Source organism: Streptomyces vastus (assembly GCF_039532825.1).
Lineage (GTDB): Bacteria > Actinomycetota > Actinomycetes > Streptomycetales > Streptomycetaceae > Streptomyces > Streptomyces vastus.
Window position 1 is genome coordinate 56468 of the sequence record NZ_BAAASJ010000002.1, and the last position, 55250, is coordinate 111717.

A 55250-nucleotide genomic window follows, 5' to 3' on the forward strand; every position below is an offset into this window, starting at 1 on the left:
GAGGCGGCGAGCAGGTTGGTGTGCACCTGGCGCGCGTCCGGGGCGGTGAGTCCGGACAGCGCCTTGGTCAGTGCGGCGATGTCGTCGGTCTCGACCGTACGGCCCGCCTTCAGGACTCCGGACAGGCTGTCCTCGCCCTGCTTCAGAAGCCGGTCGTAGGTGGCCTGCACGGCGGGATCGGTGAACTCACCGGCCGGCTTGCCGGCGGTCGGGTCGGTGACGTCGTAGCGGTCCAGCAGGGTGCGCACTGTGGTCAGGTGCTGGGTCTCGGCCGCCGCGATCCGCTCGAAGACCCGCACGTCGTAGCGTTCGGCGAACGCCGTGTAGAGGTCGTGCGCGAGCTTCTCCTCCTCGGCCATGCCCGCCAGCGTGGCCTTCTGAACGGCCGTCAGGGTGCCCTGTTCGGCCAGGGCGGCCCCTCGCACGTTCCGTCGTGCTGCCGGAGGCGGTAGCGGCATCGGCTTGGCCGTGGTCAAGGAGCTGGTCACCGCCCACGGCGGCACGGTCACGGCGGACTCCGGACCGGGCGGCGGGACGCGCTTGACCCTCCGGCTGCCCAGGGCCGCACCCCACGGATCACGGCTCGTTCCCGGCCCCGGCGCCGAGCCGCGACTTGCCTCCCGGGCAAATACCCCCATGGGTATTTGACGCTCCCCTCCGGGCCGCCGTACTCTCGCCGGTGAGATACCCCCAGGGGTAATTGAGGAGGCAACGAAGTGGCTCGTGAAGTGACACAGGAAGCGTTCGCGGCGGCCTGGGCCGACGGCGCATTCGTGGTCGACGTCCGGGAAGCGGACGAGTACGCCGCCGGACACATGCCCGGCGCCCGACTGATGGCGCTGCGCACCGTGCCAGCTCGATGCGGCGAACTGCCCACCGACCGGCCGGTGTTCGTGATCTGCGCCAGCGGCAACCGCAGCAGGACCGCCGCCGACTGGATGAACTCCCGCGGCATCGACGCCTACTCCGTGGCCGGCGGCACTTTCGCCTGGGCCCGCGCCGGACGTCCGGTCACGGCCGGTTCGCACGAGCACGCCGCCTGACCCCGGTCCGCCCCCCGCACACCGGCCAGTTGGGAAGGAGCACCGCCTTGGCCACCACCCCCTCACCCACCGACGCCCCGATCTCCGGCCGCCACCGCGTCGCCGTCATCGGCGGCGGCAGCGCCGGCATCAGCGTCGCCGCCCGCCTGCGCCGCGCCGGCATCAGCGACATCACGTTGGCCGAACCGTCCGACACCCACTGGTACCAGCCTCTGTGGACCCTGGTCGGCGGCGGCCAGGCACCCCTGCGCACCACCCGCCGCCCCGAAGCGTCCGTCATCCCCGACGGCGTGCGCTGGATCCGCCGGCGCGCCCAGGCCGTCGACCCCGAAGCCCGCACGGTGGCTCTGTCCGGCGGCGCCGAACTCACCTACGAGTACCTGGTGATGGCGCCCGGCCTGCAGCTCGACTGGGACGGCGTGCCGGGTCTGGCCGAGGCCGTCGGCCACGACCGGGTGAGCAGCAACTACGCGCCCGAGTACGCCCCGCGCACCTGGGACCTGATCAGGCAGATGCGCTCAGGCACCGCGGTCTTCACCCACCCGGCGAGCCCGCTGAAGTGCGGCGGAGCCCCGCAGAAGATCGCCTACCTGGCCGCCGACCACTGGCGCAAGCGGAAGGTTCTTGACGACATCCGCGTCATCCTCGTCATCCCGGACCCGGCGATGTTCAAGGTGCCCGCCTGGTCACAGGTCCTGGAGAAGGTGGCCGCCCGCTACGGCATCGAGGTGCGGCTGCGCTCCGAGATGACCGCCGTCGACGGCGACGCCCGCACTGTGACAGTCACCGACCACGCGAACGGCACCAAGGAGACCATCGGCTACGACCTCCTGCACGCCGTCCCGCCGCAGAGCGCCCCCGCCTGGATCAAGACAGGCCCGCTCGCCGACCCCGCGAGCCCCCAGGGCTTCGTCGCCGCGGACAAGCACACACTCCAACACCCGCACCACGACAACGTCTTCGCGCTCGGCGACGTGGCGAACCTGCCCACTTCCAAGACCGGCGCGGCCGTGCGCAAGCAGGCGCCGGTCGTGGCGGCCAACCTGCTCGACGTCATGAACGGCCACTCCCCCTCACACCGGTACGACGGCTACACCTCCTGCCCGCTGGTGACCGCCCGCGACCGGATGCTGCTCGCCGAGTTCGACTACGACCTGAACCCCACCCCGTCGTTCCCGCTGCTCGATCCCTTCAAGGAGCGGCGCACGATGTGGCTGTTCAAGCGGTACGGCCTGCCGCCGGTGTACTGGCACGGCATGCTCACCGGCCGCCTCTGACCGGTCGGCCCGGGACATCCCTCGACCCGGGCCGACCACCATCCCGCCCTTCGACAAGGGCGGACCAGACCCTTTCATATACCCCCAGGGGTAATGCAACCCTTCCGACACGGAGGTCACCCGAAGATGTTCTTCGCCCAGTACTACCTCGACTGCCTCTCCCAGGCGTCCTACATGATCGCCGACGAGACCACCGGCAAGGCGGTCGTCGTCGACCCCCGCCGCGACGTCTCCGAGTACCTCGCTGACGCCGCCGAGCACGGTTTCACCATCGAGGCGGTCATCAACACCCACTTCCACGCCGACTTCCTCGCCGGCCACCTGGAACTCGCCGACCGCACCGGCGCCTGGATCGGCTACGGACAGCGTGCCGAGGCCGAGTACCCCATCCGCAAGCTGACCGACGGCGAACGCATCAGCCTCGGCGACGTCCAACTGCAGATCCTCGAAACCCCCGGCCACACACCGGAGTCGATCAGTGTGCTGGTCCGCGAGCACGCGGAGGACGCCGTAGCCTACGGCGTCCTGACGGGGGACGCGCTGTTCATCGGCGACGTGGGCCGGCCCGACCTGCTCGCCTCGATCGGCGTCACCGCCGACGAACTCGGCCGGATGCTCTACGACACCGTCCAGAACAAACTGATGTCCCTCCCGGATGCCGCAAGGGTCTTCCCCGCCCACGGCGCCGGATCCGCCTGCGGCAAGAACCTCTCCACCCAGCGCCAGTCCACCATCGGCGAGCAGCGTGCCACCAACTACGCCTGCCGGCCCATGAGCGAGGCGAAATTCGTCGAGCTGGTCACCGAGGGACAGCCTTCCGCGCCCGCCTACTTCGTCTACGACGCCATCCTCAACCGCAAGGAACACGGTCTGTTCGACACGGCCGCCGCGCCGCGACCACTGTCCGTCGAGGAGTTCATGGAGCGGCGGGCGGCCGGAGCGATCGTGGTGGACGCGCGATCACCTCAGGACTTCGCGCCGGGGCACCTGAGCGGCTCGGTCAACGTGCCCGCCGACGGACGCTTCGCCGAGCAGGCCGGCATGGTCGTCGCCCCCGAGCAGGACGTCGTCGTCATCGCCCCGCAGGACCGCGAGGAGGAGATCGTCACCCGGCTCGCCCGCATCGGCTTCGACAGGGTCGGCGGCTATCTCCGCGAGCCCGAGGGTGCCTTCCCCGCACTGGCCGACGAGATGGAGCAGGCCAGCCGTCTGACCGCCGCCGAACTGCGCCGCCTGCTCGACGGGGACGAACCCCCGCTGGTGCTGGACGTACGCAACACCGGCGAGCGCGAAGAGGGCTTCATCGAGGGTTCGTTGCACATCCCGCTGGCCGAACTCGCCCGGCGCGCCGACGAGATCCCGGCCGACCGCCCCTTGGTCGTGCACTGCGCGGGCGGTCACCGCTCCTCCATCGCCGCCAGCCTGCTGCGCCACCAGGGCCGCACCGATGTCTCCGACCTGCTCGGCGGCTACGGCGCCTGGCTCGCCCTGCCCGCACCGGCCGACGTCTGATCCACACCGCTCCCGGGCGGCGACCGAAACCGTCGGCCACCGCCCGGTCCCCCTCACAAAAGAACGCTTCACGGAGCAAGGAACCCCCGATGACCATCCACGCCGACAAACCCCGACTCGATCCCGCGACCCTGCGCGACCTGACACGGAACGGCGAAGGCCCGCGCCTGCTGGACGTGCGCACGCCCGGCGAGTTCCGCACCGCCCACATCCCCGGCTCCTACAACGTCCCCCTCGACACCCTGCGCGAACACCGCACCGAACTGCTGCACCACCTCAACGAGGACGTCATACTCATCTGCCGCTCCGGCGCCCGCGCCGCCCAGGCCGAACAGGCCCTGGCCGAGGCCGGACTGCCCAACCTGCGCGTCCTCGACGGCGGCGTCACGGCGTGGGAGACCACCGGAGGCCCGCTCACCCGCGGCCCGGAACGCTGGGACCTGGAACGCCAGGTGCGCCTGATCGCCGGATCCATCGTGGTGGTCACCGGCGTCGCGGGCCTGTTCCTGCCCGGACTGCACCTGATCAGCACCGCCGTCGGCGCCGGACTGACCGTCGCCGCACTCACCAACACCTGCGCCATGGGCATGCTGCTGGCGAAGCTGCCCTACAACCGCGGCCCGCGCACCGACCTCGACACCGTCGTCACCGCCCTGCGAGACTCGTCATGATCGCCCTGATCATCGCGGCGTCGCTGCTCATCGGCGTCAGCCTCGGCATCCTGGGCGGCGGCGGGTCCATCCTGACCGTGCCCATCCTGGTCTATCTGGCCGGCATGGAGACCAAGGAAGCCATCGCCACCTCCCTGTTCGTCGTCGGCGTCACCAGCGCCGCCGGAGTGGTCTCGCATGCCCGTGCCGGACGTGTCCGCTGGCGGACCGGGCTGCTGTTCGGTCTGGCCGGCATGACCGGCGCCTACGCGGGCGGACGACTGGCCGAGTTCATCCCCGGCACCGTCCTGCTGCTCGCGTTCGCCCTCATGATGATCGCCACCGCCGTCGCCATGATCCGCGGCCGTCGCGGGGCACCCAATAAGGTCCATCACGAACTCCCCGTGTTCCACGTCTTGTTGGAGGGCGTCGTCGTGGGCCTGGTGACCGGTCTGGTCGGCGCGGGCGGAGGCTTCCTGGTCGTCCCTGCCCTCGCGCTGCTCGGCGGGCTGCCGATGACCGTGGCCGTCGGCACCTCGCTGCTGGTCATCTCCATGAAGTCCTTCGCCGGGCTGGCCGGTTACCTCGCCAGCGTGCACATCGACTGGGGGTTCGCCGCCCTCGTGACGGCAACCGCCGTCGTCGGCAGCGTGATCGGCGGCTTTCTCGCCGGGCGCATCGCACAGGACGCGCTGCGCAAGTCCTTCGGCTGGTTCGTCGCTGTCATGGGCGTCTTCGTACTGAGCCAGCAGATCAGCTCCGACCTGCGCCACACCCTGCTGACCAGTCCGTGGACCTGGGCCTCCGTGGCCGCGGCGGCGGGGGTCCTGTTCAGCTGGTACATGCTGCGCAACGCCGAGCGCACACGGAGCCTGACCAACGACGTATCAGCGCCGTCCATCGAGGAAGACGCACAGACGGTCCCCCACCCCACAGGTGCGGCCACCATCCGCAGCGGCAGCGGTACCGCGCCATCGCCGCACGACGCGTAGCGGCGCCTCCCGAACCTCCGACGAACCCGACCCCTGGAGGTGTCCGGTGACGGACGAGACAGAAGCCGTGAGAGAAGTCGTGAACCTCGTGACCGAGGAAACGGACTCGTGGGCCGAGGTGCTCAACCGGCCCCGGCGGGCCCAGGGACAACTGGCCGCGGTCATCACCATGATCGAGGCGGAGCGGGACCGCAAGGAAGTCGTCACCCAGCTGGCCGCGGTCTCCCACGCCCTGGACCGTGTCGGCTTCAAAGTAGTGGCGGGCGGCATTCGCCAGTGCCTCACCGAACGTCAGTGGGGACGCACTCCTCCACTGAGCGAGGCCGAACTGGAGAAGCTGTTCCTGACCCTCGCCTGACCCTCGCCTGACCACCCGGACCCCATATATCAGGGGGTATGAAGGTGACCTCTCTCCCCGTCCTCACCGACTGGGCCGCCCCGCCGGGCAGCCGCTGCCCCGACACCCGGCCGGCCCACCGACACCAGCGGCAGAGCAACGCGCCCGCCAGGACGTCCAGACGCGGCTCGAGCGCCGATTCCCGGATGTCCCGTCCGAGACGCTGGCAACCACGGCGGCGGAGTCGTTCGTGCACTTCGCCGACGCGCGCGTGCGCCACTACGTTCCCGTTCTGGCCTTCAAACGCGCCTCGCGGCAACCGTCCGGCCGCTTCGACACCCGAGACGGTGCAGGCGGTGCGGCATGAGACCGACACCTAAGTGCGTCATCGACCGGTCCCGCCCCTGCAACGCCTGCATCGCCCCGGACCCCAGCAGCTGTCCCTACCCGTATCTGCTCGCCGGGGACGACACGGAGGACCCGGACGACGGCGACAGTTCGGACGCGGACTCCACTCACCCGGAGGAATGAGGTGCACACGATGGACGCAGCAGGCTGGGACGAGCGGTATCGCGGCAGCGAGCTGGTGTGGAAGGCGGAGCCCAACCGGTTCGTCGCCCAGGAGTTGGCCGGTCTGGAACCGTCCGGGCGGGCGGTGGACCTCGCCGCCGGGGAGGGGCGTAACGCGGTCTGGCTCGCGGAGCGGGGCTGGGAGGTGGAGGCCGTGGACTTCTCCGCCGTAGGACTGGAGAAGGCCGAGCGGCTGGCCGCCGACCGGGGCGTCCGGCTGCGCGCCGTCCAAACCGATCTCACGCTCTGGGCGCCCCCGGAGGCGACGTACGACCTCGCCCTGATCGCGTATCTGCACCTACCGTGGCCGGAGATGGCCCAGATACTGACCCGGGCCGCCACCGCCGTGCGCCGAGGCGGAACCCTGCTGCTCGTCGGCCACGACGCGGCCAATCCCGAGCGCGGCCACGGTGGCCCGCAGGATCCGCGCGTGCTCTACAGCCCCGGGCAGGTGGCCGATCTGTGGCGGCCGTACGCCGACATCCTGCGGGCCGAGGCGGTCACCCGGCCGGTGACCACCGCCGAGGGCGGAAACCGTACGGCCCTCGACGCGCTCGTCCACGCCGTTCGGAGATGACACCCGCGGGCCGTGCGCGGGTCAGCCCGGTGTTCCGGGCTTCGTCGCCAGGTACCAGTCGGTGAGCTTGACGCTGTCGTCCGCCAGCCTGGCATCCAGTTCCGCCTGGGTGCGCGGGGCGCCCAGGACGACGTCCTCGCCGGGGTGCCAGTTGGCGGGGCAGGACACGCCGTCGCGGTCGTAGGTCTGCAGGGCGTCGACGAGCCGCAGGATCTCCGGAATCATGCGCCCGGCGTTCAACGGGTAGTAGAGCACCGCCCGTACGGTCTGCTCCGGGTCGATGACGAAGACGGCGCGTACGGCGGCGGTGCCGGACGTGTTCGGGTGGAGCATGCCGTAGGCGTGCGAGACGCGCATGTCCAGGTCGGCAATGATCGGGAACGGGATCCGCACCCCCAGCTTCTCCTCGATCGCGCGGGCCCAGGCGAGGTGGCTGTGGACGGAGTCCACGGAGTTGCCCAGCAGGGCGGTGTTGCGGGCGGCGAACTCGTCGGCGAGTTCGGTGAAGGCGACGAACTCGGTGGTGCACACCGGGGTGAAGTCGGCCGGGTGACTGAAGAGCACCAGCCACCGGCCGGAGTAGTCGGTGAGCCGGACGAGGCCGTAGGTGGATTCGGCCTCGAAGTCCGGTGCCCTGTCGCCGATGAGAGGCAGACGGGCGTACTCGGCGGGCTCGGTCGGCTGGTCGGAGACGGTCATCGGAGGATCCCTTTCGGACGATCACGGATTCGGATACCCCCTAGGGTATTTTCACGACCCTGACCCCTGAAGGTCCGCACGGCCTGACATTCACCCCCCAGCGGCCCTTGCACCTGTTGTCCGACGAGACTCTCCCCGCATCGCACGGGAACACCCAGGCGGGTGCGGGCGGGGGCGGAACAATTCGGCCTCGCATCGCGCTGCTCCTTATACCCCCCGAGGTATATGAATCACAGACGGCGCCCGGGGGCCGCGACCGGACCCGGCGAAGGAGCGTGAGCCCGATGGCGACAGCAGGACATGACCGACCTGCCAGGACAACCGAGGACACATGTCTTGTGACGACCTGCGGGCGCAGGATCGCTGTGCGGTGTCTGCGGCTCGCTCCCGCGGACCGTCCCATCACCCGGGTCACCCTGGACGTGGGCCAGGACCAGGGCGGCGAGCCGGGAGTGTGGGCGGCGCTGACCGCCGACGAGGCCCGCGACCTGGCTCGTCTGCTCCTCGCGCACGCCGGCCTGACCGAGCGCGGCACCGCGACCCTCGGGTCGCCACGGAAGAGCGGCCCTTCCTTCTGACTTCGGTGACGGGCACGTCACTCCAGGATCCGCAGGTATTCGCGGTCGCCGAGGAGTTCCAGACGGCGCCAGAGCACCGGGTTGTCGGACGACTGGCCGGCATGACAGGCAATGGCACGATACTGGCGCTCCCGCGGCACCGGCTCGACGACTCGGCACGCGGCCGGGTCACGCCCGGTGAAGGACGTGCCGAACTCGGCGTTCAACCGGTCCGCCACCTCCTGGGGCAGGGTCCAGCCCAGCTCCGCGATCCCGGCCCGGCGGGCGGCGAACCGCGCCGCGCTGGTGGCCAGTTGGTGGTCCGGTGTCCGGTGACGCCCTCCGGGTCGAACACGAGGAGGTGGCTGGGGCGCTGCTCACCGATCAGACGGGCCGTCTCCGATGCGAGCCGACGCCGGGGGACATCGCTGAGACCGCCGTCCCAGTGACCGGCCAGTTCCACCCGCTCGACACCCAGTTCCCGTGCGGCGCAGGCGAGTTCGCCCGCGCGGACGGTGTGCAGATCGCCGGGCCTGCCGTGCAGGGTGGACGCCTCATCATGGGTGAAGCAGAGCACCGCCGTGGGCACGCCGACGTCGGACAGCAGGGCCAGCAGTGCACCCAGCCCGAACGACTCGTCGTCGGGATGGACGACCACCGCCGGCACGCGCCGCACTCCGCCCGGCAGACCGCGCCCCGAGTCAGTACCGGTCATCTCAGGTGTAGATGATCTGGCCACCGGCCGCGTGCTCGTAGAACTCGCCGACCGTGATGATGTCCTGGGCCTGGTCGACCAGGTCGTCCTTGTCGAGTTCGAAGAGGTCCACGGACGCCTTGCAAGCGTAGATGCCCGCTCCGGTGTCGGCGATCATCTCGATGAACTCGGGGATCGGCGGGATGTCGAGCTTGTCCATCTTGCGTTCCATGTACCGGGTTACCAGGTCGGGCACGCCCGGCATGCCGCCCAGCAGGGTGGGCAGGTGCAGGCCGGGGTTGCCGACGGTGGCGAGCTTGATGTGCTCCCAGCGCTTCTTCGTGATGGCGTCGAGGCCGAAGAAGGTGAAGAACAGGTCGGCCTCGATGCCTTCGGCGCGGGCGCCGTTGGCCATGATCAGGGCCGGGTAGATCCCTTCCAGGGATCCCTTGGAGACGATGATCGAGACCTTTTTGATCGTTGCGGTGTCGGCCATGACGGCACGCTCCTCGATGGCAGGGACGATGGCGGAGACATCAGATGCAGCCGCGCGGCTTGGGAATGCCGGCGATCTTCGCCGCGGTCTTGGCGGGGCCCTTGGGGAAGAGCTGGTACAGCTCCTTGACGCTCACCCCGGAGGTCTTGCCGAGCACCCGCACGGTGGGGCCGGTGCCCTTGGCGGCGTACTGGTCGCGCATGAAGCGGATGACCGTCCAGTGCCGGCCGGTCAGCTCCTCGATGCCGCTCTCGTGGGCGATCTGCTCGGCCATCGGCTCGCTCCACTGCGCGGGGTCGGTGAAGAAGCCCTCGTCGTCGACGGGGACGGCGCTCTCGCCGTAGGTGACTGTGGGCATGGCTGCTCTCCTTCGTTCAGTCGTGGACGTGTTGCTTGCCGCGCTCGGGCATCGCCGAGCCGATACCGGGCATCTCCCGGCCCGGCAGCAGGCTGTGCCAGTACAGCCACTCGAAGGCGAGCTTGCCGAGGTGGTTGGCGTGCGACTCCTTCAGCAGCGGCAGGCCGACGGGGCCCGGGAAGTGGCCGGGCAGTGGCTCGGTCTCGTAGTTGAAGTCGATGAGCAGCGCCTTGTGGAAGCCCGTCTCGACGAAGCAGTTGGTATGCCCGTCGAAAGAGGCGTCGAGCGGCTGCCCGGCGAGGAAACGGGCAATGTTGTGCACCAGCACCTCGCCCTCGAAGTGGGCCACCGAACCGGCCTTGGAGGCGGGCAGGCCCGCCGCGTCGCCGATCGCGAACACCTCGGAGAAATCCGGGTGTTGAAGGGTGTGGGGGTCGACGGGGACGAAGCCCAGCTCGTCACCGAGGCCCGAGGAGCGCCCGACGTATTCGGCGCCGCCGTGCAGCGGCACGACCACGGCAAGGTCGAAGGGCACCTCGCGTTCGTCGTACGACACCAGTCGGCCGCCCGTGCCGTCGACCTCTCCGAGCGTGAACTCGGTGACCAGGTCGATGCCCTTGTCCGCCAGCAGTCCGGCCAGCGCCTTCGCCGCGACCGGCTTGGTGAAGGCGCCGTCCAGCGGGGTGGCATAGGTCAGTTGGACCTTGTCGCGGATGCCGCACCGCTGGAAGTACCAGTCGGCGAGGAAGGCGAACTCAAGCGGCGCTACGGGGCACTTGACCGGCAGGTCCGCCACGTCGATCACGACGCGGCCGCCCTCGAAGCGCTCCAGGGCGTGGTGCAGGCCCACGGCGCCGGGCAGGTCGTAGAAGGTGAAGACGTTCTCGCCCCAGCCGGGACCGGTCAGCCCCTCGGTCTCCTCCGGCAGCAGCGTCGCTCCGGTGGCGACGACGAGGACGTCGTAGGTCAGCCGGACGCCGCCGGCGAGATGCACCGTCCGTGCCTCCAGGTCGACTCGCTCGATCCGCGCCTGCTTGTAGTCGATGCCGGCAGGCAGTTGCCGCGGACGGGACCGGACGAGGTGGTGCGGCTGGGCGAGCCCGAACGGCACGAACAGCAACCCCGGCTGGTAGAGGTGGTCGTCGTCCTGATCGACGACCGTGATCCGGTACTCACCCTCGTCGTACATGCGGCGCAGGCGGTTGGCCGTCATGGTGCCGGCGGTTCCACCGCCGAGAATCACGATGTGTTTGCCCATGCCCCCACTGTTGTGCGGGAGATGAGGGCGGGGCATGGGCCACAGGTCCCCATTCAAGTACCCACCCGGGTATGTCTTCCACCCACTCCGTCGACCCCTGCGACCCCCTCACCCCGCCGCGAACCTCCTGGTAAAATACCGGGCAGGGTATATCACTACGCCAGCTCCCACGAGGGCCGAACGGCCCCCGGCGCACCCCGTCGGCCTCTCGATTCGTCGCACGGTGCGCGGTCGACTGGGATCCGTCAGCAGTCGACACCAGCGGGAAGGGCCCGGCCATGACCGGCAGCACACCACACACCCTGAGCACGAACCGGCCACCGTCCATGGACGTGCACAGTTTCGAGGTCGCCCACGTCGAAGGCGATGCCTACACCGTGGACATCCGCGGGCACCGTCTCCAGGTCGACCAGCCCATCGAGGCCGGCGGCACGGACACCGCGCCCACCCCCACCGAACTGTTCGCCGCGTCCCTGGCCACCTGCGTCGCCTTCTACGCGGGCCGCTTCCTCCACCGGCATGGCCTCAGCCAGACAGGACTGCGCGTCCGTACGGAGTTCACCATGGCCACCGACCGCCCCGCCCGGGTCGCCTCCCTGCGCGTCGTGGTCATCCCGCCGCCGGAGCTCCCCGAGCAGCGCCGTACGGCCCTGCTGGCCGTGGCCTCGCACTGCACGGTGCACAACACCCTCCATCAGCCGCCCGAGATCGAGATCGAGCTGGAGCCATGAGCACGTCCCTGGCGCCGGCCGCGTCGGCACTGCTGGAGCGCATCCGGGGCGGGCTCATCGGGGACGACGAGGTGCTGGACGGCCCGTACGGCCCGAAGCGGATCGTCTACGCCGACTACACCGCCTCCGGCCGCTCACTGGCCTTCGTCGAGGACTTCGTCCGCGAACAGGTGCTGCCCCGCTACGGCAACACGCACACGGAGAGCTCCAGCACCGGTCTGCAGACGACCCGACTGCGCGAGGACGCCCGCCGGATCATCCGTGACGCGGTCGGCGGCACCGAGGAGGACCTCGTGATCTTCTGTGGTTCGGGCTCCACCGCGGCGATCAACAAGCTCGTCGGCATCCTGGAACTGCGCCGCCCCGAGAAGCCGCCCGAGGCCGAGCGTCCGGTGGTCTTCGTCGGGCCGTACGAACACCACTCCAACGAACTTCCCTGGCGGGAGTCGATCGCCGACGTCGTGGTCATCGACGAGGACGCGGACGGTCACATCGATCTCGGTGAACTGAAGGCGCAGTTGGTCCGGTACGCCGACCGGCCACTGCGCATCGGCAGTTTCTCCGCCGCCTCCAACGTCACCGGCATCCTCACCGACACCGACCGCATCACTGGAGTGCTGCACGCGTACGGCGCCCTGTCGTTCTGGGACTACGCGGCGGCGGCACCGTACATCCCGCTCCGCGTCGCGGAGAGCGAACCCGGCACGGGCGACCACAAGGATGCGGTCTTCCTGTCCCCGCACAAGTTCGTCGGCGGCCCGCAGACCCCGGGCGTGCTCGTCGTCCGCCGTGAACTGGTCCGCAACAAGGTACCCACCGTGCCCGGCGGCGGCACCGTCGCTTTCGTCGACCCGCTCGGCCACCGCTATCTCGACGACCCGGTCGCCCGCGAGGAGGGCGGCACCCCGGCCATCGTGGAGTCCATCCGCGCCGGCCTGGTCTTCGCCCTCAAACAGGCCGTCGGCACCGACTCCATCCAGGCGGCCGAGGAGCGCCACTGGCGGCACGCGCTCGCGCGCTGGGACCGCAACCCGGGCATAGAGATCCTCGGCAACCACCATGCCCGCCGCCTGTCCATCGTCTCCTTCCGCATCCGCCACGGCGACCACGCCTACCTGCACCACAACTACGTCGTCGCCCTGCTCAACGACCTCTTCGGCATCCAGGCCCGCGGCGGCTGCTCCTGCGCCGGCCCCTACGGCCACCGCCTGCTCGCCATCGACACGGCCACCTCGCACGACCTGCTCGAGGAGGTCGTCCACGGCTGCGACGGCATCAAGCCCGGCTGGACCCGCGTCAACTTCAACTACTTCATCAGCGACACCGTCCGCGACTACCTCATCGACGCCGTCGACCTGATAGCCACGCACGGCCACCGGCTCCTGCCCGACTACCGCTTCGACCCGCACACCGGGCAGTGGCGCCACCACGCCGGCGTCACCGATCCGCCGCTGCGCCTGACCGACGTGCGCTACACGGCGGACGACCGGCTCAGCGCCCCGGCACACCGTCACCGTCGGCTGGGCGAGGAGGCACTGGCAGGTCAACTCGACCGCGCCCGCGAGGTGTTCACCGCTCGTTCCGGCCGTCTCGACGACGGCCCCACCGGGCTGCCGGCCGACTTCGAGCGCATGCGCTGGTTCCCGCTGCCGCCCGTCTGCCTGGAACAAATCCGGACCGGCAACGGTTGAACCGTATACCCGAATACCCCACTGGGTATATGAGATGAGGCCGGAAGCCATGCCCACCGTGGAACTGACCAAGGACAACTTCGAGGAGACCGTCACCGGTACGGAGATCGTGCTGATCGACTTCTGGGCGGCCTGGTGCGGACCGTGCCGGATGTTCGGTCCCGTCTATGAGAAGGCGGCCGCGCGCCACCCGGACATCGTGTTCGGCAAGGTCGACACCGAGGCACAGCCCGAACTCGCCGGGGCATTCCAGATCTCCTCCATCCCCACTCTCATGGCCGTCCGCGACCGGACCGTTCTGTACTCGCAACCGGGCGCGCTGCCGCCGCAGGCCCTGGAAGAGCTCATCGGCAAGATCCGGGCCGTCGACTTGGACGACGTGCGCCGGAAGGCCGCCGCGGGCTCGACGGGAGCGAACTGACGTCCAGGGGGCGCCCATGAAGTCTCCGCGGGCGCCCTGGAACGCGGGTTCAGCGGCTGCGCAGAGCGGCCAGCGCGGCGTCGAGATCGGCCGCGCGCGGGCGGTTGTGCGGCAGCCTGCCGAGCACGACCGCCATGCCGCAGGTGTTCGTGAGGGCGGAGAAGACCAGGCCGCCCGCGACGCCGGCCGAGAGCAGCAGGAGAGCCGGATGCACGAGCAGGCCGAGCAGGAGACCGAGCAGGACCAGGCTGCCGGCGGTGAAGCGGACCTGGCGTTCCATGCTCCAGCCCGCCCGCGTGTCGCAGGCGGCCGGGGTGTGCAGGTCGTGCCCCTCGGCGGCCCAGGCGCCGGTGCCGCCGGCGAGCGTGGCCGTGGTGATGCCCTGTTCGGCCAGCAGCTAGCAGGCGTTCTCGGAGCGGGTTCCTGAGGCGCATACCACCAGGACGTCACCGCGTCCGGCGGCGTGCCGCATCTCCGGCAGGGCGCGGCGGACGTGGTCGAGCGGAATGTTCAGGGCGCCGGGCAGGTGGCCGGAGGCGTACTCGGCGGGCGTGCGCACGTCGATGACGGTGAGCTCGTGCAGCCGGGTGTGGGCCTGGTCGGTGGCGAGGGCGACAGGGACGGGGGTGTTGGTCATGGCAGGTGTGATCCTTAATGGTCCTTGATGGTCGACGCCGTCCCGAACCGGGACGTACAGTACCCCTAGGGGTATTCTCTTCGAGGAGTGGTCGTGGAACTGGAGCTTGAGGGTGCGGACCTGAAGTCCGTGCTGAACCGGCTGCGCCGTGCGCAGGGCCAGATCTCCGGTGTGATCCGGATGATCGAGGAGGGGCGTGACTGCGAGGACGTCGTCACGCAGCTCGCCGCAGCCTCCCGCGCTCTCGACCGGGCCGGTTTCGCGATCATCGCGACCGGCATGCAGCAGTGCATGACAGACATCGAATCCGGCCGCAAGAACGGCGAGGACGCCCAGCAGATGCGCACCCGCCTGGAGAAGCTGTTCCTGTCGCTGGCGTGAGGACTCTCGCCACGGCGGCCGTCACAGCGCTGCGTCGATCAGCATGAAGGCCGCCACCGCCAGCAGCACCAGCGCGAAGATCCGCTGAAGCGTGTGTCCCGAGATCTTCGCGGCCAGCCGCTTGCCGTCCCAGGTGCCGAGGATCGCGGCCCCGACGAACGGTCCGACGACCGCCCAGTCCAGCCCCTCGACCGTGCCGGCCCGGGTCGCCAGCGCGGCCAGCGAGTTGACGGTGATGACCAGCAGGCTGGTGCCCACCGCGTTCCGTATCCGCATGCCCAGCACGCCCACCAGCGCCGGTACGGCGAGGAAGCCGCCGCCGACACCGAGGACACCGGTGACCGCGCCGAGCCCGCCACCGGCGACCGCCACCCGCCCCGGCCGCACCGTCACGGCGCCCTCCGCGGCCGGCCGGGACCGCAGCATACGCAGGGCGGCTACGCCGGCGACCACGGCGAAGGCCCCCGTCAGTACGGCCGCCGGGATACGGGTGGAGAGCGCGCCGCCCAGCATCGCCGGGCCGATCCCGGCCGCCGAGAACAGCAGTCCCGTACGCCAGCGGACGTGGCCGTCACGGGCGTGCGCAATCAGCGCGGTGACCGAGGTGAGCGTGACGATGACCAGACTCGCGGTCGTCGCCCCCACCGGGGTGAAGTCGAGCAGGTAGATCAGGGCGGGAACGGCCAGCACACTGCCGCCGCCCCCGAGCGCGCCGAGCGCCAGGCCGATGACCGCGCCGGCGGCCAGGGCGAGTATGACCGCGCTCACGCCACGGTGCCGTTCCCACCGCGTGCGTCCACCACCGGCAAACCCGCCCCCGCCCAGTCCCCCATCCCCCCGATCACGTCCACGGCCTTCACGCCGCGGGTGACCAGCAGTTCCGCGGCCCGCCGGGACCGGTTGCCGGAACGGCAGATCACGACCAGGGGCCGCGCCTGCGCCTCGGCGGGCAGCCCCGCCCCTGCGGCCAGCGCGGACAACGGCAGATGCACGGCGCGCGGCGCATGCCCCGCCTGCCACTCGTACGACTCGCGCACATCCAGCAGCACGGCGTCACCGCCGCTGTCGACGGCGTTGCCGTGGCCGGTGCGCGCGGCCGCCTCCTGCACAGTCACGCGACTCGGACCGCCCCGGTCTCGTCGGAAGATGCTCATGTCGGTGTCTCGCTCCTGTTTCCATGTCGGCGGTGAAGATCCGTGGGACGTCTGCAGCGCGTCCGATGCCGTCAGGGGGTCCGGAAGGTGAGTCCCGCCTTCTCGGCCGCGTCGAAGGAGTCGTCCACCGCGACAACGGCACGACCGGCGGCATCCAGCAGCGAGGCGGCGATGGCAGCCCGCATGCCGCCCGCGCAGTGCACCCACACCTCACCGTCAGGAACCTCCCCGAGGCGGCGGTGCAGCGCGTGGACCGGGATGTGGACCGAGCCCTCGATGTACCCGGCCGCCCGCTCCGAGCCGCGCCGGACGTCGAGGACGACGACACCCTCCGCCGGGTGCCGGCGGGCGAGATCACCGAACGTGGCGCGCGGGAAGGAAGCCTGGGCCTCCTCCTCCCGGACCCAGTCGCCGGGTTCGCCGGTGGCCGCGGCAGCAGGGCGGTCGATTCCCACGCGGACCAGCTCGCGCTGGGCGGTGGCGAGTTGCTCTGGCGACTCGGCGAGCAGCGTGACCGGCTTGCCCCACGGGATCAGCCAGGCGAGATAGGGGGCGAGCTGACCTTCGGCCTCGAAGTTGAACGAGCCGGACACATGCTCCGCGGCGAACGCTATGCGGTTGCGCAGGTCCACCACCCACTCCCCCGCCGCCAGCCGGGCTGCAATCTCCTCGGCGTCGGCGACGGCGGGCGGCGTCAGATCGACAGGCGCGGGTCCGGCCGCATTGGCAGGGCCCATGTGTGTGTAGTAGGCGGGGATGTCGTCGAGGCCGGCCAGCAGGTCGGCGACGAAAGTGTCGACGTCCCTGGTGAGGGCTTCGTTGGACGCCTTCTCCTTGCCGATGGTCGTGTCGCTGCCCTCCGCCTGGGAGGACGAGCAGAAGCTGCCGAATCCGTGCGTGGGCAGCACTGCCGTGTCGTCGGGCAGCTCGGCCGCCAGGCGGTGCGCGGAGGCGTGCTGGGCGCGGGCCAGCTGCCCCGTCAGCCGCGGCTCGACCAGGTCCGGGCGGCCCAACCGTGCCGATCAGCAGCGAGCCGCCGGTGAACACCGCGACCGCCGTGCCGTTGTCCTCCAGCACATAGGAGGTGTGGTGCGGGGTGTACCCGGGGGTCGCCACGGCGCGCAGGGTCAGGCCCGCATCCGAGTCGATCTCCGTACGGTCGCCGTCGTGTACCGGTATCGACGCGAAGGAGACCCTGGCCCCGGCAGGGACGAGATAAGACGCACCCGTGATCCGGGCCAGCTCCAGGCCGCCGGTGACGTAGTCGTTGTGGACGTGCGTCTCGACGACGTGCGAGATCAGCACCCCACGCCGGGCCGCCGCCGCGATCACCTGATCCACGTCACGGGGCGGGGCGACCGCCGCCGCCGTCCGCTCGCCGCCCGCCAGGTAACTACGGTTGCCGAGCCCGGCCACCTCGATCGTGTCGACGAAGAACACGAGGTACTCCCTTCCAATGAAGGATTACCCCTGGGGGTATACTTACGACCGTAACACGAGTACCCCAGGGGGTATTTCCAAGCGCAGGGAAAGCCCCGGCAAACACCTCATGAGTACCTCGCACACGGCCGGACACCCGGTCCGCACCACGCGAGCCGACACGAAAGCAGGACCACTGCCATGCGCTACGACCGCACCGTGCACCTCGACACCGACTTCGCCACCGCAGTCAGCCGCGTCCGCGAGGCCCTCGCCGAGCAGGGCTTCGGCATTCTCACCGAGATCGACGTCACCGCCACCCTCAAGGCGAAGCTCGACCACGACATGGAGGACTACGTGATCCTCGGCGCCTGCAACCCGCCCCTGGCCCACCGCGCCCTGGAGACCGACCGCGCCATCGGCCTGCTGCTGCCCTGCAACGTCGTCGTCCGTCGCGACGGCGACCGCACCGCCGTACAGGCCCTCGACCCGAACACGATGGTCGCACTCACCGAACTCGACGCCCTGCGCCCGGTCGCCGAGGAGGCCACCCGGCGCCTCGACGCCGCCCTCGCCTCCCTCACCGCAGCCGACGCGCACAACTGACGGAACGCCGAGCGAGCGCATGCATCCGCTACCGACCGCGTGCCGACTGCGGGGTGTACGGGCGGTCGAGCCGTCCTCGCCCGGATGACCCGCGAGCCGGTGGACGAACGGCTGGAAACACGTCCCCGCGCCCGACTGGTATCCGAGTGGCGAGGTGATACCAGCCACTCGACACCTCGGACCACGGCGCCGACCCCTGTGGCCCGGTCGGGCCGCGCTCCCGGTTCCAACGTGCGTGCGACGAGGCAGCAGCACGCACTGTCGCCGGCGAGGTGCGGTGGCCCCCCGGAACCGGAGTCCTCGCCCCGTGCCGACGGCCCCGGTCCGCGCGACCTGGGCCCGAGAGGTCCGCGAGGTTGAGACTTCCGGCATTCGAGCGTCATCCGAGCGTCAGAATTCTGGATTCCACATCGCCTCATCACCCGTGAGACCCGCGCCAGCCCTTGAGTTGCAGCTCAGACCGTTCTGCACAAGCGAACCCCAGCCGACGCATTCCGCGAGCGAAAACAAGACAAATCACCCGGTCGGGTTACAAAACAGCAGGTCAGAGACCCTTCTCGGCAGGCTCAAGGATAGCCACGCACTCCACGTGCGAGGTCATCGGGAAGGCGTCCGAATAAGCCCAGTCAATGAAAGCTGCAGCTCAGAGGCCGCTTGGTGAGCCTCTGAAGGTGCGTGCCAAGGCCCGGAGCGTCAAACAAGCGTCAACGCCTACCTGCTCCTTGATACTCCCTGCAGGCTCGGCCCTGACCGGTCAGCGGCACGGGGCAGGTCGAATCACTTCCAGGCTTGGGGTACCAGGTCCGGCGCGGCATCGTCCCCGAGGTGCCACGCCGCAGGAGTGGACTTCTGAGCCGGTCACGGCGCTGGAACTGGTCAATGCCTGTATCCCCGACCGCTACCAGCACGCCTCGCCGGCCATTGCCGGATGACGGCCCTGCGCATCGCGAGCTGTGCGCTGCCGTCGGCCCTGACGTCCGGGCTGACGTGCGATGCGCTTCAGCGCTCCAGGACGATCACTTCGTACCCGGCGCCGACGACGAGCTCACCGCCGGGGGCAACCACCGACCCCAAGTCGTGACCGCGCCGACCGTCGGCCGTCCGGTCGTCACGCGTCCGCGCGATGTGCCGCGCCGTTCCACGGCCGGGTCCTCACCAGGAGATCCGCGAGCCGACCAGGCGGTCGGCCGACGCCCGCCCCAACAGACCACATCTCTCAGGCACACCGGCAAAAGGGAGAAGCACCCCCATGAGTACCTATCTGGCGGACAAGGCCGAGGACTTGTCCGTGCAAGGCGTTTCCGCGGCGTTCACCTACCGGCGGATGGGGCCACAGGGCGGCGTCCCCCTGGTCCTGGTGAGCGGCTTCCGCGGGACCATCGACTCGTGGGACCCGGAGTTCCTGGATCTCCTGGCCGCCGGCCACGACGTGATCCTTTTCGACAACGTCGGGATCGGCTACACGACTGGCGAACCGCGCGACTCCGTCGAAGGATTCGCCGACGGCGCCATCGAGTTCATCGAGGCCCTCGGCCTGGCGCAGGTCGCGGTCTCGCCCGTTACGCGCCTGGCGAGGTTGTCGTCGAGTCGATGTGGATCAGGGCTTGGGGCCGGCGGGGCGGGGCTCGTACGCACGGGCCAGACGTCGGCGGAGTCTGTCGGCCCACTTCAGGTTGCCCTTCTCGGATCTCCTGCACGCTGCGCACTGGTGACCCCTGCCGTGCGTGCACGGTCGCGGCGCCGGGCCCGCGAAGGGTGGGGACATGACCCAGAGCCTCATGGTCTTGCGCATGCATCCGCGGCACGCGACCGCGCTGGTACGGGCCCTGCCGGCGCTGACGCACCACCAGGTGGCTCGGTGACCGATGGTCTCCCCGCACCGATCACGTGATGAGCTGCGCGAACACCTCAACGACTCGTCACACCAGGGCCGTTGACCTGCATGAACCACGATGGAACTTCCTTGTTCCTTGAAAGCGTGGCTCAGCGGCCCGGGAGAGACCTCGTCCGTGATCAACAGAAATCCCAAGTCGACTTGGGCACTTGACGTGTTGCATGCAACACATCACACTCAACCCATTCGCACGGATCGGACAACAAGGACAACAGGAGGTCCGATGGCGCCGACCAAAGTGCATGTCCTGGACTGCGGGGCCATGAGTTGCGATTTGTCCTGGCTGCTGCTGAAGCCGGGCCGCACCATGCGCTCCCGCGCCGACCGCGACCGGCCGGTCGAGTGGTATCCCTGCACGACCCACGCCGTTCTCGTGGAGACACCGGAAGGCACACTTCTCTGGGACACCAGCTGCCCGCGCGACTGGGAGACCCGGTGGGAACCGACCGGGCTGCAGGAGTTCTTCCCCTACGACCAGGTGAGTGACGATCAGTACCTCGACGCCCAGTTGGGCCGGCTCGGCGTAAGCCCCGAGCGGCTGGACTACGTCGTGCTGTCGCACCTTCACTTCGACCACGCCGGGAACGTGAACATGTTCGCCGGCACCGGCGCGCGGCTGGTGTGCCACGCGGAAGAACAGAAGTGGGCCTTCGGCTACGAGGGCGCCTTCAACGGGGCACACCTGAAGGCGGATTACGAGGGACTCGACTTCGAGACCGTCTCGGGCGACACCGAAATCCTTCCGGGGGTCACCCTGATCGAGGCCCCGGGGCACACACCGGGGACCATGGCGATGAAGGTGGACCTGCCGGAGACCGGTTCGATGATCTTCACGTCGGACGCCGTCTACATGGGCGACTCCTACGGACCCCCTGCCATACCGGCGGCCATCGTCAACGACCTGTCGGCCTGGTACGGCTCGGTCGAGAAGATCCGCGGCCTGGCCGAGCAGTCGAACGCCCAGGTCGTCTTCGGTCATGACGCCGAGCAGTTGCGCTCCATGCGCCGGGCCCCGGACGGCTACTACTCATGATTCCGGACACGTCCACGGAGACGGTTTTCACCTACGGTTCGCCAGCCCTGAAGTTCGGGGCTGGAGCCAGCGATGAGATCGGGTTCGATCTGGCCCGCCTGGGGGCGAAGCGGGTCCTGATCGTCACCGATCCCCAGATCGCCGCCACCGAGCACCCTCAGCGGGTCGCCGAACAGATGGCGAAGTTCGGTGTCGAAGCCCATGTGTTCGACGGCGTACACGTCGAGCCCACGGACGCCAGCCTGCGGCAGGCCATCGACCATGCCCGAGGTTCGGGGCCCTGGGACGCGTTCGTGGCCGTCGGCGGCGGTTCCAGCATCGACACCGCCAAGGCCGTCAACCTGCTCACCACCAACACCGGTGAGCTGATGGACTACATCAACGCGCCCGTGGGCGCTGCCAAGGCCCCCGCCCAACCGCTCAAGCCGCTGGTCGCGGTGCCCACCACGACCGGTACCGGTTCGGAGAGCACCACGATCTGCGTGCTGGACGTGCTCTCGCTGAAGGTGAAGACCGGCATCAGTCACGCCTCGCTGCGGCCCACGCTGGCTGTCGTGGACCCTGCGCTCACGGTCACCCAACCCCCCGAGGTCACCGCCTCGTCCGGGATGGACATCCTCTGCCACGCGCTGGAGAGCTACACCGCTCGACCGTACGACTCCTACGACCGCAAGACTCCCGAGCAGCGGGTGCCCTACTGCGGTGCCAACCCCATCTCCGACATGTGGTCCGAGCAGGCGCTCCGACTGCTGTGCCGCTCGTTCCGGTCGGCGGTGCGCGACGGCGAGAACGTGGCGGCGCGCGTGGACATGGCACTGGCCGCGACGATGGCCGGACTGGGGTTCGGCAATGCCGGAGTCCACATCCCGCACGCCAACGCCTATCCGATCGCCGGGCGGGTCAAGGAGTTCCGGCCGCCCGGCTACGCGGTGCACGAGCCGATGGTGCCCCATGGCATGTCGGTGTCGCTCACCGCACCGGAGGCGTTCAGGTTCACCTTCTCCGCCCGGCCGGAACGGCACGTGCGCGCCGCCGAGTTGCTGGACCCGACCGCCGACAGGCCGAAGGACCTCGCCGACTTCCTGCCCGCCATGCTGACGGAACTCATGCAGGACATCGGCATCCCGAACGGTATCGGCGGCGTCGGTTACACCTCGTCGGACGTCCCCGACCTGGTCGAGGGGGCGATGAAGCAGCAGAGGCTGCTCGCCACCGCTCCCCGGCCGGTCACGGACGAGGACATCGAGCGGATCCTCGTCCGCTCGCTGGACAACTGGTGAGGCGGCCATGGCCATCTACGATCTGAAGTGTCCGTCCGGCCACCGCCACGAGGTCATCCAGTCCTTCACCGCGCCCATGCCGGACTGCCCGGTCTGCGGAGCGCCGACGTCCAAGGTTCCCAGCGTCTTCGGTCTCGCGGGCACCGCGAAGCTGCCGCCGTCCGCGGAGTCGATGCCACAGACCTGGCGTGGCACCTACGAGGGCGATCGGGACTACGTGACCCACCTACGGCGCACGGCCGAGGCCCGCCGGCGTCTGGAGGACGCCCACCCGGAGCTGGCCGGCGACCGCCGGCCGATCGTGGCACACGAGGGACGTTTCGAGCAGCGACCGCTGCGGGCCGGCGACCCGATGCCCGGCGTGGGCGCTGGAGAAACCCACGTCCACAGCCACCCCCACACCCAGACTCACGGCCACGGCCACGGCCACACGCATGGTCCCGGCCACACGCACGGTCAGCCACCCGGCCAGGGCGGCGAACCCGCCCCACCCTCGAGCCAGTGACCGGTCGCGCACAGCCCGACGACCGATCTCCCCCATGTGGCCGCCAGTGCAGCCGACTCCGACAGCCGGCACCCCGTCCTTAGCCACCCCCGCCCCTGGGACGCACTGCTTGCCCACATCACAGGCCCCCCACGAGACATCAGGAGCCCCCTCGGACATGCACACGGTGGAGATGGATCCGAAGGAGGTGGTCGCCGCCCTGCGCGCGGCGGGCGTGACGGAGGTGGACGCCTCGACGCGCCGGAGAGCCGAATATGCGACCGACGCCTCGCTGTACCGGGTCGTACCCACCGCCGTCGCCTTCCCGAGGGGGGCCGATGACGTGGCGGCCGCCTTGGCGGTATGCCACGATCTGGGTGTCCCCCTGACGGCACGGGGCGCCGGCACGTCGATCGCCGGCAACGCCGTGGGCAGCGGCGTGGTGCTGGACTTCTCCCGGCACCTGACCCGCATCCGCCACGTGGACGCCGAGTCCAGGACGGCTGTGGTCGAACCGGGCGTCGTACTCGACGATCTCCAGCGGGCCGCGGGCGCCCACGGACTGCGTTTCGGTCCCGACCCCTCGACGCACAGCCGCTGCACGATCGGCGGCATGATCGGCAACAACGCCTGCGGTTCACGCGCTCTGGGCTACGGCCGCACCGCCGACAACGTCGTCGAACTGGACGTGCTCACCGGTGGCGGCGAGCGACTCACCGCCGTCCGCTCGGCCGACCCGCGGTCCTCACCGACGCTGTCGAAACTGCAGGAGGTGGTGCGGGCCAACCTCGGACCCCTCCGTACCGAATTCGGGCGGTTCGGTCGGCAGGTGTCCGGATACTCGCTCGAGCACCTACTGCCGGAGCGCGGATTCGACGTCGCACGTGCCCTGGTCGGCACCGAGGGCACGTGCGGAGTACTGCTCGGCGCCAAGGTGCGGTTGGTCGCGGTCCCGGCGCGGACATCCCTGGTGGTGCTGGGCTACCCGGATCTGGCGACGGCCGCCGACGCCGTCCCGCACATCACCGCCCACTCACCCGTCGCGGTGGAGGGGCTGGATGCCCGCATTGTGGATGTCGTGCGCGCCCGGCGCGGCGCCGACGCGGTGCCGCCGCTGCCCAAGGGCGGCGGCTGGCTCTTCGTCGAGCTGTCCGACGACGACGAGAGCGCCCTCGCCGTGCGGCAGTCCGCCGTGGTGGCGGCGGACACGGGTGCGAGCGGTCACCGGATCGTCACCGACCCGGCGCAGGCCGCCGCGCTGTGGCGGATCAGAGAGGACGGCGCCGGACTGGCCGCCCGCTCACAACGCGGCCGTGCCGCGCACGCCGGCTGGGAGGACGCCGCCGTCCCGCCGGAGAGGCTCGGTGCCTATCTCCGCGAATTCGAGGCCCTGCTCACCGATCACGAGCTGACCGGTACACCGTACGGGCATTTCGGTGACGGCTGCGTGCACGTCCGTATCGACTTCCCCCTGACCGAGCCGCGCGGTCCGGTGGTCTTCAGAGAGTTCCTGCTCGATGCGGCCAAGTTGGTGGCCCGGTACGGCGGCTCCCTGTCCGGCGAACACGGTGACGGGCGGGCCCGGGGTGAGTTGCTGCCGTTGATGTACTCCTCCGCGGCCCTGAGGGCGATCAGCGCCGTCAAGGACGTGTTCGACCCGGCCGGCGTCCTGAACCCCGGGGTCATCGTGCGTCCCCGCCCGCTCGACGCCGATCTGCGAACCCCGGCGGCCCACCCGATCCGCACCGACCTGGCTTTCGGCTACCGGGAGGACGCCGGGGATTTCACCGCCGCGGTTCACCGCTGCACCGGAGTGGGCAAGTGCCGCGCCGATCCGACGGGGGACGGTGAGGTGATGTGCCCCTCCTACCGGGCCACCCGGGACGAGAAGGACTCCACGCGGGGCCGCGCGCGAGTGCTGCAGGAGATGGCGGTCGGCTCACTGGTGCCCGACTGGCGGGCGCCGGCCGTACGCGAGGCGCTGGATCTGTGCCTGGCGTGCAAGGGCTGCGCGTCGGACTGCCCGACCGGCGTCGACATGGCCATGTACAAGGCCGAGGCCCTCTACCAGACCTATCGTCATCGTCCACGACCGCCGGCGCACTACACGCTGGGAAGCCTGCCGACCTGGTCGCGGCTCGCCTCCCTCGCGCCGGGACTGGTCAACCGTGCCACGTCCGGTCCGCTGGCCGCACCGGGCAAGCGCATGGCGGGAGTGGACCCGCGCCGCGATGTGCCGCCGTTCGCCCGCCAGACCTTTCGGCGCTGGTTCAGCGAGCACCGGCGCGAACGCGGTCGCGTCGGCGACCCGGGCGATCCGGTGCTCCTGTGGGTCGACACGTTCACCGACCACTTCACCCCGCAGGTGGGCATCGCCGCCGTACGGGTGCTGGAGCATGCCGGATTCGCGGTCCGCATTCCCCGGAAGAAGCTGTGCTGCGGCCTGACCTGGATCTCCACCGGCCGTCTGGACACGGCGCGGCGGATACTGCGCCGGTCTGTGGCGGAGCTGCGTCCGCTGGTCGCGGACGGCATACCCGTGGTGGGCCTGGAACCGTCGTGCACCGCCGTCTTCCGCTCCGACGCCCTCGAACTGCTCGGTGGTGATCCCGCCGCACAGGAGGTGGCGCGTGGCGTCCGGACGCTCGCCGAGCACCTCGCCCCGCGTGCCGGGTGGGAACCACCGAGCCTGGACGGCGTGCGTGTGGTCGCCCAGCCGCACTGCCACCAGCATGCCGTCATGGGCTGGGAGCACGACCGCGAGTTGCTCACAAGGGCTGGGAGCACGGTACGGAGAGTCGGGGGCTGCTGCGGACAGGCCGGGAACTTCGGCGCCGAACGCGGCCACTACGACGTCAGCGTTGCCATCGCCGAGAGCACCCTGCTGCCGGCCGTACGCGAAGCGGATCCCGACGCTGTGGTGTTGACCGACGGGTTCTCCTGCCGCACTCAGCTGTCCGATCTCGGAGCCCGCGAGGGTGTCCACCTGGCCGAACTTCTCGCATCCCGCCTCGAATGATGCGGCTCGGGCTGCGCGCTCACGTCAACCAGGCCCGGGCATGTCACACGTAACATGTCAGGTGCGGCGTAGCGAGGCGCCGGGAGTACGAGCGAGCGGAGGCCCAGGGTGCGGGAGATCGCCGGTAACGCGAATCTGAGTACGCAGATCGCCGAGGTGGTCAAGGAAGCGATAGTCACCGGAGAAATGCGGCCCGGTGAGCTGTACTCCGTCAGCCAACTCGCGGACCGGCTGAACGTCTCTCGTACCCCGGCACGCGAGGCGCTGTTGGGACTGGCCGATCTCGGCCTGGTGCGGATCGAGCGCAACCGCGGCTTCAGGGTCGTACGGCGCGAGCCCCGACAGATCGCCGAGGTCTTCCACCTGCGTCTGTTGCTGGAGGTGCCCGCCGCCCGACTGGCGGCCCAGCACGTCGATCCCGCCCTGATCGACGGCCTGCGGCGGGAACTGGCAGACATGGGTGCGGCGGCAGCCGACCACGACGAAGCCCGCTTCATGGCCCACGATCGAGCCTTCCACGCGCTCGTCCTCACCGCCGGGGGCAACTCGCTGCTCGTCACGACAGTCGCCCATCTGCGCGACACCATCGCCACGGTCGGCGCCTCCACCGTCGACCGCACCCGCTCACTCGCCGACATCGCCGCCGAGCACCTGCCCATCCTCGACGCGCTCGCCGATCGCGACCCGGCCGCGGCCGCCGAGGCGATGCGACGGCACGTTGCCCACACCGGAGAACTCCTTCTGGCCCAGGTCGCAGCCGAGAACGGCCGGCATCTGGCACCCGCCGAGGCGGAACTCATCCGCGGCACACAGGACAAGGCCAAGGAGTGAGCCGCCGCCGTGGTCCCCCGCTTCCGTCCGGCCATGGGTGACCCCTTCGGCGGCGGTGACGTCCACTTGCGCTCTCGTGACCGCCGTGCGCCAGTCTGCGCTGACGCACCACGCGCGGCCGGTTGCACCAGGTCGACCGCGAAGGAAAGGGCGGGCAGGACCTTCGCCTTGGGCTCGCCAGCCGGCCGAGCAAACGTCAAGACGCTCCGCCAGAATCAGCGTCGGACGAGCGTCAAGACGTTTCCCCACCGCCTCCGTGAGATAGCGGCGAAGCACCTCCCACCCGCGCCCCGCTACGCGAAGCCGCAGGTGAGGAACGTCGCGTGCACCTGCTCAACGCTCCACGCCGTGAACCTGTGAAAACAGGTCGGGCCACCCCGCCCATAACCTCAGGAATCAGAGAACCCGCAGGTCAGAGGCTCTTCGCGACAGGCTCAAGAATCGCCACGCACTCCACGTGCGACGTCATCGGAAACAAATCAAACGCCCGCAGCGTCCGCACCCGATACCCCCCTTCACGGAAGTACCCCAAATCCCGCGCCAACGCCGCCGGATCGCAAGCCACATACGCGATGCGACGCGCCCCCAGCCCCGTCAGAAGCCGGACCGTCTTCTTGCCGGCGCCCGCCCGCGGCGGATCCAGGACGATCAGGTCGGCCTCGGTGATTCCGGTGCGCGGCAGCACCGTCTCGACCTTGCCCTGTTCGATGCGGACGCGGTCGAAGGCGGAGAGGTTGTGCCGGGCATCCTCCACCGCGCGCTTGCCGGTCTCGATGCCCAGTACCGCGCCCTTGTCGCCCAGGCGGTCGGCCAGGGCGCCCGCGAAGAGGCCGACGCCGCAGTACAGGTCGAGCGCCGTGTCGCCCTTGCGCGGCAGCAGGCCCTGCATGACCGCCTTGACCAGCGTGTCCGCGGACTTCGGATGGACCTGCCAGAAGCCGCCGCTGCCGACACGGTACGTACGGTCGTCCGCGCGCTCGCGCACAAAGGGGCGGCCGTGGACCCGATGGACTCCGCCGTCCTTCTCCTCCACGCGCATGACCGACACCGGCCGGTCCAGCTCCACGATCGGCAGGCGGGCGCCGGGCCGTGGCGTGAGGATCACCTGCCGGTCCTGGGATCCCGTCGCCGCGATCGCCTCGATCGACTCCATCCCTGACCAGTCACGCTGCTCGATGCCCAGCTCGCTGACGCCCGGCGCGGCGATCATGCAGTGCTCGATCGGCTCGACCTCGTGCGAACGGTGCCGTCGCAGACCGGCGTGCCCGGAGTCGTCCACCGCGTACTGCACGCGCGTACGCCAGGCGGGCACCTCACCGGCGGGCACCTTGTCGCCCTCGGCCGGCATCACCGTGCCGTCCCAGCCGGCCTCCTCGGGCGTCAGGCCCGCGAGCCGCTGCAGCTGCTCGGCGATCACCTCGCCCTTCAGGCGGCGCTGCGCGCCCGGCTTGGCGTGCTGCCAGTCGCAGCCGCCGCAGCGGCCGGGACCCGCGTACGGGCAGGGCGCCTCGACACGGTCCTTGGACGCCTCCAGGACGGTCACCGCGTCCGCGCGCAGGAAGCGCGAGTCCTCCTCGCCCTCCGTCACGCGCGCGACGACCCGCTCACCGGGCAGCGCGTGCCGGACGAAGAGCACCTGCCCACCCGTCTCCCGGCCACCGCCCCTCAACGAGGCGCTTCGCGCCGCCCCTTCCTGATTGGACGTACGGGCGATGCAGTGCCCTCCATGGGCGACGGGTCCGATCTCGACCTCGTACTCCTGGCCCACGAGCGACCCCGCCGGCGTTTTCTTCGGTTCTGCCTGCATGGCGGGGTGACTCCAGATGCGAAAAGGGGAACGGCCGGACAACAGCCCACCAGTCTACGTGGACGCCGCCCTGCCGTTCGACACGAGTCCGTCAGCCCTTGGGAGTGCTGGGCTCCTTGGGCCTCTCCTCCGCGGGACCGCGCCGCACGGCACCCGGCGCGTTCCACTCCTGCCGCTTGCGGGCTCGCCTCTTGGCCACCTCGGAGGACTCCAGCTGGTACGGCACGGACGTCACCATCACCCCCGGTGTGAACAGCAGCCGCCCCTTGAGCCTGAGCGCGCTCTGGTTGTGCAGCAGTTGCTCGTACCAGTGGCCGACCACGTACTCGGGGATGATCACGCTGACCACATCGCGCGGGGACTCCCGGCGCAGGTTCTTCACGTACTCGATGACCGGCCGCGTGATCTCGCGATACGGGGAATCGAGGACCTTCAGCGGTACGTCGATGCCGCGCCGCTCCCACTCCTCCCTCAGTGCCTTCGTCTCGGCCGGGTCGACATTGACGCTGAGCGCCTCCAAAGTGTGCGAGCGCATCAGCTTGGCGTAGGCGAGGGCGCGCAGCGTCGGGCGGTGGATCTTCGAGATCAGGACCACGGAGTGGACGCGCGAGGGACGTACGACATCGTCGCTCGGCCCTTCCGGCGCGGCGATCTCCTCGGCGACGCGGTCGTAGTGCTTACGGATCGCGGACATGGTCACGTAGAAGATCACCATGCCGAGCAGCGCGACCCAGGCGCCGTGGGTGAACTTGGTGACCAGGACGACGATCAGCACGAGCCCGGTGAAGAAGGCGCCGAAAGTGTTGATCGCCCGGGAGCGGTACATGCGGCGGCGCGCGGCCTGGTCGCGCTCGGTGGCCAGGTGGCGGTTCCAGTGCCGGACCATGCCGGTCTGGCTGAGCGTGAAGGAGACGAAGACGCCGACGATGTAGAGCTGGATCAGCCGGGTCGAGTCGGCGCCGTAGACCCACACCAGCAGCCCGGCGGCGCCCGCGAGCAGCACGATGCCGTTCGAGAAGGCGAGGCGGTCGCCGCGGGTGTGCAGCTGACGGGGCAGATAGCGGTCCTGCGCGAGGATCGAGCCGAGCAGCGGGAAGCCGTTGTACGCGGTGTTGGCCGCGAGGAAGAGAACCAGCGCCGTGGCTGCGGCGAGCAGCACGAACATGAAGCTGCCGTTCCCGAAGACGGCCTCGGCGACCTGCGAGATCACCGGGTTCTGGACGTAGTCGGCGCCGACCGCGACGCCGTTCTTCAGCAGACCGTGCGCCGGGTTCTCGGCCATGCGGACGTTCGTCGCCATGGCCAGGCCGATGATGCCGCAGAACATGGTGACCGCCAGCAGGCCCATCATCGCGAGCGTGTTCCCCGCGTTCTTGGACTTGGGCTTGCGGAAGGCGGGGACGCCGTTGCTGATCGCCTCGACACCGGTGAGCGCGGCACAGCCGGAGGAGAAGGCGCGCAGCAGCAGGAAGACCAGCGCAAAGCCTGCGAGTCCCTGGTTCTCGGCCTTGATCTCGAAGTCGGCGGTCGGCGCCCTCATGGTGTCGCCGAGGAACAGACCGCGGAACGCGCCCCAGGCGATCAGGGCGAAGACGCCCGTCACGAAGACGTACGTCGGGATCGCGAAGAGCCTCCCGGACTCCTTGACGCCGCGCAGGTTCATCAGCGTGAGCAGCACGATGACGGCGATCGCGCACGGCACCTTGTTCTCGACCACGAAGGGGATCGCGGAGCCGAGGTTCTCGATGCCGGAGGAGATCGACACGGCGACGGTGAGGACGTAGTCGACGAGCAGCGCGCTGGCGACGGTGAGACCTGCCTTGGGGCCGAGGTTGGTGTTGGCCACCTCGTAGTCGCCGCCGCCGCTCGGGTACGCGTGCACGTTCTGCCGGTACGAGGCCACCACCGTGAACATCAGCACCACGACCGCGACCGCGATCCAGGGGCTGAAGTGGTAGGCCGACACGCCCGCGATGGACAGGACCAGCAGCACCTCGCCCGGCGCGTACGCCACGGAGGAGAGCGGGTCGGAGGCGAAAACGGGGAGGGCGATGCGCTTCGGCAGGAGCGTTTCCCCCAGCCGGTCACTGCGCAGTGCGCGCCCGATGAGGATCCGTTTGGGCACGTCGGTCAGTTTGGACACGCAGAGGATCGTAAGCCGTCGGGGTATGGGGCGCCCACCCGCCACCCGACGTCTGCTCTACGAGTGAATTAAGCGACGGGCGATGCTGCGGGTTCCGGCACCGACGGCGTCCCCATGTCTATATGACAAAACCTCGCATCCCCCCTCTTGGAGACCTCATGACGCAAGCCACCGCGGAACTCATCGGCGCCGCCGCCGCACTCCTCGGGCTCGGTGTCCTGACCCTCGTCAGCGTCCGCAGCATCAGCCGCCGCTGATCGCGGAAAGGCCGTGGGCGAGCGTGCACAGGGGTGCCCTGCGCGGACCGCGCGTGTGTAGCTTGGGCATCGGTCTGAGACCCTGTTCAAGACTCTGTTCGGCCTGAGCAGTAACTCCATGAGCAGTACGATTGACAGCGGAAGGACGGTCGTGCACATCGTCATCATGGGCTGCGGGAGAGTGGGTTCCGCTCTCGCCCAGACCCTGGAGCAACAGGGGCACACGGTCGCCGTGGTCGACCAGGACCCCACCGCCTTCCGACGACTGGGCTCCGGGTTCGGCGGCCGTCGTGTCACCGGAGTCGGCTTCGACCAGGACACCCTGCGCGAGGCGGGCATCGAGGAGGCGGGCGCCTTCGCCGCCGTCTCCAGTGGGGACAACTCGAACATCATCGCCGCCCGGGTGGCCCGCGAGATGTTCGGCATCGAGAATGTGGCGGCGCGCATCTACGACCCCCGCCGCGCCGAGGTCTACCAGCGCCTGGGCATCCCGACCGTGGCCACCGTCCGCTGGACCGCCGACCAGATGCTGCGCCGGCTGCTCCCGTCGGGCTCCGAGCCGTTGTGGCGGGATCCCACCGGCGGGGTGCAGCTCGCCGAGGTGCACGCCTCGACAGCGTGGGTGGGCCAGCGGATCAGCCGGCTCCAGGACGACACCGGCGTGCGCGTCGCCTTCCTCACCCGCCTGGGCGAGGCGGTCCTGCCGAGCTCGCAGACCGTGCTGCAGGAGGGCGATCTCGTGCACGTGATGATGCGTACGGACGACGTGGACAAGGTCGAGGCGGCGTTCGCCAAGGGCCCTGACGAGGAGGGCGGTCACTGATGAGGGTCGCCATTGCCGGTGCCGGTGCGGTGGGCCGCTCGATCGCGGGCGAGCTGCTGGAGAACGGGCACGAGATCCTGCTGATCGACAAGGCGCCGACCGCGATCTCGGTCGAGCGCGTGCCGCAGGCGGAGTGGCTGCTGGCCGACGCCTGCGAAATCACTTCGCTGGACGAGGCGGCGCTTCAGCGCTGCAACGTCGTCATCGCCGCCACGGGCGACGACAAGGTCAACCTCGTCGTCTCGCTGCTGGCGAAGACGGAGTACGGCGTTCCGCGCGTCGTCGCCCGCGTCAACAACCCCAAGAACGAGTGGCTGTTCAACGAGTCCTGGGGCGTGGACGTCGCCGTCTCGACCCCCCGCCTGATGTCGGCCCTGGTCGAGGAGGCGGTGAGCGTAGGCGACCTGGTACGCCTCCTCCGCTTCAGCCACGGCGACGCCAACCTGGTAGAGCTGACGCTCCCCCCGGAGTCGGCCCTGGCAGGCACCCGGGTCGGCGACGTGGAATGGCCCGAGGACACGTCCCTGGTCACCATCATCCGCGGCACCCGAGTCCTCACCCCCACCCGGGAGGACTCCCTGGAGGCGGGCGACGAGCTGCTGTTCGTAGCGGCCCAGGCCAGGGAGGAGCAGCTGGAGGACCTGCTGTCGGTACGGCGAGAGGATGCGGTGGGCTAGTTCGCTCGCGTACGAGGATGGGGCGCCCGAAGCATGCCGGGCGCCCCACCCTTACGTCTACGAGCCTGCCGCCGGGCGCGACCAGCGCCCCTTCAGGGGTGCGGGGCTGTATCAATTTGCGGCGCGGCCAGCGCCCTTTAGGGGCGCGGGGAACTGCGCGACAAGCCACAACGAACTCACAGCGTGGAACCGAACCGCACAAACCCCGCACCCAGCGGAGCGCTCAGCTCAACTCCTCCGGTGCCGAGCACCGACCTCCCCGGCGGAGCCGTTCGCGGAGCCACCCGTGCGCTGGCGCTCGCGCTCCTCCTCGGCCTTCTCCGCGGCCTCCATCTCAGCGAACACGTCAATCGGCGCGGGCGCCTTCGCCAGGAACACCCAGGTCAGCCACACCGCCAGCAGGAACGGCGGAATCTTCAACGCAACGAGGACCCACCCCAGTTGCGTCGTGTCCGCCCACCAGTACAGCGGAAAGAGAATCGCGCACTTGGCGAGCAGAATCGCCCCCCACGCGTAACTCGCCTTCGCGTACGCCTTCTTACGGCCCGGGTTACGCGTCCGCCAGGAGAGGTTCTCCTTGAAGACCGGACCGAGGATCAGGCCGATCAGCGGGACGCCCGCGAGGGTCGTGATGATGTACGCGAGGCCCAGGCCCAGCGTGTAGAGCATGCCCGGCAGATAGAAGTCCTTGGCGTTGCCGGTCATCATCGCGAAGACCACGCCGAAGGCCACCCCGAAGACACCGCTGAAGGCGTGCTTGACGGTGTCCTTCATGACCAGGCGCACCACGACGAGCAGCACGGAGACGCCGAGGGCCGCGATGGCCGCGGAGTGCAGATCCTTGTTGACCGTGTAGATCGTGACGAAGAGCAGGCCGGGCAGGACCGTCTCGATCATGCCCCGCAGACCGCCGAACGCCTCGAAGAGCGCGGCCTCCGTCACCGCCCGCGAGTCATGGGCGTCGTCTTCGGTCGGCTTGTCGAGCGACGTCACCGGCTACTCCCGTCCGAGAGGTCTGAGTTCGTACTTCGGATTGAACAGCACCCGGCGGCCCCGGCTCATCGAGATCCGGCCCGATGCGATCAGCTTGCGCCCCGGTTCGATCCCCACGATGGAGCGCCTGCCGAGCCACACCACGTCCAGGGCGCCCGAACCGTCGAACAGCTCGGCCTCCAGAGCCGGGACACCGGCCCTCGGGCGCAGCGTGACCGTGCGCAAGGTACCAGTAACGGTCACTATCTGTCGGTCAAGTGCGTCACCGATACGCGTACACCCGGTGGTCTCGGTGTCCTCGCGCAGTTCCTCCGACTCCAGGTCCTCCTGCGACGAGGAGAGCCGGTCGATCATCCGCCGGAAGCGGCCCGGCGGCCTTTCGGAACGAGGGACAGCACTCATGTCTGAAGCGTACCGGGGGCCGCTGACAGCTTCGTACCTCCTAGGCTTACCCATAGAACTAACGCTCGAATCGATACCCCATCCCGGGCTCCGTGATGCTGCATCCCCCGGGGGACAACCCCCAGACCCCCGGCCGTCACTCGGCTCACCTCTCGAACCGGTAACCCATCCCCGGCTCCGTTATGAAGTGCCGAGGATGCGAAGGGTCCCCCTCCAGCTTGCGCCGCAGCTGGGCCATGTAGACGCGCAGGTAGTTGGTCTCAGTGCCGTACGAGGGACCCCAGACCTCCTGGAGCAGCTGCTTCTGGCTGACCAGCCGGCCCATGTTGCGCACCAGCACCTCCAGAAGGTGCCATTCGGTCGGGGTGAGGCGCACGTCGCGGCCTGCCCGGTTGACCTTCTTGGCGGACAGGTCGACGGTGAAGTCCTCGGTCTCCACGATCACTTCGTCCTCGCCGCCGCCGTTGGGCTCCGCGCGGCGGACGGCGGCCCGCAGCCGGGCCAGCAGCTCGTCCATGCCGAAGGGCTTGGTGACGTAGTCGTCGGCGCCCGCGTCCAGGGCCTCGACCTTCTCGTCCGAGGAGTGCCGGGCCGACAGCACCAGGATCGGTACGCGCGTCCAGCCGCGAAGTCCCTTGATCACCTCGACGCCGTCCATGTCGGGCAGGCCCAGGTCGAGCACGATCACGTCTGGGTGGCGGGCGGCCGCCAGCTGGAGCGCGGTGGCGCCGTCGGGAGCCGCGTCCACCTCGTACTTGCGTGCCTTGAGGTTGATCACGAGGGCTCGGGTGATCTGCGGCTCGTCGTCGACCACCAGGACGCGGGTCATGAAGCCTGCCTTTCCGGTTGTGCGGGTTCTGCGGGTCGTACGTCACGGGACGGGCCCGCCCGGACGGTGAGCACCATCGTGAGTCCGCCTCCGGGAGTGTCCTCGGCGTCGAGGGTGCCGCCCATGGCTTCGGCGAAGCCGCGGGCGACCGCGAGTCCGAGGCCCACGCCGGCGCCGCGCGGGGCGTCGCCGTAGCGCTGGAAGGGTTCGAAGATGCGGTCCTTGGCCTCGTCGGGGACGCCGGGCCCGCGGTCCACCACCCGCACCTGGACCCGCTCGCCGAGTGTGCTGGCGGCCACCAGGACCGGCTCGCCGTCGGGGCTGTACTTCACGGCGTTCTCGACGATGTTGGCGACCGAACGCTCCAGCAGTCCCGGGTCGACGGCGACCATGGGCAGCGTCTCGGGGATGTCGAGGTCCACACTGTCCTCGGGTACGCCGCCCAGCGCCATCGGGACCACCTCGTCCAGGTCGATCTCGCGGATCAGCGGGATGACGGTGCCGGTCTGCAGCCGGGACATGTCCAGGAGATTGCCCACCAGGTGGTCAAGGCGGTCGGCACCCGCCTCGATCCCCTCCAGGAGTTCGGCCTCGTCCTCCTGAGACCAGGCCACGTCATCGGACCGCAGGGACGACACGGCGGCCTTGATCGCGGCCAGCGGGGTGCGCAGATCGTGGCTTACGGCGGCCAGCAGCGCCGTACGGATGCGGTTGCCCTCGGCCAGTGTGCGGGCCTGCTCCGCCTCGGACCGGAGGCGCTGGCGGTCCAGGACGACGGCGGCCTGGGCGGCGAAGGCGGCCAGCACCCGGCGGTCCTCGGCGGGCAGCACCCGGCCGGACAGGGCCAGCGCCATGTGGTCGCCGACCGGCATGTCCACGTCCGCGTCCTCCGGCCGGACCGGCGGCTGCGGGCCGACACTGGCCGCGCAGGTCCACGGATCGACGTCGCTCGTACGCTCCAGCAGCACAACCGACTCCATGCCGAAGGTCTCCCGGACCCGCTCCAGCAGGGCGTCCACACTGGTCTCGCCGCGCAGCACGCTGCCCGCCAGGAAGGAGAGGATCTCCGACTCGGCGCGCAGCCGGGCCGCCTGATGCGTACGCCGGGCCGCCAGATCCACCACCGATGCCACCGACACGGCCACCGCCACGAAGATCGCCAGGGCGAGGATGTTCTTCGGGTCGGCGATCGTCAGCCGGTGGAAGGGCTGCGTGAAGTACCAGTTCAGCAGCAGGGAGCCGAAGGCGGCCGAGGCCAGCGCCGGCAGCAGTCCGCCGAGGAGCGCCGCGGACACCGTCAGTGTCAGGAACAGCAGCATGTTGTTGGTGAGGCCGAGGTCCGCGTCGGTGTGGGTGAGCAGCACCGTCAGCAGCGCCGGGCCGCCGATCCCGGTCAGCCAGCCTCCGATGATCCGTGACCGCCCGAGCCGCGCACCCCGGGCAACGGGCAGACCGCGCCCCTTGCCGACCTCGTCGTGCGTGATCAGGTGAACGTCCAGGTCGGGGCCCGACTCGCGGGCGACCGTGGCGCCGACGCCGGGCCCGAACACGTACTGCCAGCCCTTGCGGCGGGAGACGCCGAGCACGATCTGCGTGGCGTTGACCCCGCGCGCGAACTCCAGCAGCGCCGAGGGAACGTCGTCCCCGATGACGTGATGGAAGGTGCCGCCGAGGTCCTCCACCAGGGTGCGCTGGACGGCCAGTTCCTTCGGCGAGGCGGACGTCAGACCGTCGCTGCGCGCGATGTAGACCGCGAGCACCTCGCCGCCGGCACCCTTCTCCGCGAGCCGGGCCGCCCGGCGGATCAATGTCCGGCCCTCCGGACCACCCGTCAGCCCCACCACGATGCGTTCACGGGCCTGCCAGGTGGAGCGGATGCCGTGCTCGCCCCGGTACTGCTGGAGGTACTCGTCGACGCGGTCGGCGACCCACAGCAGGGCCAACTCGCGCAGCGCGGTCAGGTTGCCGGGGCGGAAGTAGTTCGACAGGGCCGCGTCGACCTTGTCCGGCTTGTAGATGTTGCCGTGCGCCATCCGCCGCCGCAGCGCCTGGGGCGACATGTCGACCAGCTCCATCTGATCGGCCCGGCGCACCACTTCGTCGGGGACGGTTTCCTTCTGCCGTACGCCCGTTATCGACTCGACGACGTCACCCAGCGACTCCAGGTGCTGGATATTGACCGTCGAGACGACGTCGATGCCGGCCGCGAGCAGTTCCTCAACGTCCTGCCACCGCTTGCCGTTACGTGAACCCGGGATGTTCGAGTGGGCCAGCTCGTCGACGAGCGCCACCTGGGGCCGCCGCGCCAGCACCGCGTCCACGTCCATCTCGGTGAAGAACGAGCCCCGGTACTCCAGCTCCCGGCGCGGGATCTCCTCCAGGCCGTGCAGCATCACCTCGGTCCGCGGCCGGTTGTGGTGCTCGACGAAGGCCACCGCACAGTCCGTGCCCCGCTCGACGCGGCGGTGCGCCTCGGACAGCATCGCGTACGTCTTGCCGACGCCCGGCGCCGCACCGAGATAGATCCGAAGCCTGCCGCGTCCCATGGTCCCACTGTCTTCCCATAACAGCCGCACACGCTGCGTCGACCTTACGGCCAATCATCGGCTCCCACGGCGCGGAAGGCTGGCCCGGAGACGTCTTTGACGCAACCCTGATGCGCGCCCGGTGCGCCTCAGCACCCGGGATCAGTGCTCGACGATCTCGCCGTCGCTCAGCTCCAGCACCCGGTCCGCGAGGTCGAGCAGCGCGGCGTCATGCGTGGCGACGAGCGCGGTGACCTGCTCGCTGCGGACGACCGCGCGCAGCAGCTCCATCACGGCGAGGCCGGTCTCCGCGTCGAGCTGGCCGGTGGGTTCGTCGGCGATGAGGAGCGAGGGCTGGTTGGCGAGAGCGCGCGCGATGGCCACCCGCTGCTGCTGACCGCCGGAGAGCTCGCCGGGGCGCTGCGCCGCGTGATCGGCCAGGCCGACCAGGGCGAGCAGCAGCTCGACGCGCTCCTCGCGCTCCCGCGGATGGGCCCGGCGCAGCCGCAGCGGGACGCCCACGTTCTCGGCGGCCGTCAGGATCGGGATGAGCCCGAAGGACTGGAAGACGAAGCCGATACGGTCCCGGCGCAGCCGGAGCAGCCCCTCCTCACCGAGCCCGGACAGCTCGAGCCCGTCCACGGTGATCCGACCCTCGTCCGGCTCGTCGAGCCCACCGACGAGGTTCAGCAACGTGGTCTTGCCGGACCCCGAACGGCCCTTGAGGGCGACGAGTTCGCCGCGCGGCACGTCGAAGGACACCCCGCGCAGGGCGTGTACGGCGGTGGCTCCCGTCCCGTACGACCGGTGGACGTTCTCGACGCGCACCATGGTCTCGGTGGCGATCGCACTGCTGCCGCTCATCCGTTCCTCCCCCATCGGCCGGGCGCCAGTATGGTCACCGGGCGCCGGTCCCGGCAATGGTGCGGCACGGCCTGCGCGTCGGCCGCACCGACAGCCCGGAACCCGCGTACGACCATGGGCCGCACCCGGCGAAGGTGCGGCCCATGGTCGTGAATCCGTGTCTACTGGTCGTGCATCCCTGGCTACCGGACGCGTCTACCGGACCTCGGTGATCTCCGGCCCGCGCTGCAACTGCCCCATGCCTCCGGAGAAGCGGGAACCCGCCTGCTCCTCCTGCTGGACATTCTCGGCGACCATCTGCGCGTCCTCCGGCAGCTTCAGCACGATCGGGTCGCGCGGGGCCATCGGCCCGTCACCACGAACCACCACCGTGTCCCGGAAGATCTGCTCGAGCAGCCCGGCGGCCTGCGGCTGCACCGCGCCCTGCCCGGAGATCACTCCACGCAGGAACCAACGGGGGCCGTCCACGCCGACGAACCGTACGACCTGGAAACCGCCGGTCCCGTCCGGCAGCTGCACCGGTACCTGGGCGCGCAGCTCCCAGCCCAGCGGGCCCTCGACCTCGTCGATGACACCGCCCTGCTGGGTGATGCCGGTGGCGATCTCCTCGCGTACCTCGCCCCAGATGCCCTCGCGCTTGGGGGCGGCGAAGGCCTGCAGCTGGACGGCGCTGTCCTTCAGCACCACGGTGGCCGCGACGATGGCGTCGCCCGCGACCTCCACGCGCAGTTCCATGCCGTCGACCCCGGGCACGAAGAGGCCACCCAGATCGACCCGGCCCTCAGCCGGATCGCGGACCTCCGAACTGTCCCAGGGACCGTCGGGGCGCGGCTTGGGTTCGAGCCGTACGCGCTCCTGCTCTGCGTCGTCCGTCTCAGTGTCGACTTCCTCAACTACGCCGTCGACCTGCTCGGCCTCGCTCGCCGCGTCCTCGGCGGCACTGCCCTTCTTGCGACGTCCGAACACGTCACTGTCCTTCCCGGTCGGATACGACCGAAGCGTATCGATTCCCACCCGTTGTGCCGTCCACCGCGGCATGGCCGCCGGTGGACCCGAAGCCCCCTGCGGCCCGTGTCGAGTCGGGAAGCTCCGCCACCTCCTGGAAGCGCACCTTCTCGACCTGCTGGACGACCAGTTGGGCAATCCGGTCGAAGCGCTCGAACCGCACGGACTCGCGCGGGTCGAGATTCACCACGATCACCTTGATCTCCCCACGGTACCCGGCATCCACCGTCCCTGGGGCATTCACGAGAGCGACTCCGCAGCGGGCGGCCAGCCCGGATCGCGGGTGCACGAAGGCCGCGTAGCCCTCGGGGAGTGCGATGGACACTCCGGTGGGCAGCACGGCCCGCTCGCCGGGCGCGAGCTCACGGCTTTCGGTCGTCCGCAGATCCGCGCCGGCGTCGCCGGGGTGCGCGTATTCCGGAAGCGGTACGTCCGGATCGACGCGCTTGATCAGTACGTCAACGGGGCTCGGGGGCACGGGTCGGGTCACGGGTTCACCTCGAAGGCGCGAGCTCGCCGGATCTGGTCCGGGTCGTTCATGGCCGCCTGGATCTCCTCCTGGCGGCCGTTGTCGACGAAGTGGTCGACCTTGACCTCGATGAACAGGGCGTCCGCGCGGACCGCAACCGGGCCGTCGGGACCGCCTATCCGGCCGGTGGCCGTTGAGTAGATCTTCCGTCCGGCCACCGCCGTGACCTCGGCCTCCAGGTGCAGCACGGTGTCCACGGGGACGGGCCGTACGAAGTCGGTCTCCAGGCGGCCGGTCACCGCGATCGTCCGCAGCAGCCAGTTCAGCGAGCCGAGCGTCTCGTCGAGCGCGCTCGCGAGGACGCCGCCGTGGGCGAGACCGGGCGCGCCCTGGTGGGCGGTCTGGACGGTGAACTCGGCGGTGATCCTGACGCCTTCGCCCGCGCGGGCCGCGAGGCGCAGCCCGTGCACCTGTCCGCCGCCGCAGCCGAAGCAGTGCTCGTAGTGCGCGCCGAGCAGTTCGCCGGGGGCGGGCGCATCCGGGTGCCGCACCGGAGCCACGGCGTCGGACGGGGGTCGCAGAGTCGAAGAGGTACCACTCACAGGCGCAGACCTTACCTCCGCGTCAGCGGCCCGTAGGCACCGTGGCAGGCTTGGCTTCATGCAGCTTTCCGCCTCGCCCTACGAAGAACGTCTGACCGCGCCTCGCACCTGGTGGCTCGTCTGCTTCCTGGTCGGCGTCTCGATGGCGCTGATCCTGCTGCCGTTCGGCGTGCTGCCCCTGCTGGGCGGCCTGGCCGGCGGCACGGCGGTCGCGGCGGTGGTGGCGAGTTCGTACGGCTCGGTCCGTATCCGTGTGGTGGGCGACTCGCTGATCGCGGGCGACGCGAAGATCCCGGTGTCGGCCCTGGGCGAGGCCCATGTACTCGACGCCGAGGAGGCGCGCGCCTGGCGCACGTACAAGGCGGACCCGCGCGCCTTTCTGCTGCTACGCGCCTACATCCCCACGGCCCTGCGGGTGGAGGTCACGGACCCCTCGGACCCGACGCCCTATCTGTACCTGTCCACGCGGGAGCCGGAGCGCCTGGCGACGGCGCTTGAAGCGGCGCGTGCGGCGTAGGTCATTTCGAGAGGGTTTTTCTACGAGCTGCTCGCCCCGGCTCGGCTTTCCAGCCTTCGGCAGGTCGTGAGAGCCGCGTGAGAGCTCAGTGCCCCAGTTCCTTGGAGTTGTTGCCCATGTCCAAGGGGTCGGCGGGCTTCTCCAGGGGCGGCAGTGCAGGCAGGGCGTCCCAGGGAACCTGCGTCTTGCGGAGGTCCGTGCGGACTCGGTCCGCGAGTCTTCTGGTCTCACGGCGGTTCATCGCCGCCCCAACGGCGGCGCCCACCAGGAACGGCATCAGGTTCGGCAGATTCCTGATCGTCCGCTTCATGATCCGCTGGCGCAGCTCGCGCCTCAACTGGACCCCGAGAGCGGCGTTGACCGTCGACGGCTTGGCCACGTCGATGCCGCGTTCCTCCGACCACGAGTTCAGATACGTGGTCGTCCGTTCCTTCAGATTGCCCGGTGGCCGCTGACCGTAGACCTCGTACAGCTCGGCGATCAGCTTCAGCTCGATGGCGGCCACGCCGGTGATCTCGGCGGCCAGTTCCGTGGGCATCGCCGGTGGTACGGGCATCATCGCGGCGGCGCCGACCCCCGCGCCCACCGTCGCCGTCGCGTTGCACGCGCCCGCGACCAGCTTGTCCGCGAGCTGCTCGGGACCCAGGCCGGGGAACTGCCGCTGAAGCGTCGCAAGGTCCCGTACGGGGATCCGCGGGGCGCTCTCGATGATCCGGTCCGTGAGGTAAGCCAGGAACGCCCTGGCCCTGCTGCCGCCCCTGCGGACGCCTTCCCTCATCCCGTGCCCGACGGCGACCACCCGCCGCTTGGCGACAGGCGCCTTCTTGTCCGCCACCTCCAGGGCACCGGAGGCACCTGTCACGTCCGCTGCTTCGAGCGAGGCCTCACGGCCCCGCTCGTCGTCACGTACCGCGTCCGAAGACGGACCGGCCGCTCCCTGGTCATGAGAACGGCGCTTCCAGGGCGGGGTCGAGCCATGCACGGCCGACCCTGCCTCAGTCGCAGTCGCGGCAGATCGGCTGGCCGTTCTTCTCGCGGGCCAGCTGGCTGCGGTGGTGGACCAGGAAGCAGCTCATGCAGGTGAACTCGTCCTGCTGCTTCGGCAGCACCCGGACGGCCAGCTCTTCGTTCGAGAGGTCCGCACCGGGCAGTTCCAGGCCCTCGGCGGCCTCGAACTCGTCGACGTCGACCGCCGAGGTCGACTTGTCGTTCCGACGGGCCTTCAGTTCCTCAAGGCTGTCGGAGTCGACGTCGTCATCGGTCTTGCGTGGGGTGTCGTAATCCGTAGCCATGTCGCTCTCCCCCTCTGGGTGTCTGTGGTGTCTCAGCGCACGTAACGCGTGAGAGGCCGGACTTGTGCCCGACCTGAGGCGGAGATTTTGCCTCACATCAAGGTCTGTTACTCAATCGACACCCAACCGAACTCAGCAGTAGTGATCGGCTTGGATGGCGAACGGGACCGTACACGGTCCTCACGCCGCACTTCAAAGGCGTCTCACCAGTACTTCCCGTCATGAAGACCATCGAAAACCCGGACTTTCCCGGCTTTCCGCCAGCCCCCTTGATCACGGAGAGTAGATGGCCAAAAATTCGCCCGTGTGATCGATCACACATGAATCTCCTGGGCTGCCGCCCAGAAAATTCCGCGCAAAGCGAACAATGCCGTGTGTCGGCGACATGTTCTCAGATGGGAAGGGTGACTCGCATCACCAGCCCGCCCCCTTCACGCGGCTCGGCGCTGATATGGCCGCCGTGGGCACGGGCCACGGACCTGGCGATCGACAGGCCGAGCCCCACACCCTTGTCGCTGCCGGTCCGCTCTGTCCGCAGACGCCTGAACGGCTCGAAGAGGTTGTCGATCTCGTACGCCGGCACCACGGGCCCCGTGTTGGACACCACGAAGATCGCCTGGCCGTGCTGGGCCTGTGTCGTCACCTCGACCCAGCCGTCCTTCGGCACGTTGTACCGGACGGCGTTCTGGACGAGGTTCAGCGCAATCCGCTCCAGGAGTACGCCGTTGCCCTGGACGACCACGGGGGCCCGCTCCCCGCGGATCTCCACGCCGTTCGCATCGGCCTCGGCGCGTACCTGGTCAATGGCCTGCGAGGCGACCTCGGCGAGATCGACCGCCTTGCGCTCGATGATCTGGTTGTCGCTGCGGGCCAGCAGCAACAGCCCTTCGACGAGCTGCTCGCTGCGTTCATTGGTGGCGAGCAGCGTCTTGCCGAGCTGTTGCAGCTCCACGGGTGCCCCCGGATCGGAAAGATGCACCTCCAGGAGCGTGCGGTTGATCGCCAGGGGCGTACGCAGCTCGTGCGAGGCGTTCCCGACGAAGCGCTGCTGGGCCGTGAACGCCCGCTGCAATCGCTCCAGCATGTCGTCGAAGGTGTCCGCCAGCTCCTTCAGCTCGTCGTCCGGACCGTCCAGCTCGATACGGCGCGAGAGGTCCGAGCCGGCCACCGCACGCGCGGTGCGGGTCATCCTGCCGAGCGGCGCCAGGACACGGCCGGCCATCGCGTAGCCGAAGGCGAAAGCGATCACCGCGAGACCCAGCAGGGCCAGGAGGGAGCGACTGAGCAGGTCGTCCAGGGCGTGCCGGCGCTGGAGGTTGACGCACTCGTTCATCGCGCTGTTGAACTCGCTGGGCGGAGCGCTTTCGGGAAAGTTGCACGTCTCGCTGGCGACCTTGCCCTCGACGATCTTGAAGGGCAGATCGCTGCCGACGTCCAGGGCCTGCGCGGCGAGAAGGTAGATGATCGACAGCAGGAGGATGCCTGCTATCAGGAACATCCCGCCGTACAGCAGTGTGAGCCGTATACGGATCGTCGGTCGCAGCCAAGGGAACGGCAGCTCCGGCCCTCGGGGGTCCCAGGTGGGCTTCGGGGGCATCTTCGGGGGTGCGGGTGTCGTGGCCACCACGGATCAGATCCGGTAACCGGAGCCGGGAACGGTCACGATGACCGGCGGCTCGCCGAGCTTGCGGCGCAAGGTCATCACCGTGACGCGTACGACATTCGTGAACGGGTCGGTGTTCTCGTCCCAGGCCTTCTCCAGGAGCTGCTCGGCGGAGACGACGGCGCCCTCGCTGCGCAGCAGCACCTCCAGGACGGCGAACTCCTTGGGGGCGAGCTGAACCTCCTTGCCGTCGCGGAAGACCTCGCGGCGGTTGGGATCCAGCTTTATCCCGGCGCGCTCCAGGACGGGCGGCAGCGGCACGCTCGTACGCCGGCCGAGGGCACGCACGCGTGCCGTCAGTTCGCTGAACGCGAAGGGCTTGGGGAGATAGTCGTCGGCGCCGATCTCCAGGCCCTCGACACGGTCGCTGACGTCACCGGAGGCCGTGAGCATCAGCACGCGTGTGGGCATGCCGAGCTCGACGATCTTGCGGCAGACGTCGTCGCCGTGCACCAGTGGGAGGTCACGGTCGAGGACGACCACGTCGTAGTCGTTCACGCCGATGCGTTCCAGGGCGGCCGCACCGTCGTACACGACGTCGACGGCCATGGCCTCCCGGCGCAGTCCGGTGGCCACCGCATCGGCGAGCAGCTGCTCGTCCTCGACGACGAGTACGCGCACGTCGCTTGTCCTTCCTCTGTCCACCCGCGTAGCGCGCTTCGGCGCACACCGGTGGGGTCTGTCGGGGGTGAGACCTCCATCCTGCCCTTTTCGGCCATAAGTCGGCTGTAAGACGGGTGAGAGGGGGGTGAGAGGCCCGGGAATGCGAGATTTTCTCTTCCGGTTGAGGTTTCCGCGGAAGGGAGTGCGGGGAGGACGGCTTTACACCCCGCGATCACGCTCTGCATGTGGCACACCACCATGTGGTACGCCACCGGCCGCTTCCGCAGAGCGGACGTGGGTGTCCGGCACCGTCGCCGCCCAGCACGGGCAGCGCTGGGCATCCACAGGAGACGTGATCGCCCCTTCCGAACGGCACACCCCCGTGCCACCGACCCACGACCCAGGACGAGGGGGCGCAGCATGGACGCATTCACCGCAGGACTTCTACAGCGCATAAAGGCGACCGAGTCCGACCTGACGCGGGCTCGCGAGACCGGCGACGACTTCCTCGCGGAGGTCGAGGAGGCCGAGCTCGACGACCTCCGCCGCCTCGCCGCCGAGCACGGTGTGGAGGTCAGCGCGTCACGCGTCTGATCAGCTTGTACGGAGCGGGGCCCCGGCAGATCCAGACCGGGGCCCCGCTCCGTTGTTGTACGCGGTGTCAATCGCCTGTTGTACGCGGTGTCAGTCGTGCCAGGCGCCCAGTTCCTCAAGGCGCCTCTGGAGCGGCTCGAAGAGGCCGGGTGGGGCCGCGATGGTCAGGCCGGGTGAGAGGGGCTCTCCGGGGCGGCCACCGGTGAGGGCGCCCGCCTCCCGGGCTATCAGGTCACCGGCCGCGTAGTCCCAGGGGTTCAGCCCGCGCTCGTAGTACGCGTCCAGGCGGCCCGTCGCCACATCGCACAGGTCGATCGCGGCCGAGCCGCCGCGGCGGATGTCCCTCACCTGCGGAATGAGCTGCCGGACCACGTCGGCCTGCCGGGACCGGCGCTCGGCGAGATAGCCGAAGCCGGTGCCGACGAGAGCCAGCCCGAAAGCGGGGGCGGGGCGCACGCGCGCGGGGCGGTCGTTCACATACGCGCCCTCGCCCAGGACGGCCCGGTAGGTCTCGCCGCGCATCGGGGCGTGCACCACGCCGACGATCGTCTCGCCGTCCTGGCGGGCCGCGATCGAGACGGCCCAACTGGGCAGTCCGTACAGGTAGTTGACCGTGCCGTCGATGGGGTCGATGACCCACTGGATCCCGCTGCTGCCCTCGACGCTGGCACCCTCCTCGCCGAGTACGCCGTCGTCCGGCCTGAGGTCGGCGAGCAGGCCGGTGATCAGCTTCTCGGAGGCGATGTCCATCTCGGTGACGACATCGGCGGCGCTGGACTTGGTCGCGGCCACGCCGAGATCGTCGGGGCGGCCGTCGCGCAGGAAGGCGCCCGCGTGGTGCGCCGCGTCGAGCGCGATCTGCAGGAGTTCGGCCTTGAGCGGGTCGCTCGCGGTGTCGGTCACGGTGCTCCTCAGACGTACGGGCTGTCGGCGCCCGCGGCGGCGGGCTTCGGGGCGCGGGCGGGGCAGCAACCCACGGGGCACACATCATGGCTCGGCCCCAGATCGCCGAGGGCGCAGAGCTTCACGTCGCGCCCGCTCTCGGTGGCGGCCCTCTCCACGACGAGTTCACGGATCGCGGCGGCGAACCGCGGGTCGGCGCCCACGGTGGCCGAGCGGCGCACCGGCAGACCCAGCTCCTCGGCCTTGGCCTTCGCTTCCGTGTCGAGGTCGTACATGACCTCCATGTGGTCCGAGACGAACCCGATGGGCGCCATGACGACGGCCGACACCCCGGCGCCGTGCAACTCCTCCAGGTGATCGCAGATGTCCGGCTCCAGCCAGGGGATGTGCGGGGCACCGGAGCGGGACTGGTAGACGAGCTGCCAGGGGTGGTCGGTCCCGGTCTCCTCGCGCACCGCGTCGGCGATCAGCCGTGCGGCGTCCAGGTGCTGCTTCACGTACGCACCGCCGTCGCCGTGGTCCTCGACGGGACCGGAGGTGTCCGCGGAGGCGTTCGGGATCGAGTGGGTCGTGAAGGCCAGGTGCGCGCCCGCGCGGACGTCCTCGGGGAGGTCGGCGAGGGACTTCAGGACGCCGTCGATCATGGGCTGGAGGAAGCCCGGGTGGTTGAAGTAGTGCCGCAGCTTGTCCACCCTCGGCAGCTCCAGTCCCTCGGCCTGAAGGGTCGCGAGCGACTCGGCGAGATTCTCGCGGTACTGGCGGCAGCCCGAGTACGAGGCGTACGCGCTGGTGGCGAGGACCAGGATGCGCCGGCGGCCGTCGGCGACCATCTCGCGCAGCGTGTCCGTCAGATACGGCGCCCAGTTGCGGTTGCCCCAGTAGACCGGCAGGTCCAGGCCGTGGTCCGCGAAGTCCTTGCGGAGGGCATCCAGCAGGGCACGGTTCTGGTCGTTGATGGGGCTGACCCCGCCGAACAGGAAGTAGTGCTGTCCCACTTCCTTGAGGCGTTCCTTGGGGATGCCGCGGCCCCGCGTCACGTTCTCCAGGAACGGGACCACGTCGTCGGGGCCTTCGGGACCGCCGAAGGAGAGCAGGAGGAGGGCGTCGTACGGATGAGCATCGAGCGCGTCGGGCATGTCTTTGATCCTGCCACTCGTCACTGACAGTCGGGAAACGGCGGTATGACGAGGCGGTATGACGGGCCGGCACCGGCATACACAGGGGCCCTCGGACCCGTAAGCTGTATCGGCCACATTCACGCCTTACCGGATCCTCACCGGAGCCCTCCCCGTGCCCAGCCCCTACCGCGCCCTGTTCGCCGCCCCAGGCTCCACGGGCTTCTCCGTCGCCGGTTTCCTCGGCCGGATGCCGCTTTCGATGATGGGCATCGGCGTGGTCACGATGATCTCCCAGCTCACCGGGCGGTACGGCCTCGCGGGCGCCCTCGCGGCGACCATCGCGCTGTCCGCGGCGGTGATCGGCCCGCAGATCTCGCGCCTGGTGGACCAGTACGGGCAGCGTCGTGTGCTGCGGCCCGCGACACTGGTCGCGCTCGCCGCGGCGGCCGGGCTGCTGCTGGCCGCGCACTTCGACTGGCCGGACTGGGTGCTGTTCCTGTGCTCGGCCTGCATCGGCTGTGTACCGAGCATCGGCGCGATGACCAGGGCACGCTGGGCGTACCTCTACCGCGACAAGCCCGAGCTGCACACCGCATACGCCTTCGAGTCCGTCGTCGACGAGATCTGCTTCGTCTTCGGGCCGATCATCTCCATCGGTCTGTCCACGGTCTGGTTCCCGGAGGCCGGGCCGCTCCTGGCGGGCTGCTTCCTGGCGACCGGTGTCTTCTGGCTGACGGCCCAGAGCGCCACCGAACCCCCGCCGCATCCCCACGAGCACCACACCGGCGGCTCGGCCCTGCGTGCTCCCGGGCTGCAGGTCCTGGTGGCCACCTTCGTGGCGACGGGAGCGATCTTCGGCGCGGTCGACGTGGTCACGGTCGCCTTCGCCGAGGAGGAGGGCCACAAGGCCGCCGCGAGCGTCGTACTGGCCGTGTACGCGGCGGGCTCCTGCGTGGCGGGAGCCGTCTTCGGACTGCTGCGTTTCACGGGGGCGCCCGCCCGCAGGTGGGTGCTGGGCATCTGCACGATGGCCGTGAGTATGATCCCCCTCCTACTGGTCGGAAACTTGCCGTTCCTGGCCGTGGCGCTGTTTGTCGCGGGCCTGTCCATCGCGCCGACGATGATCACGACGATGGCCCTCGTCGAGCGGCACGTGCCTCGCGCGAAACTGACCGAGGGCATGACCTGGGTCAGCACCGGTCTTGCGGTCGGGGTCGCGCTCGGCTCCTCCGTGTCCGGCTTGGTGATCGACGCCGCCGGGGCGCGGGCCGGGTACGGGGTTCCGGCGGTCGCCGGGGCCGTCGCGGTCGCGGTCGGTTTCCTGGGGTATCGCCGGCTCAGCGGGCCGGTTCCGCAGCGGGGAGGGACCCATGAGCAGCACAGCGAGCGGGAAGAGCGGCACGTGGCGTAACTGGGCGGGCAATGTCTCGGCCCGTCCCGTACGGGACGTCACACCCGCCTCCGTCGAGGAGCTCGCCGCCGCCGTCCGCCAGGCCGCCGAGGACGGGCTGAGAGTCAAGGCCGTCGGAAGCGGGCACTCCTTCACGGCCGTCGCCGCGACCGACGGTGTGCTGATACGGCCCCAACTGCTCACCGGCATCCGCAAGATCGACCGCGCGGCGGGCACCGTCACCGTGGAGGCGGGCACCCCGCTGAAGCGGCTGAACGTGGCCCTGGCCCGCGAGGGACTCTCGCTCACGAACATGGGCGACATCATGGAACAGACGGTTTCCGGCGCGACCAGCACCGGCACTCACGGCACCGGCCGTGACTCCGCGTCGATCGCCGCCCAGATCACGGCACTTGAGCTGGTCACCGCCGACGGCTCGGTGCTCACCTGCTCCGAGAAGGAGAATCCGGATGCCTTCGCGGCCGCCCGCATCGGACTCGGTGCCCTGGGTGTCGTCACCGCGATCACCTTCTCCGTAGAGCCCCTTTTTCTGCTCACGGCCCGTGAGGAGCCGATGACCTTCGACGAGGTCACCAGCACCTTCGACGAACTGCACGCGGAGAACGAGCACTTCGAGTTCTACTGGTTCCCGCACACCGGCAACTGCAACACCAAGCGCAACAACCGAAGCGCGGGCCCGGAGAGGCCGGTCGGCAGAATCAGTGGCCTCTTCGAGGACGAGTTCCTTTCCAACGGCCTCTTCCAGGTGGCCAATTCGGTGGGCCGTGCCGTGCCCGCGACCATCCCGGCGATCGCGAAGATCTCCAGCCGGGCCCTTTCGGCCCGCACGTACACGGACATTCCCTACAAGGTCTTCACGTCCCCGCGCCGGGTGCGCTTCACAGAGATGGAGTACGCCGTCCCCCGCGCGGCCCTTGTCGAGACGCTGCGTGAACTCAAGGCCATGATCGACCACTCTCCCCTGCGGATCAGCTTCCCCGTGGAGGTGCGCACCGCTCCCGCCGACGACATCACGCTCTCCACGGCATCCGGCCAGGACAGCGCGTACATCGCGATCCACATGTACAAAGGCACCCCGCACCGGCCGTACTTCACGGCCGCGGAGCGGATCTTCACCGCGCACGAGGGACGCCCTCACTGGGGCAAGCTGCACACGCGCGAGGCGCAGCACTTCGCCGAAATCTATCCGCGCTTCGGCGAGTTCACCGCCCTCAGGGACCGGCTCGACCCGGACCGGCGCTTCGGAAACGACTACTTGCGGCGGGTGTTGGGGACGTAGTCGCGCCACAGAGTCGCGCCATCGCCCAACTACACGAGAACGAGAGGGCCTCGGAGGGGACTCAAGAGGAACTCAGAGCCGGAACGATCAACTTCAGTCGTGACGATCGCGTGAAGATCGCCACGCACCGTGGTCACTGAACCGGCGTCCCGGTGGCCAACTCCCGACCCCCGCGAGAAGTTGGGCGGCGTGCCGATCCACGCAGGTGGCTCGAATGGAGTACTGTTGCGAGCCCTGGGTCCGGACACCCGCCAGGGCGTCCGGGGCCTTCCAGGACCGCCGTGAGGGGGCTCGTTGCACAGGGTGACGGAGTTTGTCACTTAGCGTTGCGAATAGGTAACCGTGCCATAACGGCGATCCAGGGCCAGCACCCGACACGCCGGGCAAACAGGCAAGGTTGTGGCAGGCTGCACCCGGGCAGGCCACACTCGACTAGCGGAAGCAGCGACGCACGTGACGTCGGCAGGCACCACCCGGGAGGTCCCCATGCCCGAACTGCGTGTCGTGGCCGTCTCTAACGACGGCACACGGCTGGTGCTGAAGGCTGCGGACAGCACGGAGTACACGCTTCCGATTGACGAGCGTCTGCGCGCCGCCGTACGCGGCGACCGTCCCCGCCTCGGCCAGATCGAGATCGAGGTGGAGAGCCATCTCCGCCCCCGAGACATCCAGGCGCGTATACGCGCAGGCGCCTCCGCCGAAGAGGTCGCCCAGCTCGCCGGCATCCCCGTCGATCGCGTACGCCGCTTCGAGGGCCCCGTACTCGCGGAGCGCGCGTTCATGGCGGAGCGGGCCCGCAAGACCCCGGTCCGCCGGCCCGGCGAGACCACCGGCCCCCAGCTCGGCGAGGCGGTGCAGGAGCGGCTGCTGCTGCGCGGCGCCGACAAGGAGACCGTGCAGTGGGACTCGTGGCGCCGTGACGACGGCACCTGGGAGGTACTGCTGGTCTACCGGGTCGCGGGTGAGCCGCACTCGGCGAGCTGGACGTACGACCCGCCACGGCGGCTCGTACAGGCCGTGGACGAGGAGGCGCGCTCGCTGATCGGCGAGTCCGACGACGACCTCGCCTCTCCCGAGCCCAGCTTCCCGTTCGTGCCGCGGATCGCCCGGCTGCCGCGCGACCGCGAGCGCCCGATGGACCGCGCCCTGGAGCGCCAGACGGAACGTCCCGTCCTGCCGGCCCAGTCTCCGGAGCCCGAGGAGGAGAGCATCAACGGTGAGCGGGACTCGCTCACCAGCCTCCTGGAGGCGGTGCCCAGCTTCCGCGGCGACTTGGTGGTGCCCGAGCGCCCCGCCCCGACCACGGATATGCCGGCGGAGGAGGAGCCCGCCCCGGAGCCCGAGGCGGAGGAGCCTCCGGCTCCCGCGGCCTCGGCCGGTTCGGCGTACGCCGATGTGCTCATGCCGCGCTCGGTGGCCAGCCACCGCGAGCGGCTCGTCGGCTCGACGGACCGGCAGGCCGAGGCGGACGGCGTCCGCCCGGGCCGAAGAGCAGCGGTGCCGAGCTGGGACGAGATCGTCTTCGGGACGCGTCGCAAGAAGCAGGAATAGGAAGCGGAAGATGTACGCGACTGGGGCTCGCACCACTTCGGGGCGAGCCCTTTTCGCTGTCGTGCACCTCTTGCGGGCCGGGTCCGGTCTACTGCGGGTCGGGACCCGTCGCGACCGGGCGACTCCCGTCCTCCGACCACTGCGACCAGGAGCCCGCGTACAGCGCGGCCGGAATGCCCGCGAGCTCCAGCGCGAGAATCTCGTGGGCGGCGGAGACTCCCGAGCCGCAGTAGACGCCGACTTCACAAGTGCCGGTCGCGCCCAGGGACTTGAAGCGCTCGGCGAGTTCGGCGGCCGGGCGGAAGTGGCCGGATTCCGTCACGTTCTCGGTGGTCGGTGCCGAGACGGCGCCGGGGATGTGGCCGCCGATCCGGTCGATCGGCTCGACATCGCCCCGGTAGCGCTCGGCGGCGCGCGCGTCGAGGAGCAGGCCGGTGCGGGCCAGGGCGGCGGCTCCGTCCGCGTCGAGCAGCGGCAGCGCGCCGGGCGACGGCAGGAACGTACCGGCGACCGGAGACGGGACACCGGCCTCGAGGGGGCCGTCCCAGGCCGCGAGTCCGCCGTCAAGGACACGCACCGACGGGTGACCCGTCCAGCGCAGCAGCCACCAGGCGCGCGCGGCAGCCCAGCCGAGCCCGCCGTCGTATGTGATGACGTCCCGGTCCGCGCTGACCCCGGCCGCTCGCATCGCCGTCCCGAAGACCTCCATGTCCGGCAGCGGATGCCGGCCGCCCGCCCCGGCCGGAGCTGCGAGTTCGGAGTCCAGGTCCACGAAGGCGGCACCCGGAATGTGCCCCTCTTCGTATGCGGGACGCAGGTTCGGGCCGCCCAGTTGATAGCGGATGTCGAGCACCACCGGCGGCTTGGGTCCGGCGAGGGCGTTCGCGAGTTCGGCTGCGGAGATGATGGCGTTCATGGCCACCATCCTTGCGCACGGGGTGGCCGCATCGTCCAGGTCCGGCTACTCTGCCCGCCGGACCGGCCCGAGCACACGGCGTACAGGCCTGGACACAGGCTGTACAGCCGATGGACACCACCAGGCAACCTCGGGGATACGGATGGGACACAGCAAATCGGGCATCCTCCAGCCATGCGCCGCCGACTCGGCGCGCGGCGGCTGTGGGCGCGTTCGGAAGCGGAAATGAAGCTGCCGGCGCTCTTAGGCGCCGAGGAAAGAGTGACGATGACCGAGGCACGGGGACCGGCCGGCCTGAACGGCACCGCACACACGCCCGGCACACCCTGCTGGGTGAGCCTGATGGTGCACGGGATGGCCGCGACCCAGGAGTTCTACGGAGCGCTGTTCGGCTGGAAGTTCCAGCCCGGCCCCCAACAGCTCGGCCCGTACGTACGTGCCGTGCTCGACGGCCATGAGGTGGCCGGGATCGGGCAGTTGCCGCCCGACCGTCATCTGCCCATCGCCTGGACGCCCTACTTCGCCTCGGACGACGTGGATCTGACGGCGGAAACGGTGCGGGCTTGCGGCGGCACGGTCGGCGTCGGCCCCCTGGACGCCGGGGATGCCGGCCGTATGGCCATCGCCTCCGATCCCTCGGGCGCCGTCTTCGGCATCTGGCAGACCGCGGCCCACCTCGGCACGGGCATCACGGATGTGCCCGGCACGCCCACCTGGAACGAGCTGTTCACGCGCGACTCCGCGAGCGTCGCCAAGTTCTACGACACGGTCTTCGGCTACGGGGAAGAGCCGGTCGCCTCCGCGGACGTCGACTACATCACGCTGCACATCAAGGGCCGCCCGGTGGCCGGCATCCGCGGCGTGGGCCACGCCCTTCCCCGCGACCGGGGCCCGCACTGGATGACGTACTTCGAAGTCGCCGACGTGGATGCTTCCCTGACCGGTGTCATCGACCTGGGCGGCCACGTCCTGAAAACGCCACGCGACACCCCGCACGGCCGCATCGCCACGGTCACGGACCCGGAGGGGGCGGCGTTCTCCCTCGTACGCACGAGCCACTGACAACGACTGCGTTTGCTGTGCGGCGTTCTGGGCGGCGAAATCGAGCTCTCCCCAAGTGATCGACGACTCGGGCGACTTGGTCGGCCTGCTCCGGGCCGGGGAACTGCGCCTCGTCCGCGATCACATAGTCCGCGCGTTCCCCTTGGGAGAGATGTTCCACGAGGTACGCATACACGTCCTGGGTACGTTGACAGGCGCCTGTCGACATGTTGCCATGAGGCGCTGCTCGGGCGGACCTGCGTCGCGTCGTATGCCGTTCGGGCAGCGGATCGACGGCCGCTTGACCGGGGGCGGCGCGCCCCGAACCCAGAGCGAGGACCCATGCCGCAGCGCGCCGCGACCATCGTCGGCGGCGGAATCGGAGGGCTCGCGGCGGCCATCGCCCTGCATCGCCGGGGCTGGCGCGTCGAAGTGCTGGAACGGGCCCCGGAGTTCAATGAGATCGGCGCCGGCATCTCCCTGTGGCCGAACGCGCTGCACGCGCTCGAGGTGATCGGCCTGGCCGACGCCATCCGGGCTCTGGGCGCCGTCGAGGCCACAGGCGGCGTACGCGACCGCCGGGGCCGCTGGCTGTCCCGTACGGACAACGCGGAGCTGGCGCGCCGATTCGGCCATCCCCTGGTGGTCCTGCATCGCGCGGATATGCTTAGGGCGCTCACCGAGGCGCTGCCCGCCGACAGCCTGCGGCCGGACAGCGAGGTGTCCGCGGTCCGCGACGACGGCGACCGCCTGGTCGTCGATCATCGTGGGGGCGAGTCCCGGCCCGACCTCGTGGTCGGCGCCGACGGGCTGCGCAGTGCGGTACGCCACGCCCTGTGGCCCGACGCGGCCGGCCCCCGGTACGCCGGCTACCCCGCCTGGCGCATGGTCACCGAGCCCCTCGCCGAGCCGCCCTCCGAGGGCGCGGCGACCTGGGGCCGCGGGGAGAGATTCGGCTACACGGCGCTGCCGGGCGGGCGGATGTACTGCTTCGCGACCGCGTCGCTGCCGGCGGGCGCGGCCTCCGGCTCGTCCGAGTACGCCGAACTGCTGCGCCGGTTCGGGTCCTGGCCGGATCCCATTCCCGCCCTGCTGGCCGCCGTCCCCGCGGACGCGGTGCTCCGCCACGACCTGTACGACCTTCCGCCGCTGCCCTCCTTCGTCCGCGGCCGGGTCGCGCTGCTGGGCGACGCGGCTCATGCCATGACCCCCAATCTGGGCCAGGGCGCGTGCCAGGCGCTGGAGGACGCGATCACCCTCGCCCACTGCCTCGACGGCACCCCGGACGTGGCGGCCGCGCTCCGCTCATACGACCTGCTGCGCCGCGCGAGGACCCAGGCCATCTCGCGCCGCTCCGCCCGGCTCGGCGCGGTCGGCCAGCTGTCGTGGCCGCCCGCGGTGCTGCTGCGCGACACGGCCGCCCGGCTGACGCCGACGCGGGCGACGCTGCGTTCCATGGCGCCGGTGCTCGGCTGGACCGCGCCCGGAAACCGGGCGACCGCGGCGGAGAGTGAGAGCCACTGATGCCGGACTGGACGTATCACCCGCTGCGCGGCGCTGCCGCCGCCGTCCTCGGCCGGCGCCGTTCGCAGCGAACCGCGCTGCGGCTGCTGGCCTCGATCGGCTCCCGTCCCGCCGGCGCGCGGCTGATCGCCCGGGGATTCGGCCACCGCCATCCGCCCGAGCGCCTCGCCGGCGAGCTCGCCGACGTGCCCGTGACCGTCCGCCTCGGCATATCCGTCCGGCCCTCGCTCGCCCGTGAAGCGGTACGCGCCATGCCCCCGCTCGGGGCCGGTGTCGTCGAGGTGGCGCCCGTCTCGGCGGCCGACGTGGCGACCGTACGCGAGGCCGCTGCCGGCCGCTCGATCCCGCTGGTCGTCCGCGCCGGCGACCCGGAGGCCGAGGCCGCCCTCAGGCCCCATGTCGACGGGTTCACCAGCGGCGACGACCCGCACGTGGTCGAAGTGTCCGACCCGTCCGTCACCGCCGCGGCCGCCGCGCTCGAGGAACCGGGCACCGTCGTGCTCGCCCGGCCCGGGGTGCTCGTCGAGGCCGGACCCGGCTGGTTCGCACGGGTCACGGAGGCAGCCACGCCCACCGCGCCCGCTCCGCGGCTGCGGGACGTCGGCCGCGATCCCCGCCGCTGGCCCTCCTGGTGGTGGGCGCTGCTCGTCGGGCTCGGAATGACGGGCGCCGGACTCGGCGCCGCAGTGATCACACTCGGGCCGGTGCTGCTCTGGTACGACCGCGACTACCTCGGCATGACGCTGCACGAACTGCATGCCGCCAACCACCACCTCGTGCACTTCCTCCAGCACGACCGGATCACCATGGCCGGCACGATGGTGGCGATCGGCGCCCTCTA

Annotated in this window: 60 protein-coding genes and 2 pseudogenes (2 of these 62 running past the window's edge); 32 read left to right on the top strand and 30 right to left on the bottom strand. The window is 70.1% G+C overall.

Features of this window, described 5'->3' with window-relative positions; translation table 11 throughout:
- Positions 1-509: the 5' portion of a DUF2202 domain-containing protein gene (locus ABD357_RS00785; protein WP_344386767.1), read on the bottom strand. It extends 46 nt beyond the left edge of the window; 509 of the gene's 555 nt are visible here — the first part of the coding sequence; its start codon is at positions 507-509; the stop codon falls past the left edge of the window.
- On the opposite strand from ABD357_RS00785, the gene ABD357_RS00790 reads away from it, so the two are divergent.
- From ABD357_RS00790 to ABD357_RS00830, 10 genes are all read left to right on the top strand, one after another.
- Positions 469-648, top strand: coding sequence for a hypothetical protein (locus ABD357_RS00790; RefSeq protein WP_344386769.1), 180 nt, complete (start codon positions 469-471; stop codon positions 646-648). The genes ABD357_RS00785 and ABD357_RS00790 overlap by 41 nt on opposite strands.
- A gap of 68 nt (positions 649-716) precedes the next feature.
- Positions 717-1043, top strand: a complete 327-nt coding sequence (locus ABD357_RS00795; RefSeq protein WP_344386770.1) for a rhodanese-like domain-containing protein — start codon at positions 717-719, stop codon at positions 1041-1043.
- Positions 1044-1090: 47 nt separating this feature from the next.
- Positions 1091-2320, top strand: coding sequence for an NAD(P)/FAD-dependent oxidoreductase (locus ABD357_RS00800; protein WP_344386772.1), 1230 nt, complete (start codon positions 1091-1093; stop codon positions 2318-2320).
- Positions 2321-2446: 126 nt separating this feature from the next.
- Positions 2447-3832: an MBL fold metallo-hydrolase gene (locus ABD357_RS00805; RefSeq protein WP_344386774.1), complete on the top strand. Its 1386-nt coding sequence runs from the start codon at positions 2447-2449 to the stop codon at positions 3830-3832.
- 89 nt (positions 3833-3921) lie between these two features.
- A complete protein-coding gene (locus ABD357_RS00810; protein WP_344386775.1) occupies positions 3922-4503 on the top strand; it encodes a rhodanese-like domain-containing protein in 582 nt (193 codons plus the stop codon).
- The gene (locus tag ABD357_RS00815) at positions 4500-5474 is read left to right on the top strand and encodes a sulfite exporter TauE/SafE family protein (protein WP_344386776.1); all 975 of its coding nucleotides are present in this window, start codon (positions 4500-4502) and stop codon (positions 5472-5474) included. Before ABD357_RS00810 ends, ABD357_RS00815 begins: the two co-directional genes overlap by 4 nt.
- A gap of 88 nt (positions 5475-5562) precedes the next feature.
- Positions 5563-5832 (top strand): metal-sensitive transcriptional regulator, encoded by a 270-nt coding sequence (locus ABD357_RS00820; protein ID WP_344386777.1) that lies wholly within the window; start codon positions 5563-5565, stop codon positions 5830-5832.
- 94 nt (positions 5833-5926) lie between these two features.
- On the top strand, positions 5927-6178 hold the full coding sequence (locus tag ABD357_RS44475) for a three-helix bundle dimerization domain-containing protein (protein ID WP_425584715.1): 252 nt from the start codon (positions 5927-5929) through the stop codon (positions 6176-6178).
- Positions 6175-6342 (top strand): hypothetical protein, encoded by a 168-nt coding sequence (locus tag ABD357_RS00825; protein WP_344386778.1) that lies wholly within the window; start codon positions 6175-6177, stop codon positions 6340-6342. Before ABD357_RS44475 ends, ABD357_RS00825 begins: the two co-directional genes overlap by 4 nt.
- Before the next feature lie 10 nt (positions 6343-6352).
- Positions 6353-6958: a class I SAM-dependent methyltransferase gene (locus tag ABD357_RS00830; protein ID WP_344386779.1), complete on the top strand. Its 606-nt coding sequence runs from the start codon at positions 6353-6355 to the stop codon at positions 6956-6958.
- A gap of 21 nt (positions 6959-6979) precedes the next feature.
- On the opposite strand, the gene ABD357_RS00835 is transcribed toward ABD357_RS00830, so the two are convergent.
- Positions 6980-7657, bottom strand: coding sequence for a peroxiredoxin (locus ABD357_RS00835; RefSeq protein WP_344386780.1), 678 nt, complete (start codon positions 7655-7657; stop codon positions 6980-6982).
- Positions 7658-7995: 338 nt separating this feature from the next.
- Between ABD357_RS00835 and ABD357_RS00840 the strand changes: the two genes are divergently transcribed.
- On the top strand, positions 7996-8235 hold the full coding sequence (locus ABD357_RS00840) for a hypothetical protein (RefSeq protein WP_344386781.1): 240 nt from the start codon (positions 7996-7998) through the stop codon (positions 8233-8235).
- A 17-nt stretch (positions 8236-8252) separates the two neighbouring features.
- On the opposite strand, the gene ABD357_RS00845 is transcribed toward ABD357_RS00840, so the two are convergent.
- Genes ABD357_RS00845 through sqr form a run of 5 tightly spaced genes read right to left on the bottom strand, consistent with a single transcriptional unit; the run spans position 8253 to position 11020 of the window.
- A complete protein-coding gene (locus tag ABD357_RS00845; protein WP_344386783.1) occupies positions 8253-8441 on the bottom strand; it encodes a hypothetical protein in 189 nt (62 codons plus the stop codon).
- A complete protein-coding gene (locus ABD357_RS00850) occupies positions 8438-8929 on the bottom strand; it encodes a PIG-L family deacetylase (RefSeq protein ID WP_344386784.1) in 492 nt (163 codons plus the stop codon). Before ABD357_RS00850 ends, ABD357_RS00845 begins: the two co-directional genes overlap by 4 nt.
- Before the next feature lies 1 nt (position 8930).
- A complete protein-coding gene (locus tag ABD357_RS00855; protein ID WP_344386786.1) occupies positions 8931-9404 on the bottom strand; it encodes a DsrE/DsrF/DrsH-like family protein in 474 nt (157 codons plus the stop codon).
- A gap of 40 nt (positions 9405-9444) precedes the next feature.
- Positions 9445-9762 carry a TusE/DsrC/DsvC family sulfur relay protein gene (locus tag ABD357_RS00860; RefSeq protein ID WP_344386788.1) on the bottom strand — a complete coding sequence of 106 codons (318 nt, stop codon included), beginning with the start codon at positions 9760-9762 and terminating at the stop codon, positions 9445-9447.
- 16 nt (positions 9763-9778) lie between these two features.
- Positions 9779-11020: a type III sulfide quinone reductase, selenoprotein subtype gene (sqr, locus tag ABD357_RS00865; protein ID WP_344386789.1), complete on the bottom strand. Its 1242-nt coding sequence runs from the start codon at positions 11018-11020 to the stop codon at positions 9779-9781.
- 278 nt (positions 11021-11298) lie between these two features.
- On the opposite strand from sqr, the gene ABD357_RS00870 reads away from it, so the two are divergent.
- From ABD357_RS00870 to trxA, 3 genes are read left to right on the top strand one after another with little or no spacing between them, the layout of a single operon-like run.
- The gene (locus ABD357_RS00870; protein ID WP_344386790.1) at positions 11299-11751 is read left to right on the top strand and encodes an OsmC family protein; all 453 of its coding nucleotides are present in this window, start codon (positions 11299-11301) and stop codon (positions 11749-11751) included.
- On the top strand, positions 11748-13442 hold the full coding sequence (locus ABD357_RS00875; RefSeq protein WP_344386791.1) for an aminotransferase class V-fold PLP-dependent enzyme: 1695 nt from the start codon (positions 11748-11750) through the stop codon (positions 13440-13442). The genes ABD357_RS00870 and ABD357_RS00875 overlap by 4 nt, the downstream gene beginning before the upstream one ends.
- Positions 13443-13491: 49 nt before the next feature.
- Positions 13492-13863: a thioredoxin gene (trxA, locus tag ABD357_RS00880; RefSeq protein ID WP_344386792.1), complete on the top strand. Its 372-nt coding sequence runs from the start codon at positions 13492-13494 to the stop codon at positions 13861-13863.
- A 49-nt stretch (positions 13864-13912) separates the two neighbouring features.
- Here trxA and ABD357_RS00885 read toward each other — a convergent pair.
- A pseudogene (locus ABD357_RS00885) lies at positions 13913-14500 on the bottom strand (rhodanese-like domain-containing protein).
- Positions 14501-14593: 93 nt separating this feature from the next.
- Between ABD357_RS00885 and ABD357_RS00890 the strand changes: the two are divergent.
- The gene (locus ABD357_RS00890) at positions 14594-14881 is read left to right on the top strand and encodes a metal-sensitive transcriptional regulator (protein WP_266522632.1); all 288 of its coding nucleotides are present in this window, start codon (positions 14594-14596) and stop codon (positions 14879-14881) included.
- Between the two features lie 21 nt (positions 14882-14902).
- Here the strand turns inward: ABD357_RS00890 and ABD357_RS00895 are convergent, their stop codons facing one another.
- From ABD357_RS00895 to ABD357_RS00905, 4 genes are all read right to left on the bottom strand, one after another.
- The gene (locus tag ABD357_RS00895) at positions 14903-15649 is read right to left on the bottom strand and encodes a sulfite exporter TauE/SafE family protein (protein WP_344386793.1); all 747 of its coding nucleotides are present in this window, start codon (positions 15647-15649) and stop codon (positions 14903-14905) included.
- Positions 15646-16035, bottom strand: coding sequence for a rhodanese-like domain-containing protein (locus ABD357_RS00900; RefSeq protein ID WP_344386794.1), 390 nt, complete (start codon positions 16033-16035; stop codon positions 15646-15648). Before ABD357_RS00900 ends, ABD357_RS00895 begins: the two co-directional genes overlap by 4 nt.
- 71 nt (positions 16036-16106) lie before the next feature.
- The gene (locus tag ABD357_RS44480) at positions 16107-16490 is read right to left on the bottom strand and encodes a rhodanese-like domain-containing protein (protein ID WP_425584716.1); all 384 of its coding nucleotides are present in this window, start codon (positions 16488-16490) and stop codon (positions 16107-16109) included.
- Positions 16390-17475, bottom strand: a complete 1086-nt coding sequence (locus ABD357_RS00905) for an MBL fold metallo-hydrolase (RefSeq protein ID WP_425584717.1) — start codon at positions 17473-17475, stop codon at positions 16390-16392. Before ABD357_RS00905 ends, ABD357_RS44480 begins: the two co-directional genes overlap by 101 nt.
- Positions 17476-17655: 180 nt before the next feature.
- Between ABD357_RS00905 and ABD357_RS00910 the strand changes: the two genes are divergently transcribed.
- The 7 genes from ABD357_RS00910 to ABD357_RS00940 all read left to right on the top strand — a co-directional run bounded on the left by ABD357_RS00910 (position 17656) and on the right by ABD357_RS00940 (position 26601).
- Complete coding sequence (locus tag ABD357_RS00910) at positions 17656-18060, top strand: DUF302 domain-containing protein (RefSeq protein ID WP_344386795.1); 405 nt, start codon at positions 17656-17658, stop codon at positions 18058-18060.
- A gap of 1249 nt (positions 18061-19309) precedes the next feature.
- Positions 19310-19951, top strand: coding sequence for an alpha/beta fold hydrolase (locus ABD357_RS00915; protein ID WP_344386796.1), 642 nt, complete (start codon positions 19310-19312; stop codon positions 19949-19951).
- 226 nt (positions 19952-20177) lie between these two features.
- Positions 20178-20987 carry an N-acyl homoserine lactonase family protein gene (locus ABD357_RS00920; RefSeq protein ID WP_344386797.1) on the top strand — a complete coding sequence of 270 codons (810 nt, stop codon included), beginning with the start codon at positions 20178-20180 and terminating at the stop codon, positions 20985-20987.
- A complete protein-coding gene (locus ABD357_RS00925) occupies positions 20984-22267 on the top strand; it encodes a hydroxyacid-oxoacid transhydrogenase (protein ID WP_344386798.1) in 1284 nt (427 codons plus the stop codon). Before ABD357_RS00920 ends, ABD357_RS00925 begins: the two co-directional genes overlap by 4 nt.
- 7 nt (positions 22268-22274) lie before the next feature.
- Entirely contained in the window at positions 22275-22772 is a 498-nt protein-coding gene (locus ABD357_RS00930) for an FmdB family zinc ribbon protein (protein ID WP_344386799.1), read from the top strand.
- A 157-nt stretch (positions 22773-22929) separates the two neighbouring features.
- Positions 22930-25770 carry an FAD-binding and (Fe-S)-binding domain-containing protein gene (locus ABD357_RS00935; RefSeq protein ID WP_344386800.1) on the top strand — a complete coding sequence of 947 codons (2841 nt, stop codon included), beginning with the start codon at positions 22930-22932 and terminating at the stop codon, positions 25768-25770.
- A 108-nt stretch (positions 25771-25878) separates the two neighbouring features.
- A complete protein-coding gene (locus ABD357_RS00940; protein WP_344386801.1) occupies positions 25879-26601 on the top strand; it encodes a GntR family transcriptional regulator in 723 nt (240 codons plus the stop codon).
- Positions 26602-27013: 412 nt separating this feature from the next.
- Here the strand turns inward: ABD357_RS00940 and ABD357_RS00945 are convergent, their stop codons facing one another.
- A complete protein-coding gene (locus tag ABD357_RS00945) occupies positions 27014-28408 on the bottom strand; it encodes a class I SAM-dependent RNA methyltransferase (protein WP_344386802.1) in 1395 nt (464 codons plus the stop codon).
- 91 nt (positions 28409-28499) lie between these two features.
- Positions 28500-30551: an APC family permease gene (locus ABD357_RS00950; protein ID WP_344386803.1), complete on the bottom strand. Its 2052-nt coding sequence runs from the start codon at positions 30549-30551 to the stop codon at positions 28500-28502.
- A 408-nt stretch (positions 30552-30959) separates the two neighbouring features.
- Here ABD357_RS00950 and ABD357_RS00955 point away from each other — a divergent pair, with 408 nt between their 5' ends.
- Both ABD357_RS00955 and ABD357_RS00960 read left to right on the top strand, forming a co-directional pair.
- Positions 30960-31631: a potassium channel family protein gene (locus ABD357_RS00955; protein ID WP_344386859.1), complete on the top strand. Its 672-nt coding sequence runs from the start codon at positions 30960-30962 to the stop codon at positions 31629-31631.
- Positions 31631-32308, top strand: a complete 678-nt coding sequence (locus ABD357_RS00960; RefSeq protein ID WP_033318827.1) for a potassium channel family protein — start codon at positions 31631-31633, stop codon at positions 32306-32308. Before ABD357_RS00955 ends, ABD357_RS00960 begins: the two co-directional genes overlap by 1 nt.
- A gap of 228 nt (positions 32309-32536) precedes the next feature.
- On the opposite strand, the gene ABD357_RS00965 is transcribed toward ABD357_RS00960, so the two are convergent.
- The 8 genes from ABD357_RS00965 to ABD357_RS01000 all read right to left on the bottom strand — a co-directional run bounded on the left by ABD357_RS00965 (position 32537) and on the right by ABD357_RS01000 (position 39997).
- Positions 32537-33301, bottom strand: coding sequence for a DUF3159 domain-containing protein (locus ABD357_RS00965; RefSeq protein ID WP_344386804.1), 765 nt, complete (start codon positions 33299-33301; stop codon positions 32537-32539).
- 3 nt (positions 33302-33304) lie between these two features.
- Entirely contained in the window at positions 33305-33703 is a 399-nt protein-coding gene (locus ABD357_RS00970) for an OB-fold nucleic acid binding domain-containing protein (protein WP_344386805.1), read from the bottom strand.
- Positions 33704-33848: 145 nt separating this feature from the next.
- Entirely contained in the window at positions 33849-34532 is a 684-nt protein-coding gene (locus ABD357_RS00975; protein WP_344386806.1) for a response regulator, read from the bottom strand.
- The gene (locus ABD357_RS00980; protein WP_344386807.1) at positions 34529-37078 is read right to left on the bottom strand and encodes a DUF4118 domain-containing protein; all 2550 of its coding nucleotides are present in this window, start codon (positions 37076-37078) and stop codon (positions 34529-34531) included. Before ABD357_RS00980 ends, ABD357_RS00975 begins: the two co-directional genes overlap by 4 nt.
- 141 nt (positions 37079-37219) lie before the next feature.
- Complete coding sequence (locus ABD357_RS00985; RefSeq protein ID WP_344386808.1) at positions 37220-37921, bottom strand: ABC transporter ATP-binding protein; 702 nt, start codon at positions 37919-37921, stop codon at positions 37220-37222.
- A 195-nt stretch (positions 37922-38116) separates the two neighbouring features.
- On the bottom strand, positions 38117-38887 hold the full coding sequence (locus ABD357_RS00990) for a DUF3710 domain-containing protein (RefSeq protein ID WP_344386809.1): 771 nt from the start codon (positions 38885-38887) through the stop codon (positions 38117-38119).
- A 1-nt stretch (position 38888) separates the two neighbouring features.
- The gene (gene dut, locus ABD357_RS00995; protein ID WP_344386860.1) at positions 38889-39404 is read right to left on the bottom strand and encodes a dUTP diphosphatase; all 516 of its coding nucleotides are present in this window, start codon (positions 39402-39404) and stop codon (positions 38889-38891) included.
- Positions 39405-39412: 8 nt separating this feature from the next.
- On the bottom strand, positions 39413-39997 hold the full coding sequence (locus tag ABD357_RS01000; RefSeq protein ID WP_344386811.1) for a PaaI family thioesterase: 585 nt from the start codon (positions 39995-39997) through the stop codon (positions 39413-39415).
- Between the two features lie 58 nt (positions 39998-40055).
- Between ABD357_RS01000 and ABD357_RS01005 the strand changes: the two genes are divergently transcribed.
- Complete coding sequence (locus tag ABD357_RS01005) at positions 40056-40514, top strand: DUF3093 domain-containing protein (protein WP_344386812.1); 459 nt, start codon at positions 40056-40058, stop codon at positions 40512-40514.
- Positions 40515-40599: 85 nt separating this feature from the next.
- On the opposite strand, the gene ABD357_RS01010 is transcribed toward ABD357_RS01005, so the two are convergent.
- The 4 genes from ABD357_RS01010 to ABD357_RS01025 all read right to left on the bottom strand — a co-directional run bounded on the left by ABD357_RS01010 (position 40600) and on the right by ABD357_RS01025 (position 44090).
- A complete protein-coding gene (locus tag ABD357_RS01010) occupies positions 40600-41496 on the bottom strand; it encodes a hypothetical protein (RefSeq protein ID WP_344386814.1) in 897 nt (298 codons plus the stop codon).
- Between the two features lie 13 nt (positions 41497-41509).
- Positions 41510-41806, bottom strand: a complete 297-nt coding sequence (locus tag ABD357_RS01015; protein WP_005481602.1) for a DUF4193 domain-containing protein — start codon at positions 41804-41806, stop codon at positions 41510-41512.
- 391 nt (positions 41807-42197) lie between these two features.
- A complete protein-coding gene (locus ABD357_RS01020) occupies positions 42198-43430 on the bottom strand; it encodes a sensor histidine kinase (RefSeq protein ID WP_344386861.1) in 1233 nt (410 codons plus the stop codon).
- A 6-nt stretch (positions 43431-43436) separates the two neighbouring features.
- Entirely contained in the window at positions 43437-44090 is a 654-nt protein-coding gene (locus ABD357_RS01025; protein ID WP_010983842.1) for a response regulator transcription factor, read from the bottom strand.
- Positions 44091-44492: 402 nt separating this feature from the next.
- Between ABD357_RS01025 and ABD357_RS01030 the strand changes: the two genes are divergently transcribed.
- On the top strand, positions 44493-44666 hold the full coding sequence (locus tag ABD357_RS01030; protein ID WP_344386815.1) for a hypothetical protein: 174 nt from the start codon (positions 44493-44495) through the stop codon (positions 44664-44666).
- A gap of 90 nt (positions 44667-44756) precedes the next feature.
- On the opposite strand, the gene ABD357_RS01035 is transcribed toward ABD357_RS01030, so the two are convergent.
- A complete protein-coding gene (locus tag ABD357_RS01035; RefSeq protein ID WP_344386816.1) occupies positions 44757-45569 on the bottom strand; it encodes an inositol monophosphatase family protein in 813 nt (270 codons plus the stop codon).
- 8 nt (positions 45570-45577) lie between these two features.
- Positions 45578-46705 carry a ferrochelatase gene (locus tag ABD357_RS01040; protein WP_344386817.1) on the bottom strand — a complete coding sequence of 376 codons (1128 nt, stop codon included), beginning with the start codon at positions 46703-46705 and terminating at the stop codon, positions 45578-45580.
- A gap of 154 nt (positions 46706-46859) precedes the next feature.
- On the opposite strand from ABD357_RS01040, the gene ABD357_RS01045 reads away from it, so the two are divergent.
- From ABD357_RS01045 to sepH, 3 genes are all read left to right on the top strand, one after another.
- Complete coding sequence (locus tag ABD357_RS01045) at positions 46860-48098, top strand: MFS transporter (RefSeq protein ID WP_344386818.1); 1239 nt, start codon at positions 46860-46862, stop codon at positions 48096-48098.
- Complete coding sequence (locus ABD357_RS01050; RefSeq protein WP_344386819.1) at positions 48058-49377, top strand: D-arabinono-1,4-lactone oxidase; 1320 nt, start codon at positions 48058-48060, stop codon at positions 49375-49377. The genes ABD357_RS01045 and ABD357_RS01050 overlap by 41 nt, the downstream gene beginning before the upstream one ends.
- Positions 49378-49863: 486 nt before the next feature.
- Positions 49864-50928: a septation protein SepH gene (sepH, locus tag ABD357_RS01055; protein ID WP_344386820.1), complete on the top strand. Its 1065-nt coding sequence runs from the start codon at positions 49864-49866 to the stop codon at positions 50926-50928.
- Positions 50929-51016: 88 nt separating this feature from the next.
- Here the strand turns inward: sepH and ABD357_RS01060 are convergent, their stop codons facing one another.
- Positions 51017-51844, bottom strand: a complete 828-nt coding sequence (locus tag ABD357_RS01060) for a sulfurtransferase (RefSeq protein ID WP_344386821.1) — start codon at positions 51842-51844, stop codon at positions 51017-51019.
- A gap of 267 nt (positions 51845-52111) precedes the next feature.
- Between ABD357_RS01060 and ABD357_RS01065 the strand changes: the two genes are divergently transcribed.
- Entirely contained in the window at positions 52112-52906 is a 795-nt protein-coding gene (locus ABD357_RS01065) for a VOC family protein (protein ID WP_344386822.1), read from the top strand.
- Positions 52907-52955: 49 nt separating this feature from the next.
- Here the strand turns inward: ABD357_RS01065 and ABD357_RS01070 are convergent.
- Positions 52956-53087: pseudogene (locus tag ABD357_RS01070) on the bottom strand (thymidine kinase); the annotation flags it as partial.
- 140 nt (positions 53088-53227) lie between these two features.
- On the opposite strand from ABD357_RS01070, the gene ABD357_RS01075 reads away from it, so the two are divergent.
- Together ABD357_RS01075 and ABD357_RS01080 are read left to right on the top strand one after the other, a co-directional pair.
- Complete coding sequence (locus tag ABD357_RS01075; protein WP_344386823.1) at positions 53228-54409, top strand: FAD-dependent monooxygenase; 1182 nt, start codon at positions 53228-53230, stop codon at positions 54407-54409.
- Positions 54409-55250, top strand: partial view of a hypothetical protein gene (locus tag ABD357_RS01080; protein WP_344386824.1) — the 5' portion only. Its footprint extends 697 nt past the window's final position; only the first 842 of its 1539 coding nucleotides appear in the window; it begins with the start codon at positions 54409-54411; its stop codon lies off the right edge, out of view. Before ABD357_RS01075 ends, ABD357_RS01080 begins: the two co-directional genes overlap by 1 nt.

Excerpts from the sequence above, each read along its gene's own strand:
- ABD357_RS00945 (WP_344386802.1), bottom strand. The coding sequence starts at position 28,408 with ATGCAGGCAGAACCGAAGAAAACGCCGGCGGGGTCGCTCGTGGGCCAG.
- ABD357_RS00870 (WP_344386790.1), top strand. The coding sequence starts at position 11,299 with ATGACCGGCAGCACACCACACACCCTGAGCACGAACCGGCCACCGTCC.
- ABD357_RS00815 (WP_344386776.1), top strand. The coding sequence starts at position 4,500 with ATGATCGCCCTGATCATCGCGGCGTCGCTGCTCATCGGCGTCAGCCTC.
- ABD357_RS00830 (WP_344386779.1), top strand. The coding sequence starts at position 6,353 with ATGGACGCAGCAGGCTGGGACGAGCGGTATCGCGGCAGCGAGCTGGTG.
- ABD357_RS00855 (WP_344386786.1), bottom strand. The coding sequence starts at position 9,404 with ATGGCCGACACCGCAACGATCAAAAAGGTCTCGATCATCGTCTCCAAG.
- ABD357_RS00915 (WP_344386796.1), top strand. The coding sequence starts at position 19,310 with ATGAGTACCTATCTGGCGGACAAGGCCGAGGACTTGTCCGTGCAAGGC.
- ABD357_RS00875 (WP_344386791.1), top strand. The coding sequence starts at position 11,748 with ATGAGCACGTCCCTGGCGCCGGCCGCGTCGGCACTGCTGGAGCGCATC.
- ABD357_RS00910 (WP_344386795.1), top strand. The coding sequence starts at position 17,656 with ATGCGCTACGACCGCACCGTGCACCTCGACACCGACTTCGCCACCGCA.
- ABD357_RS00930 (WP_344386799.1), top strand. The coding sequence starts at position 22,275 with ATGGCCATCTACGATCTGAAGTGTCCGTCCGGCCACCGCCACGAGGTC.
- ABD357_RS00835 (WP_344386780.1), bottom strand. The coding sequence starts at position 7,657 with ATGACCGTCTCCGACCAGCCGACCGAGCCCGCCGAGTACGCCCGTCTG.
- ABD357_RS00975 (WP_344386806.1), bottom strand. The coding sequence starts at position 34,532 with ATGACCCGCGTCCTGGTGGTCGACGACGAGCCGCAGATCACCCGAGCC.
- ABD357_RS01050 (WP_344386819.1), top strand. The coding sequence starts at position 48,058 with ATGAGCAGCACAGCGAGCGGGAAGAGCGGCACGTGGCGTAACTGGGCG.
- ABD357_RS01030 (WP_344386815.1), top strand. The coding sequence starts at position 44,493 with ATGGACGCATTCACCGCAGGACTTCTACAGCGCATAAAGGCGACCGAG.
- ABD357_RS01075 (WP_344386823.1), top strand. The coding sequence starts at position 53,228 with ATGCCGCAGCGCGCCGCGACCATCGTCGGCGGCGGAATCGGAGGGCTC.
- trxA (WP_344386792.1), top strand. The coding sequence starts at position 13,492 with ATGCCCACCGTGGAACTGACCAAGGACAACTTCGAGGAGACCGTCACC.
- ABD357_RS01040 (WP_344386817.1), bottom strand. The coding sequence starts at position 46,705 with ATGCCCGACGCGCTCGATGCTCATCCGTACGACGCCCTCCTCCTGCTC.
- ABD357_RS00805 (WP_344386774.1), top strand. The coding sequence starts at position 2,447 with ATGTTCTTCGCCCAGTACTACCTCGACTGCCTCTCCCAGGCGTCCTAC.
- ABD357_RS00810 (WP_344386775.1), top strand. The coding sequence starts at position 3,922 with ATGACCATCCACGCCGACAAACCCCGACTCGATCCCGCGACCCTGCGC.
- ABD357_RS01060 (WP_344386821.1), bottom strand. The coding sequence starts at position 51,844 with ATGAACGCCATCATCTCCGCAGCCGAACTCGCGAACGCCCTCGCCGGA.
- ABD357_RS00960 (WP_033318827.1), top strand. The coding sequence starts at position 31,631 with ATGAGGGTCGCCATTGCCGGTGCCGGTGCGGTGGGCCGCTCGATCGCG.
- ABD357_RS01065 (WP_344386822.1), top strand. The coding sequence starts at position 52,112 with ATGACCGAGGCACGGGGACCGGCCGGCCTGAACGGCACCGCACACACG.
- ABD357_RS00920 (WP_344386797.1), top strand. The coding sequence starts at position 20,178 with ATGGCGCCGACCAAAGTGCATGTCCTGGACTGCGGGGCCATGAGTTGC.
- ABD357_RS00985 (WP_344386808.1), bottom strand. The coding sequence starts at position 37,921 with ATGAGCGGCAGCAGTGCGATCGCCACCGAGACCATGGTGCGCGTCGAG.
- ABD357_RS01015 (WP_005481602.1), bottom strand. The coding sequence starts at position 41,806 with ATGGCTACGGATTACGACACCCCACGCAAGACCGATGACGACGTCGAC.
- ABD357_RS00900 (WP_344386794.1), bottom strand. The coding sequence starts at position 16,035 with ATGAGCATCTTCCGACGAGACCGGGGCGGTCCGAGTCGCGTGACTGTG.
- ABD357_RS00825 (WP_344386778.1), top strand. The coding sequence starts at position 6,175 with ATGAGACCGACACCTAAGTGCGTCATCGACCGGTCCCGCCCCTGCAAC.
- sqr (WP_344386789.1), bottom strand. The coding sequence starts at position 11,020 with ATGGGCAAACACATCGTGATTCTCGGCGGTGGAACCGCCGGCACCATG.
- sepH (WP_344386820.1), top strand. The coding sequence starts at position 49,864 with ATGCCCGAACTGCGTGTCGTGGCCGTCTCTAACGACGGCACACGGCTG.
- ABD357_RS00850 (WP_344386784.1), bottom strand. The coding sequence starts at position 8,929 with ATGACCGGTACTGACTCGGGGCGCGGTCTGCCGGGCGGAGTGCGGCGC.
- ABD357_RS00970 (WP_344386805.1), bottom strand. The coding sequence starts at position 33,703 with ATGAGTGCTGTCCCTCGTTCCGAAAGGCCGCCGGGCCGCTTCCGGCGG.
- ABD357_RS00860 (WP_344386788.1), bottom strand. The coding sequence starts at position 9,762 with ATGCCCACAGTCACCTACGGCGAGAGCGCCGTCCCCGTCGACGACGAG.
- ABD357_RS01005 (WP_344386812.1), top strand. The coding sequence starts at position 40,056 with ATGCAGCTTTCCGCCTCGCCCTACGAAGAACGTCTGACCGCGCCTCGC.
- ABD357_RS00925 (WP_344386798.1), top strand. The coding sequence starts at position 20,984 with ATGATTCCGGACACGTCCACGGAGACGGTTTTCACCTACGGTTCGCCA.
- ABD357_RS00935 (WP_344386800.1), top strand. The coding sequence starts at position 22,930 with ATGCACACGGTGGAGATGGATCCGAAGGAGGTGGTCGCCGCCCTGCGC.
- ABD357_RS00980 (WP_344386807.1), bottom strand. The coding sequence starts at position 37,078 with ATGGGACGCGGCAGGCTTCGGATCTATCTCGGTGCGGCGCCGGGCGTC.